We start from the raw sequence: 41723 nt of genomic DNA, 5'->3' as shown, positions 1-41723 counted from the left end.
TGCAACTGTTGGGACCTCTGTTGCAATTCCTTGGTCCTCTCATTAATAATTTCCTCCAAAGACGAACTGTAAAGCTTGCTGCGCTGGTAATGGAACTGAATGGATGAAATCAACTGGTTAAAAAATATTTTGAGCTTTTCCACCTCATCTTTTTCTTTATTTAAAAAAACCACACAATCAAAACAGGGAAAACTCATCGGGTTTCTTTTTTTCAGGGTCTGAATATTAAAAAATTTTTCCCAACAATTCATACCGGTCTGCGAAAAACATTTACAGGCTTTGTTATCACAATTTTTCATTTTCCAGCAGGGCTCTTTGTTTTTTAAAGGAATGGGTTTGATGGTAAGAGGATTTGAGTGAATATACAAATTAATGTAATCAATTATATCGACTATAGGCTTGATAACATTCTGGCTTAAAAAATAAGCCGTAAAAATAATCGCCAGACTGCCGCCGATAAAAATAATTATAAAAGCAATTTTTATCTCATTGCGTGTATTGGCTAAAACATCGGCAAGCGAAGCTCTTTTGGTGAGAGCGAATAAAAAACCCAAATTAACTCTGCCCAGATTAATAGGCATAAAAAACAGATCATCCTTTTTGTTAAAATTCAGCAGGCTGTAACGGGAATTTTTCTTTAATTCCTGTTTAATAGCTTTTAGATATTTTTTAGTTATAGCTGTATGATCTATTCTTTCATTACAAACAGCAATTACTGAGAAGTCATGGTCAGTAAACCATATGGCGCTAATATACTTTTCGTTCTTCAGCCAAAGATTGATTTTGTCATTTAAAGTCTTGCTGTCATTAACCAGTAGTTCATAATTACTCTGCGCCGCGAGCTTTGTGAGGATGCGCAAATTGCTGTCGGAAATACGGCGTAAGGAAAAGAAGCTCAGGATAATAATCGAAACTATAAAAATAACAATGCTGATAAGCGAAAAAACAAGTGGTATTTTTATTTTAATGCTTAAATTTTTCATAACAAAAACCAGATAGTTCTAATCATACCACTAACTTTATTCCGACTGTATAAATATGGAATAAATTTGCATTAAAATTTCTTAAAACATTCCCCTCAGCCCAAAATCATTATCTTTATTAGCTTAAATTGTATTTTACAATAAAAAAATTCATTGATAAAATAAAAAACGATCTGGTTCAGAATAGATCAAAGTGTTCCCCGGTAGCTCAGTCGGTAGAGCAGCTGGCTGTTAACCAGCGGGTCCGTGGTTCGAGTCCGCGCCGGGGAGCCAATTTTTTTCATAAAAAAATTGGCTCAGACAAACAAATCGTAATCTATTAATAAACTTAATCCCCTTTAACTAAATATTATGTTTAAAAACTACTAGCTATCGTTTGTCGTCCCGGCGCGGGCGAGAAGCCAGTCAAACGCCCGCCTAAAGCGGGATGAGCGAGCAGGACGCGAGCGGAAGTGAGACTGGCCGGGCTGGAACGAGGCAACACGATGTTGCCGAGTGGAAGCCGAGTCCGCGCTGAATATTGTTCAAAATTGAAAAAACGTCTGAATAAGCTAAGAGCGTAGTATAATCAAAGTATGTCAAAACTAAATGAGATACAAGAAAAATTACGTCAAGTTGAAGGTGGATTATTTCAAAAGGTCTGTGATGCAGTTATAAGCCAGCGTGGATTAGGTAATGTAATTCCAAATGGTTCTAAAGATGGTTCGGATAAAACAGTAAAAGGAACCCCTGACTCATATATTCAATTAGAAAACGATGAGTTTATTTTCATAGAGCATACAACCCAACAGGATAATTTGTTAAGCAAAGTATTAGAAGATATAAAAAAATGTTTCGATGTGAAAAAAACCGGAATCGAAATAACAAAGATTAATAAAATTATCTATTGCCACAATTCAAAGTTAGAACCAAAAGAGGTAACCGAAATTATTGACTTATGTACTGACAATTCCTGTGATTTTGAACAGATAACATCTGGAAGTATTTCTTTTAAGTTAGCTTTTGACTATCCTCTTATTGCAAAAGATTTGTTAGACATTTCAGTAGATACAAGACAGATTCTTACACCAAACGAGTTTTCAAAAATACAATCAAAAATTCTAACTTTTGAGAATGAGTTTTTATTTCGGGAATCAGAAATTAAAAATATTATAAATGCCTTATCTCTAAAGGATATTTTGGTCATAAAGGGAAAGCCTGGAGTAGGAAAAAGTAGGATTGCAATAGAAGCTGTAAATAAATTTGTGAGTCAATATCCTGACTTTTCATTTTTTTGCATAGATAATCAAGAGGTTTCCCTATTTGAAGACTTAAAGCGGGTTCTCTCTCAAAATCCAAAATTAATATTGTTAGTAGATGATGCCAACAGGATTAGTCAGCTTACACATATTTTGTCCCAAGTTTTAAGAACCCCTGGTTCTAATGTCTTAAAATTAGTCCTAACAGTGAGAGACTACGCAGTCGATGAAGTTTCTCGGCATTTACAAGAGTATTCATGGGAAGAAATTACTATTAATTCACTCGAAAGGAATGAGATCAAAGCTATTCTAAATTCTAAAACAGTTGATATTCACAACCATATTTTTGTTGACCGCATTTGCGATTTTTCCCATGGCAATCCAAGATTGGCAATTTTAGCCTCAAATGCCGTGAAAGAAAAAAATAGCTTTGAGCCCTTAATTAACATTTATTCCCTTCAAAAAATTCTATTTTCAAATCTGGAAGAAAAACTCAGAATTTCTGAAAACAAAAACCGTTTTACAACTCTTGCAATAATTTGCTTCTTTAGAGCTATCAATGCTGAAAAAGATTTTGTTCAAGAAATATATAGGGTTTTTAATATCAGTGAAGCAGATTTTTGGGATAGCGTATATTTTTTACATACACTTGAAATAGTCAATCTATACGACAAGCAAATATGTAAAATTTCAGATCAATTATTAGCTACATATTTTTTTTATGAATTAGTTTTTACTAAGGAAGCCGTTTCATTTGACGTATTTTTAAATCATTTTTTTTTGAGCAACTCAAAAAGGATGAAGGATGTTTTGATTCCTATTGCTAACAGTTTTGACATTGCATTGATAAAAAGAAAGTGTACACAACCTGTAAAGAATTTGTTTTCACAAATATTAGATAATAAGGATATATCAGATTTGTTTCTAGTTTCTTCTGTTTTCTTTTTTGTAATCCCAGATAAAGTTTTATCATTCTTAGCCCGAATGATTGAAATAGAGTCTATAGTTGATCAAGACATTTGCTTTGAAACAAATCATAAAGGTGTTGATGAAAAAATTTATAATTTGTTGAATAAATTTACTTACTTGGATAAGACAAAAATAAAAATTTCTATTCAGTTGGCATGTCGGTACTTTATCAAAAGAAAAGATTTAGCTCCTCAATTTTCAGAGTACATAACATACAGTTTTGAGTACGAAAAATTAGCACATTTAGCAACTCCTCGCCAACAACTATTACTAGAAACATTAATAGAGGAAGCAAAAATATATAACGAAATTGGACTTGTACTGTTGCATGTTGCCCCATTTTTCCTAAAACTTGAACACATGTCATCCACAGCAGATGGACATAAAATATATCTTAATCAAATGGGACTTCCGTTTACAGAGCCGATTAAAGAAGTCCATAAAATAATATTTGACTTCGTTCTTAGACTCGATTCGCTGCGTTTAAATGATTTTCTGAATGATTATATCAAAGAGCTGTCTTCAAATATGCACGGAAAAATTGAAGAAATCAAAGCAGCTTTACTTTATGATTCAGAATATATTAAAAAACTCATAGAAAAACACTCGATTTTTTCATCATTTGAAACATGTCAGGTAATACAAGAATATATTGAATTATTGAAAAGATTTGAGGTTGATATAGCCAATTTTCAACAAATAGAAAAATGCTCCCACACAGACCTTTTTGCGTTGTCACGATTAATTTCATTTGATGCATACGAAAGAAGGGTGTTGTTCAAAAAAGGGCTATCCTATAATGAAATAGAAAAAAAGCGCAAAGAAGACATACTAAATAATATGGCTAATTTTTCCCTGACCGATTATAAAAGCCTTTATTCTCAATTAATTGAAATCTATAAGTCTAATTCTGATCGAGATCATTACATCTTGGGTAATTTTATGTTCATAATTTTAAACGACCTAATAAAAGATAAGAATTTATTCTTGAATTTTATTTCTTATATTGTGGATATGAACAACTCATTAAAAGTCGATTTATATGTTGTGATAGTAAATTTTCTCAATACACATCTTGAAGATCATAAGAGTCTATTTGAGATAGTTTCGAAACAGAATTACAACATCAAATCAAACTGGATGCTCGCCTTCTGGGTTGGTCTCCCAAAGGCAGCAATTACCGATGAATATATTAAGCGACTATTGGACTACTTTAATTCTGTGGTTTTTGACTATGGATTTATTGATTATGAATTCTTAATCAAATACGACAATATTCAAACCGGAATTGCTCAAAAAATCTTACAAACACTTTATAACAGAAGAAGTGAAAACAACTGTTCATTCTGCTACCTTTTCGTGTCAACCCGTGAAATAGGCAAGCAATTGTTCGAAGTAATAAAAGATAAAAATTTAATAAACGAATTATGGCTTTTTGAATCAATTAGAGATCTAAATTTTGACTATGACGGAACTTTTCTTAAAAAACTCATAGAATTAGATTGTGAATTTATAATTAAACACCTTCAAGTGTTAACCGATACAAAGGAATACCTTTTTGACTCAGTTTACTCAAGAGAATACTCATTTATTTGGGGGCTTCCAAATTCGTCAGAAATTTTAAATAAAATTATAGAGTTCTTCTTACAAAAAAAATCATACTACTTAGACAACCACTATATAAATGTATTCTTTTTAGGAAAACATCCTAATGAAGAATACATCGAAAAAAAGATGGAATTTATTAAACAGTTCATAATCAAAAACTCAGATAATACAAAAGCCTTGAATTTAATTTTTATACCAGTGAAGAAATGTTTTCAACAAAACATTTATGAGTTTATCCAAACATTCCTAAATGTTAATAATAAGGTCGATAATTTTAAGAAACTTGATTTTGAACCTCATCTTTTTAGTGGAAGTGGTGATTTTATTTCCTCTTATCAAGATGTTTTATCTTTCTGGGAAGGGTTACTTATGCATTTAAATGACGTTAAATGGATTAATCATAGTCAGTATGTATCAGAAAAAATTCAGGATTGGCAGCAAAGAATAATATATGAACAAAAAAGAGCCTTTTTAAAAGATGAGGATTATTAAGCAACTCCATACCATTTTCCAAATATTTTCCTTCAGAAGAGTTATGCTGTCCGCGCCGGGGAGCCAATTTTTGGCAATGCCAAAAATTGGCGACGATCGCTACCGATAAATAAATCTCAACAACTAATTCATCAAATCTTTTATAAACCGCTACGCGGACGTCATAACTCCGCTTAATGAAAGCAAGTCAGAAGCTGGCCAACCACTTATCTGTCCCCCCTGTAAGTGTTAAATAATTCGTTGACGGAATAAACTTAGAAGAAAGTTTATAAGGAGCAACGAAATGTTAACTGAAAGTAAGGATAAGACAATAGAGCGTGAACGTATAAAACGATACAAGTATTTTATAAGAGAATATGAGTTAATAAAGAAGAAGAAACACCCTAAATTCAAGTTTGTAACAGACTTTTATAATTTACATGGTTTAAAAAGACAGACCTTTATTAAATACTACAATCGATATAAACAAACCTTAGAAGAATACTCTTTGGCTCCACAAAGGAGAGGCCCTAAGTGGAAAACTAGAAGGCCAATCCCGTTCATTGAACAAAAGGTTATTGAGTTAAGAGAAAAGGGAAATAATCGATATGAAATATATTCAATACTTAAGCCGAAGTTAAAAAACTCGACACCTTCACCTTCTGGAATATATCATATATTCAAAAGGCATCAAATAAATAGGCTTAAACCAAAAATGAAGCAAGCTAAACGCATAATAATAAAAGAAAAAGCTGGAGAATTAGGGCATATTGATTGCCATTACTTAACACCTGGATTACTAAAAGAAGTTAATATTAGATATTATCTGGTATGCATTATCGATGACTGCACAAGAATAGCTTGGGCAGAAGTTGTAGAAGACTTAAAAAGTATTACAGTTATGTTTGCTACATTAAAATGTTTGAACCTAATAAATGAACGCTACAACATAAGATTTGAAAGAGTTCTCACTGATAATGGAGCAGAATTTGGAGGTGGCCCTAACAAGAAGAATAAGGATGATAATCCATTCGAAAGATTATTAAAAGAAATGCAGATAAAACACTCGTTTACCAGGCCATATAGGCCTCAAACAAATGGTAAGGTCGAACGTTTCTAGAAAACTCTTAAGGATGATTTCTTAGAAGATGTTTTGTTTGAAAACATAGATAATCTTAAAGATGAATTAATGCAGTATTTGCTTTATTACAATGAACATAGGCCTCACCAATCTTTGAACGGTGTCTCGCCTTTTGATTTTAATAAAATCTGTCAACGAATTACTTAACTTGTACAAGAATGACATTTTCAGACAGCCTGCGAAAAGAATTTTTCGCCGAGGCAAGCGCCGGGAAGCCAGTTCTGTAGGTTTTATAGTGTGTTATTCTTCACTTTTTTTGTATTTTTTTACCATTTCAGCACCTATCCGACAACCAGGATCAGGCATATGTTTATCGCCATATTCTGCATATGCTTTGGCAGGGCAACCGCCTTTGCACAAACTAACGTATTTACACTTATTGCAAAGCATCTGATCTTTCATTTTTGGCTGAAAAAACAGGTTATCATGCCTCTTTTCCCAAATATCTACCAGAGATTCGGTATTAATATTGCCCATTATAAATTCTTTACCCAGTGCATATACTTCAGGACACAATTGCACGCTTCCATCTGAATTTATACAAAACCCGGAATCACAGGCACAACTTAAATCATCGTATGTAGAAGATTCATTTGATTCAGGTAAATATTGGTCTATATATTTGACTACTTTTTTATCATTTATAAGCTCGATATTTTCAAACAGATTAATATTTAAATTTTGAAAATCATCTTCCATATAAATACGGATTATCTCAGCAGCAGCCTTAAAGAGTATATCTTTATCAGGAATTAGGTAACGTTGTTTATCCGATTTTAAATCAAATTTGCCGAATGTAATTTTTTCAACTTTCAAATCTCGCAAGAACTCATAAATTTGCGGAAGTTCATGTACATTTGCTGAAAGTGCCGTACAATTTACAGCAGTAATAAACCCTCTTTTCACAAGTTCTCTTAGAGCTTTTATGCTTTTATTAAATGCCTTCTTGCCTCTTGTTTTTTCATGGGATGAAGATTTTAATCCATCTATACTAACTTGAATAACATCAGTATTTAAATTAAGTATTTTCTCCAATCTTTCAATAATTTCATCGGTTAGTAAGGTTCCATTTGTTTGGATATATACAACAATATTTTTGCTTTTAATATATTCCAGTATTTCTAAAATATCCGTTCTTAAAAAAGGTTCGCCTCCTGTTATTAGCATAAAATGAGAGCTGAATTTTTCAGCTATTATATCAATTGCTTCAAATATTTTTTCCTTAGAGGTATTATTTTCATTGTTGTATATCTCGGGCTTGTCATAATAATAACAATGCTTGCATCTCAGGTTGCAATCTGAATCAACTATTAATCTAACACTAATAGGATGCTGGAAATAATATCTTTCGGTTTTTTTATGTTTTGATTCTGCTATATTAATGTGAAACAGTCTGAATTCTTCCTGAGGCGTACGGCTGTTTCTTGGCTTATTAAAATGAAAATCCAGATAAGTTTTTATACAGTCCGCCACATTTTTGTTAAGCCAATTATATTCTTCGCTATTAACGTTATTCTGTGGCTCAATAACATTAATAAATTTCTCATGAATCCACTTTGTTAGAATTGAATTTGTGCTTTCAATAACTTCTCCGCTTGAAAGATTATTAAATATTTTTCCAAGTTCTGTATAAATCTCGGCTAATGTTCTTTTTCCGTCTATCAGTTTTAATATTTCATAAGAAGAATCATTGCCAGTCCAGTTTCTTCTTGTAATTGCATTAAATAAAAAAAGAAGTCCGCCATCAGAGTTGTATTCAAATCTCTTGATAGTGTTTTTATTTAATTTTAAAATGAAATTTTCATTATGCATTTCAAAACACTCTCATTAACTTATCCTGAAAACATAAATACTAATGCACAAGTTAAGCCAGGTCCTACTTTAATTATGAAAAATATAGTTTATGCATTGTATTATAAAATTTTTATCAAATAAATGATTTTAAGAAGAGATTAATCAATATTAATCTACAGGCGCCTCACAACAAGAATATTTATCATGTCCCCATTCAACTTCTCTTTCTCGTTCTCTATATTCAACCCGAACCTCAGCAGGCTTATTTCTTGCTCTTTCTGTTGCTTTCTTTTGTTCAGCCAGGTCAGTCTCTAATTGTTTTACCAAATCAGCTATAGGGGTATGAAATTGTGATTCAGCAGCTTTTACTTTAGTATTTAAATCGCTAATTGTTTTTTGTTTGAGCTCTTTATCTTTTTTTAGAGCTTTATTTCTGTTCAAAATAACTTCTAAAGTATCATCATCATTCTCTTGAACTGTTTCCGGAGTAACATTTATTTGAATTTTAGCTAATTCTTGTTCATACTTGGGTTTCACACCTTTTTCAATTTTTTCAAGTTTTTCTGAAACAGACAATTCATTCCATTTTTCTAATATTGTTAAACCTGCTCTTAGTTTTGCTATTTCTATAGCTAATTTTTGAATATCTCCTGATAATTGTCTATTTTCATCAATAGTTTTTTGTAAAGCAAGTGCTGCTTTACTAGACTTACCCGTTCTTTCGCTTATACTTACTGTTTTTTTATTCATAACAAATTCTCCCTTCAATAATTATTATATTCATTGCAGATGTATGTTTTTGGTAATTTATATATATTATTCCCATGTTAAAACGCTTTTAAACATTTTGCATAACCACCTTTAAATTTGTACGGTCAATGACAGGTATATAAATATATAATCTCGGTGCTTAAAAAGTGACTGCTCGATAGAAATCTGTAAGGGAGCTGATTTAAGCAGCTCGATACCACTTCCAGAAAATTGATTTATGTTCTTCAAGAAGATGATATTGTTTGTGGTCGAGCGTAATTATGCCTCTTTATCGGGGAGCCAATATCGACACCTAGCCCCAAACTTTTTGGGTCGTATTTCACAATTTGTTAAATACTGCCTGAACTACTCATAACAATCATTATGCAAAATTTCTAGATAATGTTGTACTTGCGAAGACAATACCAAATATTAATCACTAAAGGTATGAGCGTAACAACAATGATTGCAATAACTAGTGTTGGTGTTATTGGCAAATTTCTTCTTTTTATTATGTAAAATTCAATTATGTCAGTTAGTGAAATAATAATTATTACTCTAATGAGAAGTTCTTTAAAGAGGCTCATACACCCCCTCCTTTATGGGACTCGGTTCTTTTCTAATTATACTATCTAATTTTAAATTTGCGACCCCAAGAGAACATTAATTAAAGAGTGCTATTCTAATTCTTCCACGCCAAGTTATTCATCAACACCTCGTTTCTCAAGTTTATGGTTCACTGCTTCTATACTTCTGATATAATCTAGACGTGTTTGATGAATTTAAGTCTATGTTTTACAAAAATTTCGTGTTGGTGGAAATCTTGTCAAATACAGACAATAAAAGGAGGGATTAACCAATGAAAGTAAAAGATAAGGTTGTAATCATTACTGGTGCTTCAGAAGGAATTGGCGCTACTCTGGCAAGACTACTCAGTGCTAACCAAGCCAAGGTAGTACTGGCAGCTCGCAGGGCCGAGATCTTAAAGAAAATGGAATCCGAATTACCTAACTCTCTGGCTATTCCAACTGATATACGCAAACCTGAAGACATTGTTAACTTAATTAATAGAACTGTAGAACACTTTGGCAGAGTTGACTTGTTGGTGAATGGTGCAGGACAAGCTCAATATGGACCTATTGAAAAAGTGGATATAGCAGAATACCAAAGCATTGTTGAATTAAATGTTTACGGCCCTCTTAGGGCTATGCAAGCTGTCATACCACAGATGCGAAAACAAGGCGGAGGAATGATCCTCAATATTAGTTCGATGGTCTCAAAACAATACATTCCACTTCTGGGCTCTTATGCTTCTACAAAATATGCACTCAATGCGCTCTCGCTAACTGCACGTCAGGAGCTGGCACCAGACAAAATTATTGTCAGCGTTTTTCATCCACGCATGACTGCAACCAATTTCGGTAAAAATGCGTTAGGTGTTCGCATGTTTGAAAATCTTGCATCAGCAGGTTCTTACGATGACATGCCTGTCGATTCTACGGAAATTGTAGCTGCCAAAATTCTTATGCAAATTGAATCTGAAGAAGCTGAATCTATGATGATTTAACGGAAAAAGCACGCAAAGTGATAGATATTAATAAATTGATTCACTTAAAAGGTTTTATGGAACCAGGTTTGCTTCCAATCGCAGTCGGCATAGTAATAGGATTTTTGTATATCAAAAAGAAAAACATACCTCTAGATAATTGTATACAGACATCTTGAATATATTCAGCAGTCGCCGGCTCTGCTTCAATAAACCAGCTGTGAAGATAGTCTAATGGCGAGAAGCGCGCCGGGGTTTTTACCTGGCCCTGCCATAAGCCACAAGGGCAGACAGGATAGCCAACATTATTGTCCACATTGCCGGGTTAGTCGCGCTGAGTTCCAGTCCAAAATATTTTGCATGCAAGCCGGTCAGGAATAACATTTCCACTGTCAGAAATCCTGCCACAATTGCGGTAACTTTTTGGTTCATTTTTAACAACCCCGGGAGTATCAGTCCGATTGCGCACACTATTTCGATTATTCCAATGACATTCCAAACAGCGGCCGGAAGCGCATTTATTGAGGTAATAGCCAGCGCTGCCTGCTTAAAATTCAAAAATCTCCAGACTGAACCCATAATACAATAAAATGCGACCACAATTTGAATTATCCATAGAGCTATATTCATTTAATTCCTCCTTTTCAGAAACATGACCCTTACAAAAATATATTATATCAAACTTTTTTACAGCTTATGTTATTCCAGTGAATACTTAACCCGGATTGCAGATCTGGTTTTTGCTAATATACAACACTACATTCAATCTTCATCTTCTTACAGTCATCCACGATTTTTTGCCCCACGGCATCAAAATAATCGCTCTCCAAATAACCTTCCAATTTATTGGCTTTATATATTCTGCTGGCATAATTGTAATTCATTCTATCCACATAAATATAATCAACTTTACCTTCAAGAAATTCCATAATACGTTCAGCCCCGGGCAATATCGGAGCTATCATCGCATATGTACTTATCCCCTCATTGTGCAGCTTTTCCAAGGCGTTTATTCTATCAGTTATGGGTGTTGAGCCTGGTTCGAATAATTGTCTGATCCTGTCGTCGGCGGTGGCTATAGAAAACCCCACATTACAGCTTTTGGCTTTTTTTATAATATCAATATCTCTTAATACCAATCTGGATTTAGTTTGAATAACAATGGGCCAATCGTTATCTGTCAATATTTTCAGGCATCCTCTTGTTAACTTATACTTGGCTTCCAAAGGTTGATACGGATCACAAACACCGCTTATCCAGACCTGTGCAACTTTCTTCTTAACAACTTCCTTCCGCAGTAATTCGACCGCATTAATTTTAATATCCACAAAACTGCCCCAGGGCTCTTTGTGTCCGGTAAATTTCTTCATATAGCGCGCGTAACAATATGAGCAGCCAAATTGACAGCCGACATAAGGATTCAGTACATAATCATATATTTTTGATGGGGATAATACAGACTTGGAGATTATTTCACGAATGATCATATCTTTTTAGTTCTCCTGCTATCCAGTAAGGGTTTGTTTCTGAATTATTATAACATTATTAATTTTTCTTTAATCATAATTACGCTCTGTTTAATGATATAATTATTTTAACAATATAAATTTCAACTTCAGGAGCGTTCGCTATGGGGAAATTAAAATACTTCAGCAAGAGTTTGTTCGGGCTATTGTTCTTTATGTTAATCATATTTATTGCGGCTGGAAAAGTGAACTTCTTCCGAGGTTGGGTCTATGTATTATTAAGCATTTTTGGATTAGCTTTGAACCTGCTAACCATAAGGGATAATGAACAATTAATAAGGGAGAGAGCCAAGCCCGGGCCAGACATAAAAAGCTGGGACAAAACAATACTTGGGTTTTCTGCAGTCGTTACCGTTGTTGCCTATATTGTAGCGGGACTTGATGCTGGTCGTTTTCACTGGTCTCCGGAATTAAACAGCACATACTTTATTCTCGGTGTATTTCTTGTTTTAACCGGTCAAATATTTTTTTTATATGCGAAAAAACAGAATACTTTCTTTTCAAGTGTAGCGCGCATACAAACTGAAAGGGCTCATGCGGTATGTAATTCCGGGGTTTATCGGTTTGTTCGTCATCCCGGGTATCTTGGTATGATTATTTCCTGGGCAGGGTTTCCGTTGATTTTCAGCTCAATTTACAGCTTCATCCCTGCTGCTATTGCAATTTCCCTGCTTGTCTTGAGAACAGCTCTTGAAGATGAAATGCTTGACCGGGAATTAGATGGATATAAAGGCTATATAGAAGAAACAAAGTATAAATTGATCCCTTTTCTTTGGTAGTTTAAAATTGTACACGTTGTATCCCCTTAAAAAACCAATAATTTGTTTATAGTGAAATTTATCACAAATATAAGCCTTTTGAAATATAGGTATTGACATGGATAGTTATTGTAGATAATATGTGTATAGTATATTTGTGTGAATTTTTTCACCGTAAAGGAGCGCTAATGTTATCAAACAACTCGATTGAAAGGCTCTGCCTGGTTTATGCGGCACTTCAAACCTTACAAAAAACCAATGTTGAGTATATTTCTTCCAAGGACCTGGCCAGACTTGCCGGCACAACAGATTCTTGTGTCAGAAAAGATATAAGCACGCTGAATATTACCGGCTATAATCGCAAGGGCTACAATGTTGGGTCCCTAAAGAAGCAGATTGGGGCAAGCCTGAGGTTATCCCGCTCATACAAGACATGCATAGTTGGTCTTGGAAGGTTGGGGACGGCCTTGCTGGACCATAAAGCGCTTAAAGATGATGGCTTTGAAATAGTCGCCGGATTTGATAATAGTATAAACAAAATAGAACGGCTTCATACTTCGGTTGAAGTGTTTGCGGTGAATGAACTGGAAAAAATTGTAAAACAGCGTGGAATCGAGATCGGAATTATTACGGCTCCAAAAGAAGCGGCACAAGAAATAGCGGATAAATTAGTGAAAGGGGGTGTACGCGGTATCCTGAACTTTGCTCCTGTACAGCTGAGTGTACCTGATAGCATTGTTCTTAATAATATGGATGTTACCGTGGCGCTACGGTTCATTGCGGCTCAAATATAGAAAGGAGATTTAATATGTATAAAGTACTAACCTTAAATAAAATAGAAAAAGAAGGACTAAACCTTCTTTCCCTTGATGATTATGAAATAGGTACGGAGATAGCCAATCCGGATGCTATATTGCTTCGAAGTTTCGATATGCATGAGATGAAATTACCGGAGACATTATTGGCTGTTGGAAGGGCAGGCGCTGGCGTTAATAACATTCCTGTGGAAAAATGTACGAACCAGGGAATTGTAGTTTTCAATTCTCCCGGAGCAAATGCCAACGCAGTAAAAGAACTGGTACTGGCCGGACTTTTCTTATCTTCTCGTGATATTTTCCCGGGAATGACTTACGTACAGACTATAAAAGGTAAAGGAAACGAAGTGCCCGGTTTGGTAGAAAAAAACAAAGGACAGTTCGCTGGAAGTGAAATCATGGGAAAGACTTTAGGTGTTGTAGGTTTGGGCAAAATCGGAGTTTTGGTTGCAAATGCTGCCCAGGCGCTGGGTATGAAAGTAATAGGCCTGGACCCGTTTATTTCCATAGAAAATGCCTGGGGTTTATCAAAGGATGTTATCAGGGCCAGAGGTATTGAAGAACTGCTTGCTCAAAGTGACTACATAACATTACATACACCGCTTAATGATGGGACAAAGGGACTGCTAAATGAAAGCAGATTCAAGGCCATGAAAAAAGGAGTACGCATTCTTAATTTTTCCAGAGGTGGTATTGTAAATAACGAAGCCTTATTAAAGGCAATTGAGGAAGGCATTGTGGCTCGTTATGTAACGGACTTCCCGGATGATGAACTTCTGGGCGTAGAAAAGGTTATCGCTATCCCTCATCTGGGAGCATCAACTAAGGAAGCTGAAGTAAATTGCGCATTCATTGTGATCAATCAGTTAAAAGACTTTCTGGAAAAAGGGAATATCACCAATTCTGTAAATTATCCTGACGCAACATTACCTTCCAGCTCTAACTATCGTTTATTAATTATGAATAAAAATGTTCCCAACATGGTTGGCCAGATATCCTCAATTCTTGCCAAGGCTGGTGTTAATATTTTGGAAATGCTCAATAAAAGCAAGGGTGACTATGCCTACAACATAATTGACGTAGCGAACGAGTTAAGCAAGAAAACACTAAAAGAAATCTCTGATGTTGATGGGGTTATTAAAGTAAGGTTTTTAGCTGCGTCTAACTAAAACTTGTTAGAGATATGGCGCGCCGTTGGCGTGCCATATCTCTGTTTCTAATTGGAAAAATTGATTCCCACCGATATAATAGCACAATGATGCTCACAAAATCATTTTTCTCTCGCTGGCTTGAATTCAGGAAAAGCTATCCATACCTTGCCTGGTCTCTGGCAACGGCTATTATTATTCTAATCATAATCAATATCACGCTGCTTTCGAGCCTTGTTTTTTTTCACTATGAATTGAAAAATATGCAAACCCTGATGACGCTTGCTGAACAACGTCGTATCGAGGCTATGGCCTCTGCTGAAAAAAACCAGCTTGCATTGGCTGTTGAGCTCACAAAACAAATGGATTGGAAAGACAACTCAGTTCATCTGGCTATAGATACCAAGAAAGGCGTAATGGTCTTGACGCGTGAAGGAGCCCAACTCCGCGAAATGAGCATAAGTACCGGAAAAGACTCTACTATAGGTTCATCACCGGACCGCGTACGGCTCACTACTCCACTCGGCAAGCGTCTTGTTATCAAGGTGGTGGATGGCAGCTTTCCATGGATCGTACCTGATTGGGTTTATAAGCAACGTGGTCTTAAGCCTTTATCCGGCAACTCAATTACGGGAGCGCTTGGCCCTTTGGCGATTTTCCTCGATAGCGGTACAATTATTTATACCAGACCTGCCTCGGGCCCGCTTGCTGACGATTCATACATCTTACCGGGTAGTGTTCGTATTTCCACAACTGATGCTGAGGCTATCCGAAAGGAATTACTACCGGGAATGGTAGTATATTTTTACTAATAATGCGTAATCTGGTCATTCGGTTAATAATCCTATTAATAATCTTTTTTATAACATCTTATTTGTTGTTTGGCATGCTGGTTTCGGTTTATTTTAGGCGCAACCTGGCCTATTTGACCATGCAGGACCGGCTTGAGGTTTATGAAAGCGCTCGCAGGACAGTAGACAGCTCTGCACAACAATTAAAAACTGTTATAACCACTACAGCCCCGCGTCATGACCGACCTTATCTTGTGATCAGCATAGCCGAGCATAAACTCTGGCTAAAAGAAAAAGGCACAGTTTTATTCAGCGCACCTGTTGCGACCAGCAGTGAAAAAAAGCTGGTAAATATTGGAGGAGCAAATATCTGGAAGTTTGAAACGCCGCGTGGACGTCTGGTAATTCAGGACAAAGAAGAGGCGCCGGTGTGGGTACCGCCCGACTGGCACTATGTAGAACAAGCTCGCAAACGAGGGCTGGGGCTGGTTTATCTGGGACAACCACTTAAACTTTCTGACGGCTCCATTGTCAGGATTGAAGGTTCTGAGGTTGTCCGGATTTTTGCAGACGGAAAAAAATCTATACTCCAAGCAACAGCAAAAAAAGATATTGTGCTGGATGGGAATTTGCTGGTCCCACCTGTGGGCACTTCACAGCGCCGCTATAAAGGAGTGCTTGGGCCTTATAGCCTGGAACTGGGTGATGGTTATGCCATTCATGGAACCGACCAGCCGGAATCTATAGGTCAGGCTGTGAGCCATGGTTGCGTGCGATTGCGCAATGAAGATATAGCCAGGCTTTATCCTCTCGTGCCGACAGGTACACCAGTTTACATCTATTAATCCGCTTCATGAATTTTGACTTTTCTTTTCAATACTGGTAAAGTAAAATATATATCCCAAGTCATATTATGAAAAAAAAATTACTAACTGCATTTGCTTTTTGTTTGGTCACAGCTATTTTTTTGCTGTCTCTTAGCGGCTGGAAAATAAACCAGCCGGATCAAATACAAGAAACAGCTTCAACCGGCTTTAGACCAGGCTTATTGGGGGAAAGTGGAAAATTACGTGTTGTTCTCCAAATGCCAGGCTCAGCCGAAACAGTCAAAACACTCACTGAGAACCTTCGTGCGATCACTCTCCTGCCGTTTTCTATAAAAAAAGAAGGTCGTATCGGCAAATATATTATGGGCAACTGGCCTTTTGAAAATGGTAATGTACCCTCGGCAGCCTATGCTAAACCCGCAGGTTTCATTGAGGTTACGAAGGAGAATATCAATCTGCTTGTTTCTGAACATTTCCGGCTCGGTGATTTTGTTTCCAAAGACCAGCCTGATGTCTGGCCAAAATATATGGTCCTTGATCTCAAGCTCGTAGATAAACTGGAATTGATCATTGCCGAGCTCAAACGTGAGGGGTACGAGATCCGCCATCTGGCGGTACTCTGCGGCTTCCGATCCCCATATTGCAACAGCAATTTCGGTGATCCCCGCGGCCGTGGCAAACTCAGCCGCCATATGTACGGTGATGCCATTGATATCTACGTAGATAACAATCTGCGCGGCTGGTCTGATGATCTGAACCACGACGGCAAGGTAGATATACACGACTCAGAGATATTGGCAGCGGCTATTGAACGCGTAGAGGCTCGTTACCGCGAACTAGCGGGAGGAATAGGCATATATCCCGGCAATGGCGCGCATGGCCCTTTTGTTCATGTGGATGTGCGCGGACAAACAGCTCGCTGGCGGGGCTAATTTATTTTTCCCTGGCTTTTTGCCACGCGGAAATTTTTATCACATTACCACTCTCTTCCTGAAAATGACTTTTTCGGTAGTTTCTGGCGCTTTCAATGATTTCGGCTGGAAGGCCCATTTTTTCTGCTGTTTCCAGGGAAAAAGCGCTGTGATTTCCTTCCCGGTCCAGGCTTCTGCCGGGCACAATCCGATAAGTGTATTTTTCAATTCCGCCATCAGCATTTAATTCAATTTGCGGATGATGCACAGTATAAGCTTCCGGGTCCAGCTCCAGTAAAAGTGAAACCAGCTCCGGATTATGCATGGATATTTGTCCTCTCTGGCCAAGTGCTTTCAGCTCTTCCAGGATAGAAATAACCAGTCCCTGCTGATAACGTCTGGGTACGCTGGAAAGCATTTCATCTATGGCAAACCAGTAGTGTTTCCTCGCGGACATATCTCTAATTTTCCCCCGAACATTATTTATAATCTTTGTCCAGGTAGCCGCGTCATTCTGTCCGGCACTTAATCTGTTTTTCTCATCTTCCAGAATACGGTCAATATAAACTATACCGTCGATGGCCGGAATATCGGCATAATCCGCAGGAACATATCCCAGGCTATGCGCCAGACGAAAAGCCCAGTAAACTTCCTGTATCTGAAAAGTCTTGCCACCCATTGTCGCTCCTTCCAGAATATCAAAAGCTGTTGTTGGGCTCATCTGAAAATCGGTTTTTACCTGTTCATTTCCCGATTTTTCAACAGCCGGATGATACATGCCTTTTATGTCTATTTCGCCTGTATTATTAAATTTTACCTTGGCCCAGCCCTGTTTCCTTATCTGATGCGCTATATGCAGAATACCGAGAAATTCAAAAACAGGAGATAATAATTTATCATCTCCGGAATATAATTCTCCAAGGTATTCTTTCTCTCCTTCGCCTATATCTCTGTTGATATTCAAAACTTTAATAAATTCTTCAACGTCAGAGCAATGAAAGTTTTCATCAAGATAATTAGCCAGCCGCTGAGCATGAACAGAATCCAGTTCCTTTAGTCTTTTTATCAGCGGCTTCAGCAAGTTTCCTTCACCCTTTATAGCCCTGATAATCTGCAACATCGCATGCGCGCCTTTTTCAGGATATTCGGAATCAGACTCATGTCTTCTTAATTTTTCCCTGAATATTCTGTATTTTTCTATCAGTCCTGTAACTTCTCTTCTTTTTTGAGTATCAAGTGCCAATACGTCTATCGGCACACTTTGGGAACGAATTGTTTTTGCCATAGCCTTGATCTGTTCTAACAGGGTGTTTAAATTTTTAGGCCACAGTGTTTGCAGCTCTTCCATTAACTTTTCTTCTATTTTTTTAGCTGTTTTCGCGCTTCTCTGATATTTTTCATTCCAGGTCTGGCTGCTTCTAATTTGCGCAAGTTCTATGCGACTGATCAAATCGGCAGTCTTGTGTATCTTTTCCAGTTTTTTCTGATGTTTCAACTCGAAGTCTGGCGGTAACACGCCTAATGCTTTTTCTATTTCCATCAAACCCATAAACCAGTCAATAAGCCTTCCGGGGCCATACCATTGGGAGTTTCTTGTCAGATTTGCTATAAATTCATCCCAGCAGACATGATTAAATCTATACATATCCTTTAAATCAAAATCAAACTCTTTTTTGTACCTCCGATCAAAATACAAATTTACAACCCATCTGAACATATTGGCCTCATTGTAAATTTTATCAGCTTCCTCAAAGGGAATTTTTGTGAGTTCGTCAAAAAACTTCTGCTTTTCCAGAAGCTCGGCTGTGTTGTTGGTTAGCCCCCAGCTGGTAAGCCCGCATAAGGTCGAGTCCCAAACATTTAAGTGGCTGTATTTTCCAAACAATTGAGAAGGAAACATTATTTTTTCATCACCGGAATAAGAAAAAAAATCGAATTGTAATTTGGGCCTAAGCTTGCTGAGATGTGGCGGGTGGCTTGCCTGATGGAATATATCCTGGTCCGGGAACCATCTGGCGGGTTTTTCTTTGTAATCTAACGGTTGATACAGCCTCAGAATCCAGCCTTGTTCGTTGCGCACCATTTCATTTAGCCTGGAAAGTCCCATAAATCCGGCTATTTCTTGTTTTTTTTGTTCTCTTTCCGACGATGTGTATGCTTCTATCGGTTGAGATAAAATAACCATCTTTGCTAATGGCGACTGGTTCCTTAAGGAATAATTAACGGCCCTGTTTATTATTTCATCAGGCATTCCAACCATCCTGAAAACGTTAAAAGTATGCGCGGAGTCAGCTCCTTCTTTAAGTTTATAGGTATACACAATGTCTCCACCGTTATTATGTGCGCAAAGAGGATGGTACAGACCGAAATCAGTTCTGTTATGTCTGTTTAACCATTTGATATAAAGCTCATTGTGAGTGGCAGAAAATATCTTCGCGTTCCTTACCAGCAAATAATCCATCAGAGCTCTTTTCAGAAAATAAGCCTCCTGCTCCGGTATGGTAGAACCGAATTCATCGAGAAAAATCATGGCATCATTTTGTAAATCCGGCAAAAATGACAAAAGCTTATTTTGTATGTCATTGCCGAAAGCACTCAGGTCTTCCCCATATCCGCTGCCTCCCCGGTTAATGTAAATTATCTGTCGGTGTTGACGCATTCTGGCCGAATCAGCGTTGACATGTAAAAAGTTCTGATGCAGCAATTGCGCTCCCAGCCTGGTCTTAAGCCAGGTGCTTTTGCCCGAACCGTTCCCTCCGCAAAACACTTCCAGAGTTTTGCCAGGGTTAATATCATTAGGCACATTTTCGTAATATCTACGGTAATCTCCATAAAGAAGCGGCCTGAAATCAAAAACATTAAAAGCCTGTTCCGGAGTACTGCCATTTGTATTTTCAGAAGGCTTTAAATAACCGCTTTTTATCCATTCCGCCAGAATAAGTACGCTGTCCCATCTGGAAAAAACCCCACAGAAATTTTCTATATTCCTTTTTAATTCAGAGAAAGCTTTCCGGTCTTTGGTCTCGTAAATTTTTTTTAAGTCTTGCAGTGAAAACTTTCTGGCTTTCTCAAACGCTTCATATAAGTCATCCGCGACAAACTTAAAAAACTCTCCGGGCATCTGCCTGATGAGCATGATGTGTTTATGTATATCCAGCCTGGCGTCATCCAGAGAAGTAGCAGGCATTAAAAAAATCTGGGAATAAGCGTCATCCTTTCCCCTGTATTTATCTGCTTCCAGGTCTTTTATTGCATTTCTCAGGTCATCCCAGTTCTCATAAGCCTCTTCAAAACTGAACAACCGCATGGCTGTAGCTTTGGTTGCATAAAGTTTTTCGTAAAGTCCGTCTTTTAGACTATTTATAGTTCGTAATGCCTGTACCCTGGAATTCAGGATATCTGCATTCACAACAGGACTTTTCAGCATTTCCCAAATATTAGTACGGCCATCTATAACCAGCACGTCTGTCCTGATCCTGACCAGTTCGCCAGGATTATCCGTTAGCAGTCTGGTGTCGATTCCATTTCGTTGAGGAGCAAACAGCTTTAATCCTCTTGCGAGGATTTTGTTGGTTTCTACAGCCATCTGGCCCGTTAGAGAAATAATTTTATAAACCATTAAGCAATATATCGTTGCTGATAAAAAGAAATTTCGTCTGGTTTACTTGATGATCTCAAATTTTTTAGTTTGAGTATTTAGCTGGAAAATGTCATATTTTTTTAAGACGGGGGAATTGCTGTTTTCGTTAGCTAAAGACATGGCATAAATAGTGCCCTTCCCGGATAACAATAAATAGGCGCCCATGTTTCCATAAACTCCGGAAGCCCCGGCATCAATACAAACTATCCTTCCATCTGCATAAACTTTGGGAAGACCGTCTTTAGATGGTTTATGCCCAGTAATAATCTGTATATTGTCTTTTTCAACTTCTAATTGTAGCGCTATTTGTTCAAAAAATCTGTCAGCAGCTTCTCTGGTTCCTTTTTCAGACTGTATAACCGAAAACCAGGGATCTTCAGGCTCAGCCCATAATCCTGTATACTTAGATGTTCTGGTTTGTTCCAATGTCGTTATGTTTCTGCCGAATAATGGGCTTTCATAGTCCCAGGCCAGTTTGTATAAAAATCCCCTTGTTTCATTAATTTCATTTAAGAATGCTTTGATAAGCCTTCTTTTTTCAACCGGCTTTGCGTTCCGAGAATTTTGAATAAAATCCCGATACCGTTTACCGATTTCATCTACTTTTTCCTGACATTTAGTAAGGTAATTAATCCCTGAATATTGAACACCGTCAATTTCAACCGGGCGTAGATTGCCGTGATCGTCAACCGGAATATTGCTATGCATAAAAAGGAACGTTTTTTCCCCAATTTTTTGTTTTTGATAAAGTTTAAAACTGGAAAATCCCATTTCAGCTAACTCCTGAAATCTTTTATTGGAAATTATCTGAAGCTGCAGGTCAAGTATAACCTGCTCTTCTTCTAGAGAAAGAAGCTGTCCGCTATTATGGTCTCCCCTGATTATCCGCGCCAGCTTCGTTCGTTCCGAATCAGTAATTATCCGTGTAAATATTTTGACCCTTTCTTTTTTCTCTTTTTCCCGCTGGCTTTTATTTGTAGGTATTTTTAATAGTGTGTTCACTATGTATTGTGTCTGATCCAGGTGCAGAAAATCATTAAGAAAAGTTATCTCTTCCTTATATAACTCAACACCTGCAATATAAGTTTGGGTCCTTGTGTCTGTTACAGTAATAGCCGCAACTATAGCACGCTCAAGTTTCTCCAGACGATTTAAGATCGTTAGCTTCTTTTCCAAGAGTCGCAGATTTTTATCAATTAAAGGTTTGTGTTTTCTGGAATATTTTATGTTGTGTAAAAAATTCATTTCGTCCTCGGTCAACTTTATATCTATATCACTGAAAACAAGTTTAAGCAGCATTTCTGTGGTAAGAACTTCCAGTAGACGATTCTGGGAAACAAATTCGCCTTTTATTTTAATATTATTACCACGAGAAGTATAAATCCCCTGAAAGCCCTGTTCATGGTACTGTTTCTTAGCCAGAGCTATCAGGCTGCTAAAATTCAGACCCATTTTATCGGCCAAATATTCATGTTCGTTAAAACGAAAAGCCAGACGTAATAAATCGCAGATCGCTGCTTTCTCTCCAATGGCTGCCCCGAAAAGCATGGCATCATGATTGCCCATCACGGCCAGCGCATCCTGCGTGTTTGTTGCTTTTCCTGTTTTATCCAAAAAAATAGAGGTCAAAAGCATATTGGTTGTGAACTGGCCACCGGGCTCGCCTCGATCTACAAAATCACCATTTAATAAAAATCTGGCCGCCGGAAAAAGTCTCATGCCCTCCATCATTTTGTCCGGTGTGCCATGCGGGTCGGAGATACAAACAATGCTTATTGAAGAATCAAACTTATGGAGAAATTGTATATATTCCGGAGAAACCAGATCCAGGGAAATCGTTTTTCTGCCATCTTTTACTGCTTTTAATAAATCCTTTAAAGTAGCAGGGCTCAAAACACCCTCTTTTTTTAAAACCACAACCATAGAATCCAGTTGAAGAACACTTGAGTAATTTAATTTTGAAAAAGAATTTCCATAAATATTTGCTGTGGCATTAGAAAAGTCCTGTTCATTCTTCGTTTCAGCTAATTCAATTACAATATGTGAGCCGCTATTAAATTTGTAAGGTATTAAAGATTGTTGTCTGTCTTCCCTGTAAAACAAAACCGGTTTATCCGTATGGATAAAAGTACTGATAATTTTGTTTTTCATCATAGGTTATTTTAGTAAATTATTTTCTAAAAGAACTTTTATTAATTTCTGCTGATACTCCCGTGATGGTGACAGCATAAAAAACCCTTTCAGAAACCAGCCTTTATCCGTTTTTAACAGCAGGTCTTCTTCGGTTATGGGGTTGCCCTCCAGATTGCCCATAAAACCACCGGCATTACGCAGCATCAACCCCCACATATTAAAGTCAGTAAAATCTATACCTTCGGAAATATATATCTTCATTTCACCTTTCAAAAAAGCCAGCATATTGGCCACGGTAGAATCAGTATTTTTGGTATTCGACAAAAGTTTATCAAGAGCTTTAAAGTCGGGAATTAGTTGAGACTTCTTAAGTGTAGAACTAAGCTTAACCGGGTCAGAAGTTGAAAACCGCTGATTTTTATCTATCCTGACAATTTTATTATTTATTCTGGTTTCGCCGAGAATAGAAGTGGACATAAGGATATCCCTGGCTGGCATATACACTACTCCGGCAATGATCTTTTTGCCATATGCCAGACCGATGCTTATGCCGAAATTATCTTTGTTTGCAGGATTACCTCTCTTTAAAACATGGTTCTCGGAATTGGTGTTTATCAGACAGCCCGTACCGTCAATCGAATCGATGACCAGCGTTAACCTTTTGGCCGGAAGCTCGCCCCGATGTAGAAACTTTTTTTCCAGAGCGGCGATCTGCTCGTTATCCTCCTCGGAAAGCACGCCCATCAGTTCATGTAATCCCAGTTCAATAAAGCGGATAAGGAGCACTTTTTGCACTTCATAATCAGCTTCTGTAACCGCGCTCTTCAAAGCGTTCTTAAGCTCATCCACAGACTCGGAATAATCCTTGTCCTGTAGGGGCTTGATGGTGCCATAGTATTTCTCCAGAACAAGGTCCCCGGCAATAATACTGGCTTCCTTCATAGCCTTGAGCCATTTTGGCAATAATATATTCAAGCAGTCCTCTATAGTGACAGCAATAATTTTATGAAGCATTCATCTCTCCTTTTTAAATTAATCAGAATACTCCTGCAAAGTCATTCCCTCTGTTGTGTTTACCCCGTTCTTGACAAGCAAAGCTTCAGTGAAAACGGGATATGAGGCGGCAATAACAGTTACGCAAAAGTTTCACTACTATTTATCGTACTTAAATTGAAGTCGTTTCAAGAATTAGTTGAGATTTTGCAAGAGATTGTGAACGGCATCTGAAAATTGAAAGATTAAGATTTACTCGCCGATGATTTTTATTAAGGCTCGTTTGCGGCGATGGCCATCAAACTCACCGTAAAAAATCGCTTCCCAGGGGCCCAGGTCCAGCTGGCCGCCTGTAACGGCCACCACAACTTCGCGTCCCATGATCTGACGTTTCATGTGCGCATCAGCGTTGTCCTCTACTACATTATGTGCATATTCCTGCGGACTATATGGTGCCAGCTTCTCCAGCCACTTCATGTAGTCATGGTGCAGACCTGATTCATTATCATTTATGAAAACACTGGCGGTAATATGCATGGCGTTTACCAGACAAAGTCCTTCTTTAATACCACTTTCCTTAACTGCCTGCTGCACTTCCTGGGTTATATGCACAAACTCGTAGCGGTTTTTGGTATTGAACCACAGCTCTTTGCGAAAGCTCTTCATATGGTTATTTTAATGCATAATTCATTGTTCGTCAGCACAATTGCTCTGACGGACTTGTTTATATCCGATATAATTCTTATAATAAAATTACTTTAAAAAGTATTTATGACTCAAAAAAACCAAACTGTAACCGAAAATAAATGCCCGGACTGCGGCTACCTACCCTCCACAGATATTAATTCTATCCTAACCCATTTTAAGGTTTGCCCGAACTGCGGCCATCATTTCCGCTTGAATTATTCGGAAAGCCTACTGCTGTTTACCGATGATGATTCCTTTCAGGAAATAGATCCGGATATTGTCGCCCAAGACTTTTTGGATTTTAACGATATAAAGCCTTATGCGGAGAGGATCAGCGCGGCTTGTGAAAAAACCGGGCTCAAAGATGCCATGATCTGCGGTGAAACAAAAATAGCCGGGAACAAAGCTGTTGTTTGCATCATGGATTTCAGTTTCATGGGCGGCAGTATGGGTTCGGTGGTCGGAGAAAAGCTGACCCGGGCCGCTGAATACGCAATACAAAAAAATTTGCCGCTCATAACTTTCTCGTCTTCCGGAGGAGCCAGGATGCAGGAAGGTATCATCAGTCTCATGCAAATGGCCAAGACCAGCGCCATCCTGAAAATGTTTTCTGAAAAAAACCTTTTTTTTATTTCTGTGCTTATGGACCCCACTACCGGAGGGACCACGGCCAGTTTTGCAATTCTGGGAGACATAAATATTTCCGAACCAGGTGCCCTTATCGGTTTTGCCGGTCGCAGAGTAATAGAGCAAACCATAAAGGAAACTCTCCCGCCCGGCTTTCAAACCGCCGAATACCTGTTGCAACACGGTATGCTAGACATGGTGGTGCACCGAAAGGATTTAAAAAATACACTGGCTTTATTGCTGGAATACGGAAAATAAATTATGCAAAAAGAAATTATTCTGGATTTTGAAAAACCGATCCTCAAGCTTTATGAAAAAATTAACAGCTTAAAAGCTCTGTCTGAAAAAAGTCTGATCGATTTAAGTGAAGAAATTAATGTACTCAAAGCAAAGGTCCTGAAAATAAAACAGGATGTATATGATAATTTAAGGCCGGACCAGATTATAAAAATTTCCAGACATCCGCTAAGACCTACAACCCTGGACTATATTTCTTTAATTTTTACTGATTTTGTGGAACTGCACGGTGACAGGTGTTTCGGAGATGACCCGGCTATTGTCGGTGGATTTTCCAGGATCAATGGCCAAAAGATTGCCGTGATCGGACATCAAAAAGGTAAAGACACCAAGGACAATATTTACCGAAATTTCGGCATGCCTCAACCCGAAGGCTACCGTAAAGCTTTGAGAATAATGCAGCTGGCCGAAAAACTTTCCATGCCTGTAATCACTTTTGTGGATACGCCCGGTGCCTTTCCTGGAATTGAAGCTGAAAAGCATGGTCAAGCTGAAGCTATTGCCAGAAATCTTAAAGAAATGTCGGCATTAAAAGTACCTGTTCTTTCACTAATTACCGGTGAGGGGGGTAGTGGAGGCGCACTGGGTATCGCGGTGGCTAACGAAGTGCTAATACTGGAATTTGCCGTTTATTCAGTAATTTCCCCGGAGGGCTGTGCTGCCATTTTGTTTAATGACGCCAAAAGGTCGGCCGAAGCTGCCGTAGCCCTCAAAATAACCGCACCGGAACTTATCAAACTAAAAGTGGTAGATGGCATCGTCAGTGAACCGCCCGGGGGGGCGCACCTTAACCCCGAAGCCATGGCTGAAACCATGAAGACAACTATTCTGAACAGTTTGGAAAAATATAAAAAACTATCACCTGAAAAAATCCGTCAGGAACGTTTCAAAAAATTTCGTGCCTTTGGTTTTTTTGAGGAAAAATAAAACTATTTTTCATCCAGTTTGTCAAACTTGTAAGCGTTCCAGCCTATAAGCAGCGCTCCCTGCAGTTGCTGGTCGGTCTGCCGTATTCTCTGAATTAGGATCTTTAGCAAATTTTTGACGATTATATAGCCCACTTCCTTATTATCTTCTAATACTTTATCAAAATCTTCTTTAGTGATACGCCATAAAACACTGTCCTCCAGGGCAATAGCCGTAGCTGTTCTGGGCTGGGCATCGATCAGCGCGAACTCCCCAAAAAAGTTTCCTTTATCGATTTTGTTGATGATCGGCCTTATTTCTCCGGTATTAACATGTAAAATAAACCTGATGCTGACTTGTCCGTCGATAAGAATAAAAAGACTATTGTCCGTATCCCCCTGAGAAAAAACCACTTCTCCTTTTTTTAATTTGCTTTCTTTTATGGAATTTTTAAATAGATCCAGCTGTTGGCTGTTTAAATACTGGAAAAGCTCACAATCCTGCAAAATTTTCGTATTCATCCGTTACCCCTTTTTAAACGATTTGTTTTTAGTATAACAAAATTAGTTTAAAAAAACAGCATAACAAATTCACCCATAAATTTTGATGTTTAATTTTTGATATTTCAGGGCTTAACTGTAAACAATTAATCTTTTGGGGGGACAAATATGGATACATTCAAGCCTATAAAACAATATTATGCTGAGCTTCAGAACCAAGGTCTTACTGACCTGGCCGCGATCTCTGAAAAACTTTATGATTATCAAAAAAAACAACAGGAACTGGGTTTGTTTTCTCAGAACGGTTTTACCAAAAAGGGCAGCGACAGCGCAGCCACTATTATCGGCGCATTCAATGTGCCCGAACAGGATTGTATCCTCTGGTGCATCAACCATTATCTGGGATTGAACCGCAGTCAGTCGGTAATAGACAAATCCTGCGCGGCTATCCGGCAATACGGCACCGGCGCAGGTACCTCGGCAATGTCCGGAGGTATGAGTTCGCTGCACAAAGAAATAGAATCAAGAATAGGGAAGCTGATGGATAAAGAGGCTGTGCTGCTTTTTCCAACAGGTTACACGGCCAATCTGGGCTGTCTGTCTATATTGCCCGGGAAAAACGATATAATTCTCTTTGACCGGGAATGTCACGCCTCTATGATAGACGGCATTAAACTTTCAGGAAAAAAGTGGATACCTTTTGACCATAATAGCGTGGAAGATCTGGAAGATAAAATAGCCAAATTTACAGGAAAATATGAAAACATCCTGGTAGTATTGGAATCGGCTTATTCCATGAGCGGAGACCTGGCCCCCCTGAAGGAGATATGCGCCTTAAAGTCTAAATATCGATTTTATATGTATGTTGATGAAGCCCACACTTTTGGGATCTATGGAAAAGATGGCGCCGGTTATTGCGCCGAACTGGGTGTGTCATCGGACGTAGACTTCATAGTTTCAACTTTATCCAAGGCAACGGCTTCTATCGGCGGATTCGTCGCAACTCAGGCGAAATATATCCCCCTGATCATGTGGGGCGCCAATTCTTATATATTTCAGGCTTGCCTTTCACCCGGTGACGCGGCAACTATTCTGGCTTCATTGGATGAGATCAAAAACAATCCGGACCTGGTTAAATCGCTGCATGAAAAAAACAAGTATATGCGTGACCGTCTAACCCGGATGGGGTTTGACCTGGGAAAAAGCCAAAGCCCTATAATCCCGATCTATATTTCAGATGTTCAAACTTTGATGACCTTCAATAGAGAACTTTTCAGCCGGGGTATTTTCTCCGTATCGGTCGTATATCCAGCGGTAAAGCCGAAAGAAGGCCGGATAAGACTGATCCTGAATACTTCCCATACTAAAACACAAATCGACAAAACCGTTGAAATACTCAGCGAATTGGCCGAGAAGTACAACATAATAAGCAAACAGAACGTTTCCACCGACGCCCAGCCGACCTTTAACGACTATTTACTGGCTTTAACAGCAAAACAAGAGGAACTGGCTTCCGCGGAAAAATAAAAGTCTCCTCTAGGTTAGCGTTTCAATAATCTTTTGCAGCTCCGGATATTCTTTCCGGAGCTGTTCTTTTTTGGCCAGTTCAAAATCCTCGAAATCAAATCCCGGAGCAACTGTGCAGCCAATTAAAGTGTATGAAGATTTATGGTCTACCGTAGCTCCAAACCAATGATTAGCCGGCACCACCACCTGCAAGGTCTCCTTCTTTTCCAGATTCCTGCCCAGCTTGACCCGCTGTAATTCTCCGGCCGGACTGATCATGGAAATGGTTAAAGATCTACCGGCAAAAAAATGCCAGATCTCTTCCGATTTCAGGCGGTGCAGACAGGATTTGTCGCGGCTTCTTAACAAATAATAAATAGAAGTAAAAAAACAGCGTTCTTTATTGTATCTGGCTGGTAAGCCTGTTTTTGGAATAACTTCCCGGCTACGGTAAGTTTCCTTATAAAAACCCCCTTCGGGATGTGTTTGCAGTTTTAGAGCTTTTATCCAATAACTTGCATCTTTCTTCATATTCTATATTCCTTTCTGTTTAAAGTTAAAAATTGGTCAACTTTTTTATTTCCCCCCTGATCCTCGGTTTTAATTTTTCCATACGAGTATTAAATTTGATATCCTCCTGAAAATTATTAAAATTTAAGCGCCAGCCATATAAAAAATAATAAGCCAGAAACTTTTTCTGCTCACTGACAAATTGAATATTCTCCCAGGTCCCGGGTATTTTTGCCTTCTCAATATCAAATCCATCCATTCCCAGCGGAACAGGCACGCTATAGACGCGTATTTCTGGCATAACCTTACGAAAAATCCAGCGCGCTCTTAAGCTATGTTCCGGTGAGGTTACCACCAGAATGGTTTTCCAGTTTTTTTGATGGGCAATACGTTTGGTATATAATGCGTCTGAAAACGTTGAGGTTGAAAGGGGTTCAACAAGAACATCGTGATGGCTGGCCTGCTGCAGTGTCCTTTCCATTTTTTTTATAGTCCAGGGATCCTGAAAACCGCTGGCAAAAAGCTCAGAAGCATAGCCGTCTTTTACCAGTTTCAAGCCATATTCCTCACGATGGGCCTCTCCTGATAAAACCACCACTGCGTCAGCTTGTACAGGATGCTCATAAACCAGCAATTTTTCCGGAGTAAACGGATAAAGCCAGAGTAAGGGCAATAAACAGAATAATACAGCAAAGACTATCAAGCCGATAATTAGCAAAAAAAACCTGAACATAAAACCGATTATACGTGTAACGTAACTGTTTGTTAAGCTAAATATCGTATAGTGGGCGGCGGTCGTAAAAACAGTGTTTTATTAACTTTTTATTCATTATTGGATTTTAGACTTTTTGGCTGATAACTTTTTCTTGTCTTTATTGGTCAGACTGTAAAAACAGGGGACCACAAAAAGCGTCAGCAGTGTAGACACCAGCACACCGCCGATAACCGCTACTGCCATGGGAATTCTGGTTTCAGCGCCAGGACCGGTAGCCAGGGCTGAAGGAACCGCGCCGGCAATTGTTGCCAGCGAAGTCATAAGAATCGGTCTAAGTCTTATTGGGCAAGCTTCCAAAAGCGCTGTCTTCACATCTTTGCCTGTGTCCCGCATCTGGTTTGTAAAGTCAACTAAAAGTATTGAGTTCTTTTTTACAATGCCCATCAGCAGAATCAACCCGATCATACTGTAAATACTTAGGGATTGATTGGTTAAAAGCAGGGCAATTAATGCTCCGGTAACACTGAAAGGCAACGCCAGCAAAATGATAAACGGATGCTTATAACTGTTAAACTGCGACGCCAGTATCATATAAGCTATTAAAATACCAAGTACAAGTGCTCCCAAGAGGCTTTGCATTGATTCTCTGGCCGCCTTGGCATTGCCGGACATAACTATACGGTATCCTGGTGGAAGAAAATTCTTGGCTATTTGTTCTATTTGTTTTATAACCTCGGCCTGTGAAGCCCCTGTTTTTATATTCGCAAAAATTGTAATAGCCCTTTCTCTATCTATTCTTGTAATACTTTGCAGGACAGGTTTTCTTACTACTTTTACCAGCTGATAAAGAGGAATGGTTTCTCCTCTGTTGTTTCTAACATATAACCCATCTAAAATTTGGGTATCATTTAATTCGGACTTCGGAAGCTTAACAATAATGTCATAACGATGACCGTTTGCTTCAAACCTGCTTACAGCAAGGCCTCCGACCATAGCCTGAATGGTTTGCCCGATGGCTATAAGGCTTACGCCCCTTAGAGATGCCTGTTGGCGGTCAGGAATAATTTCTATTTCCTGCATACCCAATATATAATCTGTTCCTACATCTGTTAAGGAAGGATTCTGCTCCAGTTTGTCCAGCAGGGCCATGCTGTTTTTGCCCAAAGTATCCCAATCAGGACCTCTTACTGTAAATTCAACGGGAAAACCCATGCCCGCTCCAAAGCTGCGCATAGAAAGATCCTGCAGATATATTTTTGCTCCCTTAATATTTTTCTTTAACTGACCTCTGGCAAGATTCATAAATTCCAGTTGGGACAATGTTTTTCTTTTTGTTTTATCTACACCTCTTTGTGCCTTAGGCTTCATGCTTACAAAAATATTAGCTGCTGTCGCGTCATTACCCCCAAAACCACCCACAGTAGAAAAATATCCTTCTATTTCCTGGCGTTTACTTAAAAAACTTTCTATTTGCTTGGCAACATTATCTGTATATTCCAAAGAAGAGCCAGCCGGAGCTTTCACTCTGACAAGGAACATACTCTGGTCTTGTGCCGGCACAAATTCGCTGCGTAAATGTTTAGCGATAATTAGACTGAATGAAAATAATAACAAAGATATTATTATCACCCATATTCTTACTTTAAGGGCTTTTTCCAGCAAATATCTGTAAAAAGTTCTAACCCCTTCAAAACCTCTGGCAAAGGCTTTACCTATAAAGGTAGCATGTTCTTCCGCGCCAATAAATTGCGAACAGCGCATAGGTGTCAGGGTAAGGGCTTCAAATAAAGATAAGGCAACGGCCACAGTCATAGTTACGCCAAACTGAAAGAAAAATTTCCCGATTATTCCGCTCATAAAGGCTACAGGTAAAAATATCGCGATAATAGCCAGTGTTGCGGCCAAAGCTGCAAACGATATCTCGCGTGTGCCCTGCCGGGCACTTTCCAGCCTGCTCTGTCCTTTCTGGTTGTGTCTTATAATATTTTCCAGGACCATAATTGCATCATCGACAACAATACCTATGGCCAGGCTTAGTGCCATTAAAGTAAAAGTATTTAAGGTAAAGTGTGAAAAGTATAAAACAATAAAAGTACCAATAATCGAAGTCGGAATAGCCAGCAGCACATTAAATGTGGCTGACCATGATCCCAGGAAGAGCCAGCAGACAAAAGAAGTCAGAAAAACAGCGATTATTAAAGTTATTAATAATTCATGGACAGCTTCACTGATAAACTTGGTCGTATCTATTCGGACACCTATATTAAAATCTGGCGGTAACTCTTTTTGTAAACTTTTTATCCGTTCTTTAACAGAATTTCCTACTTCTACAGCGTTAGATCCGCGCTGTTTCAATATTCCCAAGCCTACCGCTGCTTTGCCATTGGCCCTGCTTATACGCTGAACATCTGCGAGGCTATCATCAATACTGGCAACTTGCCGCAAATATAAAGGAATGAAATTTGGCTGCCCGCCCCTGCTGTTCATGCGGATATTTTCAAACTCTTTAACATTTCCTGCCTCTCCCATGGTACGAATGGTAAATTGCTTGGTAGCGTTATCTATAGAGCCGGCAGGTAGTTCCACATGTTCAGACTGAATAGAGTTAATAATGTCCTGTACGGTTAAATTATATTGATTAAGCGCTTTTTTGTTTACCCAGACACGCAGGGCGGGATCTACATATCCTCCCAGCATAACATCGCCTACACCCGGCAGGCTGGTAAATTTATTCTTAACAATATCACGTACATAGGTCATGATTTCCTTGCGCGGCCTTTTCTCACTGCTCACTGTAATCCACATTATTGGCTGATCCTCTGGGTTTGATTTGCTGATTACCGGAGGGTCTATAGCATCCGGCAGTAACCTTTGTGCCTGTGCAAGTTTGGCTTGTACTTCCTGCAGGGCAACATCGACTTTTCTGTTCAGATCAAATTCTATTGAAATCCTGGCAGAACCATTTCGGCAGGTAGAGGTAATAGACTTAACTCCTTCAACGCCCATGATGGCATCCTCAACAATATCAACAACATCCGATTCGATAATTTCCGGTGCAGCACCCGGATAGCCTATACTTACAGTTATTACGGGGAAATCCACATCCGGCATCTGACTTACGCCCATACGTTGGAAGCTGATAATTCCAAAAAAAATCAAAGCTCCCATAACCATCCAGGCCATAACAGGACGCTTGATCGCTATTTCTGTTATGTTCATGGTTATTTGGCACCTTTAAGCGGCACATCAACTACAATAGCTGCTAAATCAGCAAAGTCTGTTTTATATGCATAACGAACCTTATTAAGTGCCCGTCTGGTGTCGATAAAAGCATTCAGAGCCTGCAGCACATCAAGGTTATTACTTAATCCCAGCCGGTAGTCCTGAATTACGCTTTTAACATTTTTTGCGGAAAAATCATAAGCATTTTCCAGATGTTGAATTTGTGCTTTCTCCGATTCCAGAGTGTTATACAAATCATCTATATCTTCTTCTGTTTTCCGTTCCAACAAACTAAAAGCTATTTCGTATTGCCTTTGCACCGAAAGTGCGGTGTTCGTGCTAAATTCAGCAGGATTATTGATAAAACTCGGGAAGGTAAAAAGTATTTGAGCGTCCCACAAAACACTCTGGTTTGGAACGGCATGCTGCAAGTAATAGTTCCCGTTCAAATCAACTGCGGGCCACCACATGGCTCCAGCCGCAACCTCTACACCAGTCTTTGCAGCTGCTATTTTATATTCTGCGGCCTGCATATCAGGTCGCAACTTTATTCTTTTTTTGTAATCATTTACAGATTTTAAAGTCGATGCGGTATTTTCTTCCTCTTTAAGCATAATCGGCTCCGCGAGGCCGGTAAAAAAACTTAACAAATTCTCGGCTATCTGAATTTGTGCTTGCGACTGTGCGATTTGTGTTTTAAGCTGAGACCTGGATACTTCAAAACTTAAAATCTCGGTTTGCCTCGATCTGCCGATCTTGTATCTTTCAGTTAACTCCTGCAAACGTTTGTCGTATAAACTTAATTGTTCTTCCAGTAATTGTTTGTCGCGCTGCAAATACAACAATAAATAAAATGATCGGGAAACATCTGCGTAAATTAGAAGGGCCGCAGCTTCTTTAGCTTGCTTTTGTGCTTTTAGCAGACTTTCATTTTGTTTAATAGCCCCAACCAGACGAAAACCTCTGAAAAGCGGTTGTGTAGCAGTTAACTTAATGTTTACCTGATCTGTGTATATAGTGCCGCTGGGGTCCTGCTTTGTGTGTGAAATAACCCCTCCAACATTCGGAAACAAGGCTGCAACAGCCTGTTTGTATCGCTCCTCGGCTTGAATAACCTGTTCCTGTTCATCAGCCAGTACTTCACTTCTGGATAAAGCCAGAGGAAAGCAATCTTCCAGAGAATAAGAGTTACTCTGTGCATATAAACAGGAAGCTAAAAAAAAAGCAAAAATAATTAGGCGTATTTTATTCATCTTAACGTTACATTTAACCTGAACAATTATAACAATGAAAAAGTTTCCTTACCATAAAAATACTATTTTTTTATAGTATCCCTCCTTTATCGGGTCGTGAAACTTTTTCGAGTTTTTTCAATAGCAAAACGGATTTGTTTTACAAAATTACGTTTCACCTATACAATAAATCGCCTGGTTTAATACCGGCGGAGAATTTATGAAACAGGATAAAATACGTAATGTTGCGATAATTGCCCATGTAGACCATGGTAAAACTACCCTTGTTGACCAACTCTTCAAGCAGAGCGGGCTTTTCAGGTCCAATCAGGAGGTTTCTGTAAGACTTATGGATTCCATGGACCTGGAAAAAGAACGGGGTATAACCATTATGGCTAAAAATGGAGCCTGTCATTATAATCACCACCTTATTAACATTATTGATACCCCGGGCCATGCCGATTTCGGCGGCGAAGTGGAACGTGTTCTCTATATGGCAGACGGGGCGGTTTTTCTGGTGGACGCAGCTGAAGGACCTATGCCGCAGTCTTACTTTGTTTTAAAAAAAGCCATTGCCCGCAACCTTCCGGTAATTGTTGTAGTTAATAAAATAGACAAACCTGCGGCGCGATGTGAATGGGTAATTGATCAGGTTTTTGACCTGCTTGTCAGCCTGCACGCTCCGGACCATATTCTGGATTTTCCAATTATCTATGCTTCATCCAAAGAAGGTTATGCTACACTGGATTATCGTCAGAAAACAACCAACATCTTTCCTGTATTTGATGAAATTATTCGCTACATACCCGCGCCCAATGGAGACCCACACGGTCCTCTGCAGCTTTTGGTAAGCACCATAAGTTATTCCAGTTTTCTTGGTCGGCAAGCCATTGGCAAAATTACTTCCGGAAAAATGAAGATCAATCAGGATGTTGTTGTTGCCAAAGAAGGAGCAATCCTTTCGGCTTCCAAGATCACCAAAATTTACAAGTTTAATGCCAACAGGCAAGTTGAAGCTGAGCATGGCAATACGGGTGATATTGTAGCAGTGACCGGACTTAGCGACATTCATGTCGGAGAAACCATTACTGATCCTCTTAATCCGATACCCCTGCCCTTTGTACCGGTAGACCCGCCGACTATATCTATGAAATTTTTACCGAATGATTCTCCGTTTGCTGGCAAGGAAGGCGAATATGTAACTTCCAGGCACCTGAAGGACCGTCTTTATAAAGAATTATTATCGGATGTAGCCTTGCACGTTGAAGACCTTACAGATGAAGTAGGTTTTAAGGTATCGGGACGAGGAGAACTGCATTTATCCATTCTTGTAGAAAAAATGCGACGTGAGGGCTATGAATTCCAGGTTTCTAAAACCAATGTAATCTATAAAGAAATAAATGGAGAGAAACTGGAGCCATACGAAGATTTAACCATAGATGTAGGTGAGGCCTATATGGGAAAAGTTATCGAAAGTCTGGGGCTTCGCAAGGGCCAGCTATTGGAAATTTCTCAGGATAATGACCTCACCCGACTGCGCTACAAAATTCCTACCCGCGGCCTGCTCGGCTACCATTCCGAGTTTATGACCCAGACCAAAGGGCTGGGGACCATGAATTATGTCTTTGCTGATTACGGCCCGTACGCCGGAGATATAATCTTTCGAAAAAATGGTGTGCTTATTTCCAAGGAAACCTGTACCACCGTGGCTTTTGCCTTGTTCAATCTGCAGGAACGCGGTGTTATGTTTATGGGGCCGGGGATCCATATCTATGAAGGCCAGATAATCGGAGAACACTCTCGGGATAACGATCTGGTTGTAAATCCGGCCAGAGGCAAAAAGCTGACCAATATGCGCGCTTCCGGCTCGGATGAAGCTGTAGCCCTTATACCGCACAGGTTAATGAGCTTGGAACAATGTATCGCCTATATAAACGATGATGAGCTGGTAGAAATCACTCCCAAATCGATACGACTGAGAAAAATACTCCTTACCGAACTTGCCAGAAAACGTGCCTGAAATTTCTCAGGTTAGTATAAATAATAAACCGATATATTAACAGCACATTTATCAAAAACGAGAATACCTGTTATGCAAAACAAAATTATCTCTGACCAACCTTTTTCAATATTAACAGAAAATATGAAAAACTTTCTTGCTTCTTGCCACACTATGGCTTATCGGGTGGGCATGAGTACGTTTCAAACGTTTCTGCTTTTCGACCAACAGAACCATAAGCTGCCTTTGTTACTGAAGGCTCCTTTGCCCGGCAGAAATATACTGACACTTCGTAATGAACTACTGTTTTCTAAAAAAAATATGGGGGAAATGTTTCCCCCCTTTAATTTCTACCCGGTTATAACTATTGGAGGCCAAACATTTTACTATTCCATGCTGCAAAAACTGCTGATCGACTTTCACGAAGATATGCCCGAACAGTTCCGGCTCGGCAATAAAACTCTAAATATGATTGAAAAAGAAACAGAACTTTTAACTAAAACTATTAAAAGGGGCATTTATTATCCTGACTCCTGGATACATAAAAATTACGGTCTGGATGCTGAATCTGAAGGTTTGTTGTTTGTAGATCACGGCGGTGCGTATTTCGCAGATGTTTCTCAAGTTTTTGAAAAAGATATCTGGGGAACAGATGAAATTATTTTTTTTAAATTAAATGCCAGCATCAAACTTAGAAGCACCATGCCATCCAATGCTGAGATCAGACGGCTATGGGGAACCGAAAAACATTTATGTACAGCGGTGCCGGACATTAATCCTGCCTGGTTACAAATCCGCTAAATATTTTTTCTGTGTTTCCATAAAAACTCCAGCAAAAAATTACTGGAGTTAGCGAATGGAGGACAGACCTTGCTATAACAATGCGCAGTGCTGAATTCTCCTTTACTTATCTTTTCCCATAATTCATTAAAAGGTTCCCGCAAAACATTGCCGGGGCTGTATGCGCCTTTCAGGGAATTATGATCACATAGATAAATGTTTCCATCAGAAGCAATTGTTGAAAAAAATTTATAAAAATAACATTTCCCCGGATACTGCTGCTTCCACAAACGATATGTTTTATTTTTACATTCTTCAGCGGAATGAGTTGTATGTATAACAAATTTATCTGTGGCAAATAAACTGATTGCTTTTTCAATTTGTTCATAGGCCCGGTCCCTTTGTGAATCATTTAACAAAAACTGTTCCCCGATGTCGCATTTAAACCTTATCGCATTCGCACCGCAATCTCTGGCAATATTAATAACGCTTGAGATATCCCTGATGTTTTCAGGAATTATTACAAAGCTTAAATTTACGGCTGTTTCGCTGTTATTTTTGCAACAAAAATTTATAAATTCCGAGATATTATTAATTACGTTTGTAAAATTATTTCTTTTGTCTTTGGGTCTTTTCACCTGCATGTAAGATTGCAATCCTGCATCCAGGCTGATGTTGATATATCTGGCAAATCGCAAAGCCTCATATAGCCCGTCCCTTTTTGTCAGTCCCTGGCCATTTGTAAACAAGGCAATATCTATCTGATCCTGTGTCTCAATTAATGCTTTCATGGCTTTAATAGTTGCTCGCCTTATTTTGTTATGTAGAGGATCACCCCTGAGCCCTGAGAATTTAACTAACGAAACTCTTAAGTTGTTAATCTCAAGTTTTGCTATCGCATGAGCTACCCTTATCACATTATCTTCTGTAAATACATCTTTTAGCCCGGTGTCATCTGCACTTGTGCTAACCCTGCTTCCTATACAATATACACAACGCAAATTGCATTGACTGCTGATCTGCCATTCAAGCTCATATGGTGGCATATGGATATTCTTTATCCAGTTGTTTATATATGGTTTCAATTTCTGATAAAAGTATTTTATATAGTCATAGGGCAGATATGTTGCTTCATTCGAGTTTTCACAAATAAAATTTTCTATATTACAGTTTAGGCTCAAAATTTTATGTTTCATCTGATATGCTCTATGCTGCATTGTTAAGGTTATTACGTTCAGCGGTGTTAAAATTTTCAACTTAATTCATTTAAATTTAAATAAAATTAAATAAAACTTAAAATTTTTCAAAAGCCTTTACGATATATGCATATGATCAGACAAAAAGACATTGCCAGAGAATGCGGAGTATCTATAGCTACAGTTTCCATGGCTATCAATAAACCCTATAAAATTTCCAGGGATGTACGCGATAAAATTTACACTTTAATAGATGCCAGCGGATATAAAAAAAATAAAAGCGACGTAACCACTATAGGTGTGGCTTTTGATAATTTTCAGAATTATTTTCTTGGTGACTTTTATAATGAAGTTCTCTTGGGAATTTTCTCGCGTTCAGGTGAATTAAATGTAAATATCAGAGTTTTAAACAATTTTGGGGCTATTTCTCCTAAAAATATTTATGGTCTGGATGGTATTCTTTTTGTTGGAAAAACATCCGACGAATATATTGAAAAAGCTCTGGAATATAAGGTTTGTCTGGTCAACGCCGGACATCCCAACATCCACTATCCACAAATAACAAGCGTTTATTGTGAAAGAGAGCAAACCACTCCTAGCCTGGTAAACCTGCTGTTAAACTGCGGGCACAAAAATATTGCCGTTCTTTTGGGTGAACCTGAGGAAGAAGTTATCTGCAAAGAATTTTTAAAGGCTATTGCTGCAACCAATCCATATCATAACGACAAGTTTGTTTTTCAGGCAAGCGTTCATGACATTGACACAGTAGAAGTAGCCTGGCATAAAATCTTGTCTTGCAAGCCTAAAATTAGCGCTCTCATGTGTTACTCAGATTTAATGGCTTATTATATTTACAGATGTGCGCAAAAGCACAATGTTCACATCCCTAAGGACCTATCTATTACCGGATATGACGGCATCCAGGCTCCCAGATATTTAAAGCTGCCTCATCCCAAATTAACAACAATACAAACTGACAGAATATTGCTTGGCATGAAAAGCATGGACTTGCTCTGGCACAACATTACCAGCGAAATAAAACACCGCAAAAACATAACTATAAATGGGTCTGTCGTTGTGAACGATTCAGTTGCTAGAATAAATTGACTTTCTTCTAAAAATTTCACTATAAAATTTGTTGTATTTCCTTCGAAAATGCCTATTTGCGGACTTCCAGATAAGCCATATTCTGCTTTCTTGATGCTAGACTTCTGAGCTACATTAAAATACAATATTCACTGTATGGATAACATTTTAAATATCGGATTAAAACCAAACGGAAAACCTTACAATTTTTTTGTCATCGATGATTCCAAGGCAATGGTCAAAATGATCTCCGCTGCTTTAGCAGGTCTTGGCGGAGAAATAATAGGTTCCGCGCTTAATGGCCAGGAAGCCCTTCCGTTAATAGAGCAGTTAAAGGATCAGATAGACTGTATTACCTGCGATATCAATATGCCCGGCATGGATGGCATTACTCTTTTGCCGCGCATTCGCAGTATTAATCCGCAGATAAAAATTATCATGATCAGTGCCATGGGCCATGCTGCCAACAAAACAAAAGCAAAAATTCTGGGAGCCAAACATTTTCTTATGAAGCCTTTCCAGAAAGAACAAATGTATGTGGTTCTAAAAGAATTATTCAATTTACGTGATACCAGCACAAACCAAAAAATGCTTTCCTGTCAGGGCAATCCACTGGGTGTTTTTATTGTTGAAACTGCGGCGGTAAATGCGACAATCCTTAAAAACCTGTTGGTTTCTTTCGGTTGCAAAATAATTGGTTCGGTTTTAAGCGGTTCCGATGCTTTCGCGGAGATTCAAATGCTCAAAAATCAGATTAATGTCATCCTTGTTGATGTTAACCTTCCTGATATGAACGGTATGGACTTTATCGCTGAAATTAAAAAATTGGCTCCAGCTTTAAATATCGTAGCTTTTTCCGGTGAATATACTCCTGATTTTATCCGTGACGCAAAAATCTGTGGCGCAGCTTCAGCGTTAAAAATGCCGACGGATAAAGACACTTTATTGGACACATTATCTGCAATCTACCCCGGCTGATTCAGAATTTATTTTTAATTTACTGGACTACAATATTTTATTAAATTAAAATAAAAGAATGAATATCGGGTTAAAGGCTAACGCACAAGCCTATAATTTTTTTGTCATCGATGACAATATGGCTATGATTAAAATCCTCTCCAAATTACTGACAATTTTGGGCGGAAATGTAATCGAATGGGCGATGAGCGGTCATGAAGCACTTAAAAAGATCGAACCGTTAAAAGATCAAATAGACTGTATAACTTGTGATGTAAATATGCCCGGGAAACTGGACGGCATAACTTTGATACCTTATCTCAAAAATATAAATCCTGCATTCAATATAATAATGATCAGTGCCATAGCGGACAATGCCAACATTTCACAGTCCAAAGCTGCGGGTGTAGATTATTTCCTGGATAAACCCGTACGCAGGGAACAGTTATATAATATCCTTAAAGAAGTATTTAAAATCCCCTAAAACATTTGCAGTTGATCGAATTTCTCTTTTTCATCATTTTTTGTCGTTTGTTTTTGCAGTTCGTATAGTTTTTTCTCCAAACGGTCAAGAAACGGGCTTTTTTCCTGTTTCAGCACTTTATATTTAATTGTCCTTTTTCTGGCAAAAGATATATAAAGATACTTCCTGGTCCTCGTCAGGCTTACATAAAACAACCGTTCCTCTTCTTTGATTTCTTCTGAGGTCTTGATCCCAAAAAAAGTAAAAGGCAAAACATTGTCTTCACAGGCAGGGATAAATACACAATTGAATTCCAGGCCCTTTGCTGCATGCATGGTCATTACCGAGACCGCTTCTACCTTGTCGTTATAATCATCTATGCCCTGACGGGTATTCAGGGCGCTAAGAAAACCAAGATAATCCGCGCCAAATGGCCGGGCCATATTTTCCAGCCTTTGCTGGTCTTCATCAGACAACTGATAGTCTATAAGCAGTCGATGTAAAATTTGGGCCAGGCTCTTTTTCTGTTTTATCATGCTCTCAACTTCAAAAGCTATATTGTTCTCTATTTTTTGCTGCCCTTCCTTATTGCGGGCGAGGAAAGCATCTTTAAATGACTTGATTACAGACCTGAAGGGTTCGGTCCTGTAAAAAGGCTCTGTGCCCACCACTTGATAAGCTATTCCATGGTCTTCCAGCGCTTTGGTAATTGTAGAAAACAGGCGGGTTGTGCGGCATAAAATAGCAAAATCCCTGAAGCTGCCGATATGCTCGCTCTGCTGCCCGTCGCTTATACCGCTATCCCTGGAAAAGCTGGCTACTCCTCCGATCATCTTCTCGATTTGCGCAGCTATCCAGTCTGCCTCGCTTCTATCGGTTTCGCATTGCTGCAGATGAATTTTTACAGGATCGGTCTTGCCACTTAATAAATATTTTTTTTGTAACACCTGTCCGGCGGCTTTCAGAATATTTTCCGGACAGCGATAACTTCTGTTCAG

The 41723-nt window shown here is 38.7% G+C and carries 33 protein-coding genes and 1 tRNA gene; 18 read left to right on the top strand and 16 right to left on the bottom strand.

Annotation, left to right across the window (positions count from 1 at the left end; all coding sequences use genetic code 11):
• Window positions 1-983, bottom strand: a 983-nt coding sequence (locus tag PHV30_04175; protein MDD5456211.1) for a hypothetical protein, incomplete at its 3' end; no start/stop codon positions are given.
• A gap of 197 nt (window positions 984-1180) precedes the next feature.
• Here PHV30_04175 and PHV30_04170 point away from each other — a divergent pair.
• From PHV30_04170 to PHV30_04160, 3 genes are all read left to right on the top strand, one after another.
• Window positions 1181-1256 (top strand) — tRNA-Asn (locus tag PHV30_04170).
• A 302-nt stretch (window positions 1257-1558) separates the two neighbouring features.
• The gene (locus tag PHV30_04165) at window positions 1559-5290 is read left to right on the top strand and encodes a hypothetical protein (GenBank protein MDD5456210.1); all 3732 of its coding nucleotides are present in this window, start codon (window positions 1559-1561) and stop codon (window positions 5288-5290) included.
• 283 nt (window positions 5291-5573) lie between these two features.
• Window positions 5574-6389 (top strand): DDE-type integrase/transposase/recombinase, encoded by an 816-nt coding sequence (locus PHV30_04160; GenBank protein ID MDD5456209.1) that lies wholly within the window; start codon window positions 5574-5576, stop codon window positions 6387-6389.
• A gap of 261 nt (window positions 6390-6650) precedes the next feature.
• Here the strand turns inward: PHV30_04160 and PHV30_04155 are convergent, their stop codons facing one another.
• Window positions 6651-8222 (bottom strand): radical SAM protein, encoded by a 1572-nt coding sequence (locus PHV30_04155; protein MDD5456208.1) that lies wholly within the window; start codon window positions 8220-8222, stop codon window positions 6651-6653.
• Between the two features lie 150 nt (window positions 8223-8372).
• Window positions 8373-8954, bottom strand: coding sequence for a hypothetical protein (locus PHV30_04150; protein ID MDD5456207.1), 582 nt, complete (start codon window positions 8952-8954; stop codon window positions 8373-8375).
• 859 nt (window positions 8955-9813) lie between these two features.
• On the opposite strand from PHV30_04150, the gene PHV30_04145 reads away from it, so the two are divergent.
• Complete coding sequence (locus tag PHV30_04145; GenBank protein ID MDD5456206.1) at window positions 9814-10521, top strand: SDR family oxidoreductase; 708 nt, start codon at window positions 9814-9816, stop codon at window positions 10519-10521.
• A gap of 237 nt (window positions 10522-10758) precedes the next feature.
• Here the strand turns inward: PHV30_04145 and PHV30_04140 are convergent, their stop codons facing one another.
• On the bottom strand, window positions 10759-11130 hold the full coding sequence (locus tag PHV30_04140) for a DoxX family protein (protein ID MDD5456205.1): 372 nt from the start codon (window positions 11128-11130) through the stop codon (window positions 10759-10761).
• Between the two features lie 113 nt (window positions 11131-11243).
• Window positions 11244-11987, bottom strand: a complete 744-nt coding sequence (locus PHV30_04135) for a radical SAM protein (protein ID MDD5456204.1) — start codon at window positions 11985-11987, stop codon at window positions 11244-11246.
• 143 nt (window positions 11988-12130) lie between these two features.
• Here PHV30_04135 and PHV30_04130 point away from each other — a divergent pair, with 143 nt between their 5' ends.
• From PHV30_04130 to PHV30_04105, 6 genes are all read left to right on the top strand, one after another.
• Entirely contained in the window at window positions 12131-12805 is a 675-nt protein-coding gene (locus PHV30_04130; protein ID MDD5456203.1) for an isoprenylcysteine carboxylmethyltransferase family protein, read from the top strand.
• A gap of 167 nt (window positions 12806-12972) precedes the next feature.
• Window positions 12973-13578, top strand: coding sequence for a redox-sensing transcriptional repressor Rex (locus PHV30_04125; GenBank protein ID MDD5456202.1), 606 nt, complete (start codon window positions 12973-12975; stop codon window positions 13576-13578).
• A 14-nt stretch (window positions 13579-13592) separates the two neighbouring features.
• The gene (locus PHV30_04120; protein MDD5456201.1) at window positions 13593-14768 is read left to right on the top strand and encodes a phosphoglycerate dehydrogenase; all 1176 of its coding nucleotides are present in this window, start codon (window positions 13593-13595) and stop codon (window positions 14766-14768) included.
• Between the two features lie 86 nt (window positions 14769-14854).
• Window positions 14855-15559 carry a L,D-transpeptidase gene (locus PHV30_04115; GenBank protein MDD5456200.1) on the top strand — a complete coding sequence of 235 codons (705 nt, stop codon included), beginning with the start codon at window positions 14855-14857 and terminating at the stop codon, window positions 15557-15559.
• Between the two features lie 2 nt (window positions 15560-15561).
• Entirely contained in the window at window positions 15562-16383 is an 822-nt protein-coding gene (locus tag PHV30_04110; protein MDD5456199.1) for a L,D-transpeptidase, read from the top strand.
• Between the two features lie 68 nt (window positions 16384-16451).
• Window positions 16452-17297 carry a DUF882 domain-containing protein gene (locus PHV30_04105; GenBank protein MDD5456198.1) on the top strand — a complete coding sequence of 282 codons (846 nt, stop codon included), beginning with the start codon at window positions 16452-16454 and terminating at the stop codon, window positions 17295-17297.
• A 1-nt stretch (window position 17298) separates the two neighbouring features.
• Here PHV30_04105 and PHV30_04100 read toward each other — a convergent pair whose 3' ends face one another.
• The 4 genes from PHV30_04100 to PHV30_04085 all read right to left on the bottom strand — a co-directional run bounded on the left by PHV30_04100 (window position 17299) and on the right by PHV30_04085 (window position 24708).
• A complete protein-coding gene (locus PHV30_04100) occupies window positions 17299-20895 on the bottom strand; it encodes a hypothetical protein (GenBank protein MDD5456197.1) in 3597 nt (1198 codons plus the stop codon).
• 42 nt (window positions 20896-20937) lie between these two features.
• Complete coding sequence (locus PHV30_04095; protein ID MDD5456196.1) at window positions 20938-23070, bottom strand: fructose-bisphosphatase class III; 2133 nt, start codon at window positions 23068-23070, stop codon at window positions 20938-20940.
• Between the two features lie 3 nt (window positions 23071-23073).
• Entirely contained in the window at window positions 23074-24063 is a 990-nt protein-coding gene (locus PHV30_04090; protein ID MDD5456195.1) for a hypothetical protein, read from the bottom strand.
• A gap of 231 nt (window positions 24064-24294) precedes the next feature.
• Window positions 24295-24708 carry a secondary thiamine-phosphate synthase enzyme YjbQ gene (locus PHV30_04085; GenBank protein ID MDD5456194.1) on the bottom strand — a complete coding sequence of 138 codons (414 nt, stop codon included), beginning with the start codon at window positions 24706-24708 and terminating at the stop codon, window positions 24295-24297.
• Between the two features lie 105 nt (window positions 24709-24813).
• Between PHV30_04085 and accD the strand changes: the two genes are divergently transcribed.
• Both accD and PHV30_04075 read left to right on the top strand, forming a co-directional pair.
• The gene (gene accD / locus PHV30_04080; protein MDD5456193.1) at window positions 24814-25614 is read left to right on the top strand and encodes an acetyl-CoA carboxylase, carboxyltransferase subunit beta; all 801 of its coding nucleotides are present in this window, start codon (window positions 24814-24816) and stop codon (window positions 25612-25614) included.
• A 3-nt stretch (window positions 25615-25617) separates the two neighbouring features.
• Complete coding sequence (locus tag PHV30_04075) at window positions 25618-26580, top strand: acetyl-CoA carboxylase carboxyltransferase subunit alpha (protein ID MDD5456192.1); 963 nt, start codon at window positions 25618-25620, stop codon at window positions 26578-26580.
• 2 nt (window positions 26581-26582) lie between these two features.
• On the opposite strand, the gene PHV30_04070 is transcribed toward PHV30_04075, so the two are convergent.
• The gene (locus PHV30_04070) at window positions 26583-27080 is read right to left on the bottom strand and encodes a cyclic nucleotide-binding domain-containing protein (GenBank protein ID MDD5456191.1); all 498 of its coding nucleotides are present in this window, start codon (window positions 27078-27080) and stop codon (window positions 26583-26585) included.
• Window positions 27081-27227: 147 nt separating this feature from the next.
• On the opposite strand from PHV30_04070, the gene PHV30_04065 reads away from it, so the two are divergent.
• Entirely contained in the window at window positions 27228-28586 is a 1359-nt protein-coding gene (locus PHV30_04065; GenBank protein ID MDD5456190.1) for an aminotransferase class I/II-fold pyridoxal phosphate-dependent enzyme, read from the top strand.
• Window positions 28587-28595: 9 nt separating this feature from the next.
• Here PHV30_04065 and PHV30_04060 read toward each other — a convergent pair whose 3' ends face one another.
• The 4 genes from PHV30_04060 to PHV30_04045 all read right to left on the bottom strand — a co-directional run bounded on the left by PHV30_04060 (window position 28596) and on the right by PHV30_04045 (window position 34265).
• Entirely contained in the window at window positions 28596-29096 is a 501-nt protein-coding gene (locus tag PHV30_04060; GenBank protein MDD5456189.1) for a cupin domain-containing protein, read from the bottom strand.
• Between the two features lie 25 nt (window positions 29097-29121).
• Entirely contained in the window at window positions 29122-29808 is a 687-nt protein-coding gene (locus tag PHV30_04055; GenBank protein ID MDD5456188.1) for a YdcF family protein, read from the bottom strand.
• 96 nt (window positions 29809-29904) lie between these two features.
• The gene (locus PHV30_04050; protein MDD5456187.1) at window positions 29905-33009 is read right to left on the bottom strand and encodes an efflux RND transporter permease subunit; all 3105 of its coding nucleotides are present in this window, start codon (window positions 33007-33009) and stop codon (window positions 29905-29907) included.
• A 2-nt stretch (window positions 33010-33011) separates the two neighbouring features.
• The gene (locus tag PHV30_04045) at window positions 33012-34265 is read right to left on the bottom strand and encodes a TolC family protein (GenBank protein MDD5456186.1); all 1254 of its coding nucleotides are present in this window, start codon (window positions 34263-34265) and stop codon (window positions 33012-33014) included.
• A 199-nt stretch (window positions 34266-34464) separates the two neighbouring features.
• On the opposite strand from PHV30_04045, the gene typA reads away from it, so the two are divergent.
• Both typA and PHV30_04035 read left to right on the top strand, forming a co-directional pair.
• Window positions 34465-36264, top strand: a complete 1800-nt coding sequence (typA, locus tag PHV30_04040; protein MDD5456185.1) for a translational GTPase TypA — start codon at window positions 34465-34467, stop codon at window positions 36262-36264.
• A gap of 72 nt (window positions 36265-36336) precedes the next feature.
• Window positions 36337-37044 (top strand): hypothetical protein, encoded by a 708-nt coding sequence (locus tag PHV30_04035; GenBank protein MDD5456184.1) that lies wholly within the window; start codon window positions 36337-36339, stop codon window positions 37042-37044.
• Here the strand turns inward: PHV30_04035 and PHV30_04030 are convergent.
• Complete coding sequence (locus PHV30_04030) at window positions 37041-38219, bottom strand: radical SAM protein (GenBank protein ID MDD5456183.1); 1179 nt, start codon at window positions 38217-38219, stop codon at window positions 37041-37043. The genes PHV30_04035 and PHV30_04030 overlap by 4 nt on opposite strands.
• 132 nt (window positions 38220-38351) lie before the next feature.
• On the opposite strand from PHV30_04030, the gene PHV30_04025 reads away from it, so the two are divergent.
• The 3 genes from PHV30_04025 to PHV30_04015 all read left to right on the top strand — a co-directional run bounded on the left by PHV30_04025 (window position 38352) and on the right by PHV30_04015 (window position 40746).
• Entirely contained in the window at window positions 38352-39326 is a 975-nt protein-coding gene (locus tag PHV30_04025) for a LacI family DNA-binding transcriptional regulator (protein ID MDD5456182.1), read from the top strand.
• 135 nt (window positions 39327-39461) lie between these two features.
• Entirely contained in the window at window positions 39462-40283 is an 822-nt protein-coding gene (locus tag PHV30_04020) for a response regulator (protein ID MDD5456181.1), read from the top strand.
• A gap of 58 nt (window positions 40284-40341) precedes the next feature.
• Complete coding sequence (locus PHV30_04015) at window positions 40342-40746, top strand: response regulator (GenBank protein MDD5456180.1); 405 nt, start codon at window positions 40342-40344, stop codon at window positions 40744-40746.
• On the opposite strand, the gene PHV30_04010 is transcribed toward PHV30_04015, so the two are convergent.
• Window positions 40743-41723: ATP-dependent helicase (locus tag PHV30_04010; protein MDD5456179.1), on the bottom strand; the 981-nt coding region annotated here is incomplete at its 5' end. The genes PHV30_04015 and PHV30_04010 overlap by 4 nt on opposite strands.

The sequence above is a fragment of the Candidatus Margulisiibacteriota bacterium genome, from assembly GCA_028715625.1.
Classification (GTDB): domain Bacteria; phylum Margulisbacteria; class Riflemargulisbacteria; order GWF2-35-9; family GWF2-35-9; genus JAQURL01.
Note: the sequence above shows the minus strand (reverse complement) of the source record. Positions and strands in the feature narration are given on the sequence as shown.

Excerpts from the sequence above, each read along its gene's own strand:
- PHV30_04020 (MDD5456181.1), top strand. The coding sequence starts at position 39,462 with ATGGATAACATTTTAAATATCGGATTAAAACCAAACGGAAAACCTTAC.
- PHV30_04030 (MDD5456183.1), bottom strand. The coding sequence starts at position 38,219 with ATGAAACATAAAATTTTGAGCCTAAACTGTAATATAGAAAATTTTATT.
- PHV30_04120 (MDD5456201.1), top strand. The coding sequence starts at position 13,593 with ATGTATAAAGTACTAACCTTAAATAAAATAGAAAAAGAAGGACTAAAC.
- PHV30_04150 (MDD5456207.1), bottom strand. The coding sequence starts at position 8,954 with ATGAATAAAAAAACAGTAAGTATAAGCGAAAGAACGGGTAAGTCTAGT.
- PHV30_04145 (MDD5456206.1), top strand. The coding sequence starts at position 9,814 with ATGAAAGTAAAAGATAAGGTTGTAATCATTACTGGTGCTTCAGAAGGA.
- PHV30_04065 (MDD5456190.1), top strand. The coding sequence starts at position 27,228 with ATGGATACATTCAAGCCTATAAAACAATATTATGCTGAGCTTCAGAAC.
- PHV30_04035 (MDD5456184.1), top strand. The coding sequence starts at position 36,337 with ATGCAAAACAAAATTATCTCTGACCAACCTTTTTCAATATTAACAGAA.
- PHV30_04095 (MDD5456196.1), bottom strand. The coding sequence starts at position 23,070 with ATGATGAAAAACAAAATTATCAGTACTTTTATCCATACGGATAAACCG.
- PHV30_04110 (MDD5456199.1), top strand. The coding sequence starts at position 15,562 with ATGCGTAATCTGGTCATTCGGTTAATAATCCTATTAATAATCTTTTTT.
- PHV30_04060 (MDD5456189.1), bottom strand. The coding sequence starts at position 29,096 with ATGAAGAAAGATGCAAGTTATTGGATAAAAGCTCTAAAACTGCAAACA.
- PHV30_04015 (MDD5456180.1), top strand. The coding sequence starts at position 40,342 with ATGAATATCGGGTTAAAGGCTAACGCACAAGCCTATAATTTTTTTGTC.
- PHV30_04115 (MDD5456200.1), top strand. The coding sequence starts at position 14,855 with ATGATGCTCACAAAATCATTTTTCTCTCGCTGGCTTGAATTCAGGAAA.
- PHV30_04105 (MDD5456198.1), top strand. The coding sequence starts at position 16,452 with ATGAAAAAAAAATTACTAACTGCATTTGCTTTTTGTTTGGTCACAGCT.
- PHV30_04165 (MDD5456210.1), top strand. The coding sequence starts at position 1,559 with ATGTCAAAACTAAATGAGATACAAGAAAAATTACGTCAAGTTGAAGGT.
- PHV30_04125 (MDD5456202.1), top strand. The coding sequence starts at position 12,973 with ATGTTATCAAACAACTCGATTGAAAGGCTCTGCCTGGTTTATGCGGCA.
- PHV30_04130 (MDD5456203.1), top strand. The coding sequence starts at position 12,131 with ATGGGGAAATTAAAATACTTCAGCAAGAGTTTGTTCGGGCTATTGTTC.
- PHV30_04085 (MDD5456194.1), bottom strand. The coding sequence starts at position 24,708 with ATGAAGAGCTTTCGCAAAGAGCTGTGGTTCAATACCAAAAACCGCTAC.
- PHV30_04160 (MDD5456209.1), top strand. The coding sequence starts at position 5,574 with ATGTTAACTGAAAGTAAGGATAAGACAATAGAGCGTGAACGTATAAAA.
- PHV30_04135 (MDD5456204.1), bottom strand. The coding sequence starts at position 11,987 with ATGATCATTCGTGAAATAATCTCCAAGTCTGTATTATCCCCATCAAAA.
- PHV30_04100 (MDD5456197.1), bottom strand. The coding sequence starts at position 20,895 with ATGGTTTATAAAATTATTTCTCTAACGGGCCAGATGGCTGTAGAAACC.
- PHV30_04045 (MDD5456186.1), bottom strand. The coding sequence starts at position 34,265 with ATGAATAAAATACGCCTAATTATTTTTGCTTTTTTTTTAGCTTCCTGT.
- PHV30_04090 (MDD5456195.1), bottom strand. The coding sequence starts at position 24,063 with ATGCTTCATAAAATTATTGCTGTCACTATAGAGGACTGCTTGAATATA.
- PHV30_04025 (MDD5456182.1), top strand. The coding sequence starts at position 38,352 with ATGATCAGACAAAAAGACATTGCCAGAGAATGCGGAGTATCTATAGCT.
- accD (MDD5456193.1), top strand. The coding sequence starts at position 24,814 with ATGACTCAAAAAAACCAAACTGTAACCGAAAATAAATGCCCGGACTGC.
- PHV30_04070 (MDD5456191.1), bottom strand. The coding sequence starts at position 27,080 with ATGAATACGAAAATTTTGCAGGATTGTGAGCTTTTCCAGTATTTAAAC.
- PHV30_04075 (MDD5456192.1), top strand. The coding sequence starts at position 25,618 with ATGCAAAAAGAAATTATTCTGGATTTTGAAAAACCGATCCTCAAGCTT.
- PHV30_04155 (MDD5456208.1), bottom strand. The coding sequence starts at position 8,222 with ATGCATAATGAAAATTTCATTTTAAAATTAAATAAAAACACTATCAAG.
- PHV30_04140 (MDD5456205.1), bottom strand. The coding sequence starts at position 11,130 with ATGAATATAGCTCTATGGATAATTCAAATTGTGGTCGCATTTTATTGT.
- PHV30_04050 (MDD5456187.1), bottom strand. The coding sequence starts at position 33,009 with ATGAACATAACAGAAATAGCGATCAAGCGTCCTGTTATGGCCTGGATG.
- PHV30_04055 (MDD5456188.1), bottom strand. The coding sequence starts at position 29,808 with ATGTTCAGGTTTTTTTTGCTAATTATCGGCTTGATAGTCTTTGCTGTA.
- typA (MDD5456185.1), top strand. The coding sequence starts at position 34,465 with ATGAAACAGGATAAAATACGTAATGTTGCGATAATTGCCCATGTAGAC.